This is a genomic window from Sinomonas gamaensis (genome assembly GCF_005876955.1).
GTDB classification, from domain to species: Bacteria; Actinomycetota; Actinomycetes; order Actinomycetales; family Micrococcaceae; genus Sinomonas; species Sinomonas gamaensis.
On the sequence record NZ_SSCL01000002.1, the window covers coordinates 228390 to 286060 of the forward strand.

Below are 57671 nucleotides of genomic sequence, written 5' to 3' on the forward strand. Positions count from 1 at the left end.
CTGGGCAAACTCCTCCCCTGCCAGCCCAGAATCCTCCACGACGGCCCGCAGGACCGGGGCGAGCAATTCGTGGACTCGGATCTCGGCGAAGGCGGTACCAGCCCGGACGAGTGGCGTGCGGCGCCCGGCGATGACCAGCGGCGGTGTTCTAGGCGAGGTTCCGGGCACGGGCATCCCCTTCGAGGACCCACTTCTGGAACTGGGCGCGACTGAGTTTGCCGCGTTCGGTCACCGGCAACTCGTCCAACTGGAAGTACTGCAGGGGTCGCTTGGCCGGGGCGAGACGTCCCTCGAGCCCGGCCCGCAGCTGGAGCTGACAGAGTCCAGCGTGGGCCGGCACCACGCCGGCCACCACGCGCTGGCCGCGGACGTCGTCAGGGATGCCCGCAGCCACGACCTCCGCGACGCCCGGCAGCATCGCAAGGGCCGCCTCGACCTCGTGGGGATAGACGTTCTGCCCGCCCGTATTGATCATGTCCTGCGTCCGGCCAAGAACGTGCAGCTCGCCGTCCTGCACGTACCCCTGATCGCGGACCGTGCACCACTCGCCGAGCCGCGTGAAGGCCTCGCCGTCGTCTCCCCACACGTAGCCCTCGCTCACGAGGCCGCCGCGGACACAGATGTTGCCGGTCTCGCCGTCGGGGACCGGGCCGCCGTCGTCGTCCAGGATGGCGAGGTCCACCCCGGGGAATGCGCGCCCGACGCCTGTGCCCATTTCTGCCGGCGTCTCTCCGGGGAAGTGGGCCCTCGCGGCGACGAAGCTCAGCTCCGACGCGCCGTAGTACTCCCAGACCACAGCGTTCGGCGCCCACCTCCGAGCGGCCTCCAGCGTGCGGCGGTCGAGCTTCTGCCCCGAGCAGACGATCGCGCTGATACCGCTCGCATCGACGTCGCCAGCAAGGCCGCGCTCGGCGAGAACCCGCAGCATGGTCGGGACGAGCACGAGCCGAGTGATCGAAGCCCGTCCTATCTCCACATGGGCGTCGCCGACATCGAAATGCGGCAGCATGTGAAATGACGCGCCCGCGAAGAGGCATTCGGAAAGAGTGTAGAGATTGAGGCTCGCGGAAAGCGGTCCGGGGGCCAGCACCCGATCGTCAGGGCTGAGGCCGAACAGTTCGATCGAAGCCTCGAACGAGCGGCGCCAAGACCCGCGGGTGCGCGAGAACGCCTTCGGCAGCGACGTGGTTCCGGAGGTCAGGCCGACCAGGAACGAGGATTCGTCATCGCCGTCCTCGAGTTCGGTGGGCGCTGCGGTGGTTGCGCCCCAGCGCTGGGTGAGCCGTTCCCTGACCTCGGCCGTGAGCTCCGCGGGCCAGAGCGGGTCCAGAACCGCACATTCCCGCCGCCCCGCGGTTCCGGCCGCCCATCGGACCGCGAACTGCACGCCATTGGGCTCCTGGAGGATCCGGAGGTCCTCGCCCGATCGCGCCAGCCGCCCTGCCTGGTCCGCGAGTTCGCTCCACGAGAGCCGCTGGTTTCCGCACACCACGGCGACGTCGTGCGGCTTGCCCGCCGCCCACGCCGAGAGTCGGTCCAGAAATGGCATCCCCTCAGTCTACGAAATAGGCCCGCCTACCCCGCGGTACGTGAGCTATCGTGACGGCCCGACCTCGGCACGGACGACGACGGCCGGCGGCTTCCGCAGGGAAGCCGCCGGCCGTCGTCGTCGGGCTGGATTCTGCCGAAAGGCAGGGTCAGATGTTGAAGCCGAGGGCGCGCATCTGGTCGCGGCCATCCTCGGTGATCCGCTCCGGACCCCACGGCGGCATCCACACCCAGTTGAGGCGCCACTCGTCGACCACCCCGTCTAGCGCCTGCCCCACCTGGTCCTCCAGGATGTCGGTGAGCGGGCACGCCGCGGTCGTGAGCGTCATGCTGATGAGCAGCGTGCCGTCCTCGCCGTACTCGAGCCCGTAGACCAGACCCAGGTCCACGACGTTGACGCCCAGTTCGGGGTCGATGACGTCCTTGAGCCGCTCCTCGACATCCTCGAGGGCGGTCTGTGCCGGCTGGATCCCAGCAGTTTGGGGATCAGACATGGCTCTCCTTTTCGGACTGGGAGTTTGCGGACTTAGGCCTGCACCGCGGAACCGGCGCCGGCGAGGTAGCGGTCGTAGCCCTCTTCCTCGAGGCGGTCGGCAAGCTCGGGACCACCCTGCTCGGCGATCTTGCCGTCCACGAAGACGTGGACGAACTCCGGCTTGATGTAGCGCAGGATTCGGGTGTAGTGCGTGATCAGCAGGGTGCCCATGTTGCCGGCCGCGTGCGCACGGTTGACGCCCTCCGAGACAACCTTGAGCGCATCGACGTCGAGGCCCGAGTCGGTCTCGTCGAGGATGGCGAACTTCGGCTTGAAGAGCTCGAGCTGGAGGATCTCCACGCGCTTCTTCTCGCCGCCGGAGAAGCCCTCGTTGACGTTGCGCTGGGCGAAGTCGGCGTCGATGCGCAGCTGGGCCATCGCCTCCTTGACTTCCTTCGTCCAGGTGCGGATCGCGGGAGCCTTGCCGTCGATCGCGGTCTTCGCGGTGCGGAGGAAGTTCGTCATGGTGACGCCCGGGACCTCCACGGGGTACTGCATGGCGAGGAACAGGCCAGCCCGGGCCCGCTCGTCCACGCTCATCGCGAGGACGTCTTCGCCGTCGAGGGTGATGGAGCCCGAGGTGACGGTGTACCGCGGGTGGCCCGCGATCGTCGAGGCCAGCGTTGACTTGCCCGACCCGTTCGGGCCCATGATGGCGTGCGTCTCGCCGGTCTTCACGGTGAGGGTCACGCCCTTGAGGATCTCCTTGACGCCCTGCTCGGTCTCAATCGAGACGTGCAGGTCTTTGATCTCCAGAGTCGACATGTGTTTTCTCCTTGCACCCGGCTCCGCCGGGCTGGCTGCTGTGGGGTTCCGGCTCCGCCGGGACCAATCCTGTGGGGTTCAGTTGTCTCCGGCGTCGAGCTCCCGCTCGACGGCCTCGGTGAGGTGCTCTTCGATCGCGGGAACGCCGATCTTCTGGATGATCTCGTTCAGGAAGCCGCGCACTACGAGGCGCCGGGCCACATCCTCCGGGATGCCGCGGGCCATGAGGTAGAACAGGTGCTCGTCATCGAAGCGGCCGGTCGCGCTCGCGTGCCCGGCGCCCTCGATGAGACCCGTCTCGATCTCGAGGTTCGGCACCGAGTCTGCGCGGCAGCCGTCGGTCAGAACGAGGTTCTGGTTCTTCTCGTAGCTGTCGGTTCCCTCGGCTTGCTTCTGGATGAGCACGTCGCCGACCCACACCGTGCGCGCGTCCTTGCCCTGGAGCGCACCCTTGTACAGGACGTTCGAGACGCAGTTGGGCTGCGCGTGGTCCACGAACGTGCGGTGCTCGAGGTGCTGGCCTGCATCCGCGAAGTAGAGGCCAAAGATCTCCGCCTCGCCGCCGGGCTGTGCGAAACGCACGGTCGGCGTCAGCCGGACCACCGACCCGCCGAGGGAGATCGCGACGTGCTTGACCTTGGCGTCACGGCCCACCTTGACCTGCTGGGAGGAGAGGTGCACGGAGTCGTCGCTCCACTCCTGGAGCGAGACCACAGTCAGCTCGGCGCGGTCGCCGACGACGATCTCGACGTTCTCCGACACGACGGCCTGGCCTTGGTGATTGAGGACGACGACGGCGCGTGCGTCCGCTTCGGCGATCAGGACCACGTGCTGGGCCGCCGCGGCAAGGCCGTTGCCGGTCATCGTGACGAGGATCCGGTCCTCGAGCTGAGCGCCGGACGGGACGGTGATGACGGTGGCCTCAGCGAAGTGCTCCCAGGCGTTCGCCGACACGCGGTCCTCCGGGATGCCGGCCGAGCCGATGCGGCTGTCGTCACGGCCGACCGTCTCTACGCGCACTTGCTGCGGCGCGTCGACGGCGACACCCGGGGCGGCGCCGTCGAGCCCGTCCTTGTGCAGGCCGCCGAGGCGCCGAAGCGGCGTGAAGCGCCACTCTTCCTCGGTGCCCTTGAGCTCTGGGAAGTCGGCGAGGCGGTAGGACGTCAGGCGACCCGCGCGCGAGCTGTCGGGGATGCCATAGCCGCCGCCATGCGAGTGGCTCTTGGAGGCATCTCCGCCGAGCGGTCCGGCGGCCGCGGGTGCCGGCGAAAGGCTTTCGCCTTCCTCCGTGAACCCGGCGATCGACGGCGCCCCGATGCGCGCTTTCTCTTCCTTGACTTCAGTCATCAACCGACGGACCCTTCCATCTGCAGTTCAATGAGGCGGTTCAGCTCGAGGGCGTACTCCATGGGGAGTTCGCGCGCGATCGGCTCGATGAAGCCGCGCACGATCATGGCCATGGCCTCGTCCTCCGGGAGCCCGCGGGACATGAGGTAGAACAACTGCTCCTCGCTCACGCGCGACACGGTCGCCTCGTGGCCGAGCACCACGTCGTCCTCGCGGATGTCGATGTACGGGTACGTGTCCGAGCGGGAGATGGTGTCGACCAGGAGCGCGTCACAGCGCACCGTGTTGGCGGAGTGCTTCGCGCCTTCGCGCACCTGCACGAGGCCCCGGTAGGCAGCGCGGCCGCCGCCGCGGGCCACCGACTTCGAGACGATCGAGGACTTCGTGTTGGGCGCGATGTGCACCATCTTGGAGCCCGTGTCCTGGTGCTGTCCCTCGCCCGCGAACGCGATCGAGAGGGTTTCGCCCTTGGCGTGCTCGCCGACGAGGTACACGGCCGGGTACTTCATGGTGACCTTCGAACCGATGTTGCCGTCGATCCACTCCATGGTGGCGCCCTCGTGGCAGATGGCACGCTTGGTCACGAGGTTGTAGACGTTGTTCGACCAGTTCTGGATCGTCGTGTAGCGGACGCGGGCGCCCTTCTTGACGATGATCTCGACGACGGCCGAGTGCAGCGAGTCCGAGGTGTAGATCGGAGCCGTGCAGCCCTCGATGTAGTGGACGTAGGAATCCTCGTCGGCGATGATCAGGGTCCGCTCGAACTGGCCCATGTTCTCGGTGTTGATGCGGAAGTAGGCCTGAAGCGGGATCTCGACGTGGACACCCTTCGGCACGTAGACGAACGAGCCGCCCGACCACACCGCGGTGTTCAGCGAGGCGAACTTGTTGTCGCCGACGGGGATGACCGTGCCGAAGTACTCCTGGAAGAACTCCGGGTGCTCCTTGAGCGCGGTGTCGGTGTCGAGGAAGATGACGCCCTGCCGCTCGAGGTCCTCACGGATCTGGTGGTACACGACCTCGGATTCGTACTGTGCGGCCACACCTGCGACGAGGCGGCTGCGCTCCGCTTCCGGGATGCCGAGCTTCTCGTACGTGTTGCGGATGTCCTCCGGGAGGTCCTCCCAAGACTCCGCCTGCTTCTCCGTGGAGCGCACGAAGTACTTGATGTTGTCGAAGTCGATGCCGGAGAGGTCAGCTCCCCAGAGCGGCATCGGCTTGCGGTCGAAGTACTTCAGGCCCTTGAGGCGCAGGTCGAGCATCCAGTCGGGCTCGCCCTTCTTCGCGGAGATGTCGCGGACGACGTCCTCGTTGAGCCCGCGGCGCGCGTTGGCGCCGGCGACGTCCGCATCTGCCCAGCCGTACTCGTAGTTGCCGATCCCGTGGAGCTCGGGGTTCTTCTCCAGAATCTCCGAGATCACCGTGGGCTCGACGTCCACATTGTGCTTCTCGGCCAATTGATCCGTCATCACGGCCTCTCAGTTTCGGATGTTTCGTCAGCTTGGCTTGGGGTTGCGGCGGCCGGTCTGGCCCCGCGACCAGTCGGGATGTGCGTGGTGCACACATGCCCGCCTCCCGCGAGCGTCGAGAGCCGACGCACGTCGACACCGAGGAGGCGCGAGAAGACCGCGGTCTCGGTGTCGCAGAAGACGGGGAATTCAGCTGCCAGCTGCTGCACGGGGCAGTGGCCCTGGCACAGCTGGACGCTTGCGAGGTGGTCTGGCAGTGGCTTGCCCGATGGCAGGACCCGAGGTCCGATTTCGGTGGCCGACGCGACGAAGCCGTCCCGCGTCAGCGCCTCGGCAAGAGCCCGGGACCTGTCGGCGATGTCCTCGCCCGCGGCGTCGACCAGCGGCTGGTACCGCTGCTCCATCGCGGCAAAGCGCTCCTCCGCGAAATCCTCGACCGCGCCGGGGCCAGCGACGTCCGCGAGCCGATGGAGCGCGGTGCGGGCGATGTCGAGGTAATCATCGCCGATCGTAGACTGGCCCCGCGACGTCAGCACGTACCGGCGGGCCGGACGACCGGCCCCGACGCCCGACGTGGCCACACGCTTGACCTCGACGACGCCAGCGCGCGTCAGCGCATCCAGATGGCGCCGGACGGCGGCGGGGGTGAGGCTGAGCATGTCGCCAAGCTCCGCCGCGCTCACGGGTCCATGCTCGAGCACGGCGCTGAGGACGCGGTCCCGAGTTCGGTCCTCGGCCTCGCCGGTCGGGCTCTTCCCGGACACACTTCTAGCAGGCGCTTGAGCTGTGGTCACGGAATACACAACACAATCTTCACCTAATCTCTTCCCCGTCTCCAGTAAGGAGGGGCTTAGTTGGCGGATAGCTGCGTCACATCGGCGCGCAGGGAGCCTTGTACTACCTTGCGTAGAATGGATGGGTGCTCAAATCCGGTACCCCTTGCCTCGAGATCGAGGGGCTGATCCACGACGTCGGTCCGATCGCCGCCGAAGGGGGCCGGATGAAGCGGGTCCTGGCCGGCGTCGACTTCGTTGCCCGGGCGGGCGAAGTGACGGTCCTGCTCGGAGTCAACGGCGCCGGCAAGACCACGACCCTCGAATGCGCTCAGGGCCTCCGCCGGCGGACGGGCGGCGCGATCCGCCTGCTGGGCGAGGACCCTCAGCTCGCCACCGCCGAACTGCGGGCACGGGTAGGCGTGATGCTCCAAGAAGGCGGGCTGCCGCCGTCGGCCAAGCCGCTCGCGCTCCTCAAGCACGTCGCAGGGATGTACCGCGATCCCCTGCCCGTGGACGACCTGGCGGAACGCCTGGGCCTCCGCGAGTTCGCCGGCACCACGATCCGTCGCCTTTCGGGCGGACAGAAGCAGCGCGTCGCCCTCGCCGCCGCCCTCGTCGGGCGCCCCGAAGTGGTCTTCCTGGACGAGCCCAGCGCGGGACTCGATCCGCAGTCCCGCCAAGTGGTCTTCGACCTCATCGGCGACCTCCGGGCGCAGGGCTTGGGCATCGTCCTCACCACGCACCTGCTCGACGACGCCGAACGCCTCGCCGATTACGTGGCGATCCTGGACCGCGGCCGCATCGTGGCCGAAGGGACGGTCGCCGAACTGCTGGGCACCGCCACTCATGCGGCGCGTCGCCTCACCCTGAGGGGGCCCGCCGGCCTCGATCTCGCGCAGGCCTTCCCCGCGGGAGGGGGCCTGCACGTCCTCGAACCCAGCGCGGGTCACTACCAGGTCGACGGAGAGCTGACGACGGCGCACCTCGCCTCCCTCGCGCAGTGGCTCGACGCGCAGGGAATCATGCCGACCTCCCTCGAGTTGGGGACCCAGAGCCTTGAGGACGTCTTCCTCGGCATCGCGGAGGCATCGGCAGCCCAGGACGCGATGGCGCATAAAGAGAAGTCGGCGCATCGAGAGAAGGAAACAGCATGAGCTCCGCCACGTCCCTGCCCGGACGGGTCTGGCAGCAGGGTCGCTACGAGACGTTGACCATGCTGCGCAACGGCGAGCAGCTGCTGCTGATGATCGTCCTGCCGCTCATTGCGCTCATCGGCCTCACCGTGACCCCGTTCCTCGACGGGCTTGGACCCAATCGGGTCGACGTCGCGGCACCCGGCATCCTTGCCCTGTGCACCATGTCCACGGGCTTCACCGGGCAGGGCATTGCGACGGGCTTCGACCGCCGATACGGCGTGCTCCGCTTCCTGTCGACCACGCCGCTCGGCCGCGCTGGCCTCATCGCAGGCAAGACGGTCGCCGTGCTCGCCGTCCTCGCCGTGCAGGTCGTGGTCATCGGAGGGGTCGCTGCCCTCCTCGGCTGGCGGCCCGACATCCCCGGCGCCATCTTCGGGCTCGTCCTGCTCGGCGTAGGTGCGGCCGTTTTCACTGCGCTCGGGCTCCTCGTCGCAGGCACGGCGCGCCCCGAGGCAACGCTCGCTGTGACCAACCTCGTCTGGATCCTCTTCGGAGTGTTCGGCGGCATCACGATGCCGAGCTCGAAGCTGCCGTCGCAGATCGCCGGGATCGTCGGTTTCCTTCCCTCGGGCGCTCTGGGGGACGCCTCCCGTGCCGCGTTCCTGCACGGGACGATCGATGTCCCCGCAGTCATCGTCCTCCTTGTGTGGGGCGCGGCGGGCGGTTTCGCTGCCGTCCGCTGGTTCAAGTGGAACTGACCGTCCCCCACCAACCCACCCCCACCACCGCACATTCCGGAGAAGAACTGACCATGTCACAGACCGCCGTCCGCCGTTTCGTCGACTGGCTGCCCACCGAGGTCGATCGGCGCGTCCGCGTGCTCGCGGTCGCCTCGCTCGTCGGCCAGATCGTGCTCATCGCGACGGGCGGGGCGGTGCGGCTCACGTCCTCGGGCCTCGGCTGCCCGACCTGGCCCCGCTGCACCACGAGCTCCCTGACGACCACCCCGGAGATGGGCTTCCACGGGGTCATCGAATTCGGCAACCGCCTCCTGACGTTCGCCCTCGCGGCGGTCGCCGTCGCCATGCTCGTGGCCCTGTGGAACCTGCGCCGTCAGCGCCGTGACCTCTTCTGGCTCGCGATCGGGCTCCTCGCGAGCATCCCGGCTCAGGCCGTGATCGGCGGGATCTCCGTGCTGACCCAGCTCAACCCCTGGGTCGTGGCGCTCCACTTCCTCGTCTCCATGGCGCTCGTCGTTCTCGCGACGCTGCTCGTGAACCGCGCCTACAGCCGGACCGGGCGCTTCATGAACCGCACGCTGGCAGCGCTGCCGAGCTCGATGCGCCCCGTCACGGCCGCCACCGCCGGGGCCGCCGCCCTCGCCGTCGTACTCGGCGTCGTCGTCACCGGCGCTGGGCCCCACGCGGGCGACGCCGACGCGCCGCGCAACGGCCTCGATTGGGACCTCGTCTCGCACATCCATGCCGTGCCCGCGTATCTGGTGACGTTCGGCGCGGTCTTCGCGCTCGTCGTCGTCCTTTCCCGCCGGGTGCAGGGCCCCTTCCGCACGGCGGTCATCGGTCTCCTCGGTCTCACCGTCCTTCAGGCCGCCATCGGCATCACCCAGTACTACACGGGCATCCCCGCGCTCCTGGTGGGCCTGCACATGGTCGTGGCGGCGCTCCTCATGGCTGAGGCCACGAACGCCGCGGACCTCGCCCGGTGGAGCCCTCGAGTGTAGCTCTCTTCCCTCCACAGACGCAGAAGGGGGCCGCGGCGTATGCCGCGGCCCCCTTCTCGCTGGAGGACGTGCCTCAGGCTCAGCCGACGAGCGGGCTCCCCACGAACGGATCGACCGCCAGGGCGAGGAAGAGGATCGTGAGGTAGCTGATGGAGCCGTGGAAGACCTTCATCGCCTTCTTGTCCTCGATCTCCTCGCGCTGGGCTCGCGAGTAGAGGCCGTGCGACTCCCGCAGGAACCACGCTCCGGCGACGACGGCAGCGACGGTGTAGACCCAGCCGGCGTGCCCGAGGGGAACCAGGAGGAGGGAGCAGATCACCATGGCCCACGCGTAGAGGACCACCTGCACGGAGACGATCTTCGCTCCCGCCACAGCGCCCAGCATGGGGACGTGGGCGTTGCGGTAGTCCTCGCCGTATCGCATGGAGAGCGGCCAGTAGTGCGGCGGCGTCCACAGGAAGATCACCATGAAGAGGACGACGGCCGGCCACCCCACCGTGCCCGTAACGGCGGCCCAGGCGATGAGGACGGGGAAGCATCCGGCGGCACCGCCCCACACGATGTTCTGCGCCGTACGGCGCTTGAGCACGAGCGTGTAGACCACGACGTAGAAGAAGATGGCTCCGGCGCCGAGGACGGACGAGAGCGGGTTGGCGCCGAACCACAGGATGGCGAGCGAGGCGATGCCGAGGATCCACGCGAAGGCGAGCGCCTCTCGCGGCGTCACTTCGCCCGTCACTAGGGGACGGTTCTCGGTGCGCCGCATGAGCCGATCGATATCGCGGTCGATGTAGCAGTTGAAGGCGCCAGCGCTCCCCGCTGCGAACGCTCCGCCGATGAGGGTGGCCGCAATGAGGCCCAGAGACGGGAAACCCCGCTGGGCGTAGATCATGGTCGGCAGCGTGCTCACGAGGAGCAGTTCGATGACGCGGGGCTTGGTGAGAGCGACGTAGGCCTTGAGTTTGCGGGCCACCCTTGAGCCGTGGGAGCGGGAAGTGGCGTGGGCGTCTGTACTCACGGGCGTGCGACTCTTTTCTTCTTCTCTCGGAAGCTCCATCATACCCGCGCGCATGTCGCCGAGGTTTCCGGGAGTTCACTCCCGACTCTGCCGTCTGTTATTCACATTCGGCCCAATTTGCGGCAAACCGCTGACCCGCGTTGGGCCTCGTGCGTAGTATGTGAGCTGGTTGTCCCGTTCTCGCAATGCGCGAATTGGTCCTCGCGCGGCGGGGTCCATGCCTCGGGACGCACACAAGAACACGTTTCAATGGTGAACGGCCGGCATGCTGCCGTGGGCCCACCATGACGGGCGCCAGGCAGCAGTCCGCCGTCAGCGATCGAGAGGGGCTCGTCTACGTGCCTGCTGTGGATGTTGAAGAACTGACCTGGACCGATGTGGATCGCAAGGCGGTCGACACGATCCGCGTGCTCGCGGCGGACGCGGTCCAGAAGGTGGGCAACGGGCACCCGGGCACGGCGATGAGCCTGGCGCCGGCGGCGTACCTGCTGTTCCAGAAGCTCATGCGCCACGACCCGTCCGACGCCGAGTGGATCGGCCGCGACCGCTTCATCCTCTCCCCCGGGCACTCGTCGCTGACGCTGTACATCCAGCTGTTCCTGGCTGGCTACGGGCTCGAGGTCGAGGACCTTGCGGCGCTGCGCACGTGGGGCTCCCTCACGCCCGGCCACCCAGAGTACAAGCACACCAAGGGAGTGGAGATCACGACCGGCCCGCTGGGGCAGGGCCTGGCCTCCTCGGTCGGGTTCGCGTACTCGCAGCGCCGCGAGCGGGGCCTGTACGATCCCGAGGCCCCCGCGGGCGAGTCGCCTTTCGACCACACGGTGTGGGTCATCGCCTCCGACGGCGACCTCCAGGAAGGCGTGACTTCAGAGGCATCTTCGCTGGCCGGGCACCAGGAGCTCGGCAACCTCGTGGTGATCTACGACGAGAACCACATCTCCATCGAGGACGACACCGACATCGCGTTCACCGAGGATGTGCTCAAGCGCTACGAGGCCTACGGCTGGCACACCCAGCGCGTCGACTGGACCGCCTCGGGCGAGTACAAGGAAGACGTCCAGGAGCTCTACCGCGCGCTCGTGGCAGCGAAGGCCGAGACCGGCCGCCCGTCGATCATCTCGCTGCGCACCATCATCGGCTGGCCCTCCCCCACCAAGCAGAACACCGGCAAGATCCATGGCTCGGCGCTCGGCAACGACGAGATCGCGGCCCTGAAGAAGGTCCTCGGCTTCGACCCCGAGAAGTCCTTCGAGGTCGACCCCGAGGTCCTCGAGCACACCCGCGGCGCGCTCGAGCGCGGCCGTGAGGCCCGCGCCGCGTGGCAGCAGTCCTTCGACGCCTGGAAGACCGCCAACCCCGAGGCCGCCAAGCTCCACGAGCGCATCGAGGCCCGTCGCCTGCCCGAGGGCTGGGAGGAGTCCCTCCCCGAGTTCCCCGCCGGCAAGGACGTCTCCACGCGTGCCGCCTCCGGCAAGGTCCTCAACGCGATCGGCCCGGTCCTTCCGGAGCTGTGGGGCGGCTCGGCCGACCTCGCGGAGTCCAACAACACCACGATCGAGGGCTCGCCGTCGTTCATCCCGGCCTCCCGCTCGACCGATGCATGGAAGGGCAACCCCTACGGGCGGGTCCTGCACTTCGGCATCCGCGAGCACGCTGCGGCCTCGATCGTCAACGGCATCACCCTCGGCGGGAAGACCCGGGCGTTCTCCGGCACGTTCCTGATCTTCTCCGACTACCAGCGCCCGGCGATCCGCCTCTCGGCCCTCATGGGCATTCCGTCGACGTACGTGTGGACGCACGACTCGATCGGCCTCGGCGAGGACGGCCCGACCCACCAGCCGGTTGAGCAGCTCGCCTCCCTGCGCGCCATCCCGAACCTCGACGTCGTCCGCCCGGGTGACGCGAACGAGGTGGCATGGGCGTGGAAGACCATCCTCGAGCGGCACGAGAACCCGGCCGGCATCGTCCTGACCCGCCAGAACCTCCCCACGTGGGAGCGCGGGGAGGGCGCGTTCGGCGACGCTTCCGGCGTGGCCAAGGGTGCCTACGTGCTCGCTGAGGCCCAGCGCGACGGCTCTGACGTGACCCCGGACGTGATCCTCATCGGCACCGGCTCGGAGGTCCAGCTCGCCGTCGCCGCCCGCGAGGCCCTTGCCGCCGATGGCGTCGCCGCGCGCGTCGTCTCGATGCCCTGCGTGGAGTGGTTCAAGGCCCAGGACGAGGCGTACCGCGAGTCGGTGCTGCCCTCGGAGGTCAAGGCCCGAGTTTCCGTCGAGGCAGGTCTTGCACTCGGGTGGCGCGAATTCGTCGGAGACGCCGGCCGCTCCATCTCCCTCGAGCACTACGGTGCCTCGGCGGACTACAAGACGCTCTTCCGCGAGTTCGGCATCACCGCAGAGACCGTCGCCGAGGCCGCCAGGGACTCTATCGCGGCCGCTCAGCGTTAAAAGAACTACAGGGTGCGGCTACCCCAGCATTCCGGGCATTGACCATCCCCTCACAAGGAGGAACCAAAATGACTACCCCCACTCAGGCGCTCTCGGACGCCGGCGTATCGATCTGGCTCGATGACCTCTCCCGCCAGCGGCTCCAGGACGGCTCCCTCAAGGCCCTCATCGAGGAGAAGAACGTCGTGGGCGTGACCACGAATCCGACGATCTTCCAGGCTGCGATCACCAAGGGCCACGGCTACGACGACCAGCTCCGCGAGCTCGTCGAAGACGGCGCGGACGTGGAGCGCACGGTCTTCGAGCTCACCACGCGCGACGTGGCCGACGCGTGCGACCTCTTCGCCCCGGTCGCCGAGGCGACAAAGGGCGTCGACGGGCGCGTCTCGATCGAGGTCGACCCCCGACTCGCGTGGGACACCGCCGGCACGATCGCCGAAGCCAAGAAGCTGCGCGACAAGGTCAACAAGTCCAACGTCCACATCAAGATCCCCGCCACTCTCGAGGGCCTCGAGGCGATCGCGGAGACCCTCGGGAACGGGATCAGCGTCAACGTGACGCTGATCTTCTCCCTCGAGCGGTACCGCGGCGTGATCAACGCGTTCATGACCGGACTGGAGAAGGCCAAGGCCAACGGCCACGATCTCTCGAAGATCCACTCCGTCGCCTCGTTCTTCGTCTCCCGGGTGGACACGGAGGTTGACAAGCGCCTCGAGAAGATCGGCACCGAGGAGGCCAAGGCCCTCAAGAGCAAGGCGGGGCTGGCCAACGCGCGCCTTGCCTACCAGGTGTTCGAGGAGGAGTTCAGCTCCGAGCGCTGGAACCTGCTCGCCGACGCGGGGGCGCTGCCCCAGCGCCCGCTATGGGCCTCGACTGGCGTCAAGGACCCCTCGCTCCCCGACACCCTCTACGTGGCCGGGCTCGTCGCCCCCGGCGTGGTGAACACCATGCCGGAGAAGACCCTCGAGGCCACATTCGACCACGCCGAGATCACCGGCGACACCGTCCGCGGCACCTACGAGGAGTCCAACGCCCACCTCGACGCGCTCGAGAAGATCGGCGTCTCCTACAACGACGTCGTCGCCGTCCTCGAATCCGAGGGCCTGGACAAGTTCGTCGCCTCCTGGAACGAACTCCTCGCGGACGTCGAGCAGACCCTGTCCGAGACCGCCCACGGGGCTCGTGCATGAGCGCGCTGACCTTTGACGCCACGGGTGCCGCACGCGAGGCCGTCGAGGCCCGCGTTCCGGCACTCGTCGCAGACAACGTCGCAAGTCGGATCTTCGCGAAGGACCACACGCTATGGGGCAAGGATGCGGAGGAGGAGTCGGCCAAGCGCCTCGGCTGGGTCGAGGCTGCGACGGTATCCCAGGCGCTCGTCGCAGACATCGTGGCGCTGCGCGACGCGCTGCGATCCGAAGGCGTCGACAGGATCGTCCTCTGCGGAATGGGCGGCTCCTCGCTCGCTCCCGAGGTCATCACGGCAACGGCGGAAGTGCCGCTCGTGGTCCTCGACTCGACGGATCCCGAGCAGGTCTCCGCCGCGTTGACGGAGCGCATCGAGGCCACGGCTATCGTGGTGTCTTCCAAGTCGGGTTCCACGGTCGAGACGGACTCCCAGCGACGCGCCTTCGAGGCGGCCTTCGAAGCCGCCGGCGTCGACGCGAAGCAGCGGATCGTCGTCGTCACCGACCCCGGATCGCCGCTCGACGCGGCGAGCCGGGAAGCCGGCTACCGGGCCGTCTTCAACGCCGACCCCAACGTCGGCGGCCGCTACTCGGCGCTCACGGCCTTCGGTCTCGTGCCCTCGGGGCTCGCTGGGGTCGACATCCAGGCTCTGCTGGACGAGGCCGAGGAGGCCGTCGAACTGCTCCGCGATGACTCCGAGGAGAACATCGGGCTGCAGCTCGGCGCAGCCCTCGGGGGAACCACTCCCCTGCGCGACAAGATCGTGATCGTCGAGGATGGCTCCGGAATCAAGGGCTTCGCCGACTGGGCCGAGCAGCTGATTGCCGAATCGACTGGCAAGCTCGGCAAGGGCGTCCTGCCGGTCGTCGCATCTGTGGCCTCGCCGGAGGTCTCCGAGGGAGCCGACGACGTGCTCGTGGTGCGTCTGGTGTCGGCAGACGCCGAGCCGGTGCTCGGGACGAACGAGGCCGCGGTGGGCGGAACGCTCGCCACGCAGATGCTCGTCTGGGAGTTCGCGACCGCGGTTGCAGGCCGCCTGCTCGGGATCAACCCGTTCGACCAGCCCGACGTCGAGGCTGCCAAGCAGGCGGCGCGAGGGCTGCTCGATGCCCGCCCCGAGCCGACCGCGGCGACCTTCACGGAGGGCGCCATCGAGGTTCGCGGCGGCGAGTGGCTCGGCGGGGCGTCCACGGTCGAAGAGGCCGTCAAGGCGCTCCTGGCGCAGCTTGGCGGAAACGGCTACGTGAGCGTTCAGGCTTATCTCGACCGCCTCGCCTACCCGCAGCTGGAGGGCGTGCGGGACCAGCTGGCCAAGGCCACGGGGCGTCCGACGACGTTCGGCTGGGGTCCGCGCTTCCTCCACTCGACGGGCCAGTACCACAAGGGCGGCCCCGCGGTGGGCGTGTTCCTTCAGGTCACAGCGGCGGCCTCGACTGACGTCGAGATCCCCGGCCGTCCGTTCACTTTCGCGCAGCTCATCGAGGCGCAGGCGGCCGGAGATGCCCAAGTGCTCGCCGAGCACGGGCGTCCCGTCCTGCGGCTGCACCTCACCGACCGCGCCGCAGGTGTCCAGCAGCTGACCGACGTCGTGTCGGCCCTCGCGCGCTGAGGCTCCAAGCCGCCGGCCCGGCCCCTCCTGGCCGGGCCGGCGGCTTTTGCTCGTTTGTGCTTCCGCTCTCGTGGTGTGCGGACCGCATCAGATGGAATAGAAAGGCATCATGCCAGAGAACGACTACGGCGCGACCGGGTCGAAGCGCCGCAACCCGCTGCGCGACCCGCGTGACCGGCGCCTGAACCGCATCGCGGGCCCCTCGTCGCTCGTCCTCTTCGGAGTCACGGGCGACCTCGCACGCAAGAAGCTCATGCCCGCGGTGTACGACCTCGCCAACCGCGGCCTCCTCCCGCCGAGCTTCGCGCTCGTGGGCTTCGCCCGCCGCGAGTGGGAGAACGAGGACTTCGCGGAAGAGGTCAAGGCGTCCGTCAAGCAGTACGCCCGTACGCCGTTCGACGAGGCCGTGTGGGCCCAGCTGAACGAGGGCGTGCGGTTCGTCCAGGGCTCCTTCGACGACGACGAGGCCTTCGAACGCCTCAAGACGACGCTCGCCGAGCTCGACGAGAAGCGCGGAACGCGCGGCAACCACGCGTTCTACCTCTCGATCCCGCCGAAGGCGTTCGAGCAGGTCTGCCGGCAGCTCTCCGAGCACGGGCTGGCCCAGCCCCAGCCGGGCAAGTGGCGCCGCGTCGTCATCGAGAAGCCCTTCGGCCACAACCTCGAGTCTGCCCGCCAGCTCAACAACATCGTCGAGTCGGTGTTCCCGCCGGACGCGGTCTTCCGCATCGACCACTATCTGGGCAAGGAGACCGTCCAGAACATCCTGGCGCTCCGCTTCGCGAATCAGCTGTTCGAGCCCATCTGGAACGCGAATTACGTGGACCACGTCCAGATCACGATGGCCGAGGACATCGGCACCGGCGGGCGGGCGGGCTACTACGACGGCGTCGGCGCCGCGCGCGACGTCATCCAGAACCACCTCCTGCAGCTCCTCGCCCTCACCGCCATGGAGGAGCCGATCTCCTTCGACGCCGAGGACCTCCGGGCCGAGAAGGAGAAGGTCCTCGCCGCGGTGCGCCTCCCGAAGGACCTCTCGCTGCACTCGGCCCGCGGCCAGTTCGCAGGCGGATGGCAGGGCGGCGAGCTCGTCAAGGGCTATCTCGAGGAGGAGGGCATCCCGGCCGACTCCACGACGGAGACCTACGCCGCCATCCGCGTCGACATCCACACCCGCCGCTGGGCCAGCGTCCCGTTCTATCTGCGGGCCGGCAAGCGCCTCGGCCGCAGGGTGACGGAAATCGCCGTCGTCTTCAAGAAGGCGCCGAACCTGCTCTTCGGAGACCAGGGCACAGCCGAGTTCGGCCAGAACGCGGTCGTCATCCGCGTCCAGCCGGACGAGGGTGCCACGATCCGCTTCGGTTCGAAGGTCCCGGGCACGCAGATGGAGGTGCGCGACGTGAGCATGGACTTCGGGTACGGCCACTCGTTCACCGAGTCCTCCCCCGAAGCCTACGAGCGCCTCATCCTGGACGTCCTGCTCGGCGAGCCGCCGCTGTTCCCCCGGCACGAGGAGGTCGAGCTCTCCTGGAAGATCCTCGATCCCTTCGAGGAGTACTGGGCAGCCACCGGCGACAAGCCCGAACCCTATGCACCTGGCAGCTGGGGCCCGGCGTCGGCTGACGCTCTGATGGCCCGCGACGGACGCTCTTGGAGGCGGCCTTGATCATCGACCTTCCCCACACGACCACCTCGAAGGTCTCCAAAGAGCTCATGAATCTCCGCCACGAAGGCGGGGTTGTGGCGCTCGGCAGGGTCCTGACCCTCGTGGTCATCACCAAGCACGGCTACGAAGAAGAGGCCATCGAGGCGGCCAATCAGGCAAGCCGGGAGCACCCCTGCCGCATCATCGTGCTCGTCGACTCCGGCCGTGACTCGGCCGACCGGATCGACGGGCAGATCCGCGTGGGCGGTGACGCCGGAGCCTCCGAGGTCGTGGTCCTGCGCGGCTACGGCCGCCTCGCCGAGGAGAGCGAATCGCTCGTCGCGGCGCTCCTGCTTCCCGACGCGCCGATCGTGGCCTGGTGGCCTCACGGCGCCCCGACGAACGCGTCCGCGACGTCCGTAGGCTGCATCGCCCACCGTCGCATCACGGACTCGGGGAACGAGCCAGACCCGACCGAGGCGCTGTACCGCATCCGCGAAACGTACCGAGCGGGCGACACTGACCTCGCATGGACGCGCGTAACGAACTGGCGTATCCAGCTCGCTGCGGCGCTCGACCAGGCGGACGACTCCACCGTCACGGCGGTCACCGTCGAGGGAGCCTCCGATTCGCCGAGCACAGCGCTGCTGGCGGCCTGGCTCACCCTCGAGCTCGACGTCCCGGTCACGATCGTGGCGGACCCGGCGGGCACCGGCATCCGACGGGTCCGGCTCAGCCGCCCCTCGGGCGACATCCAGCTGTACCGCCCCGGCCTCACGGTCGCCGAGCTCACCCAGCCGGGCCAGCCCGCCCAGCGGATCGCGCTCCCGCGACGCACGCTTCAGGACTGCCTCGCCGAAGAGCTCCGGCGGCTGGACCCTGACCAGGTGTTCGGCGAGGTCCTCGCAGAAGGCCTCCCGCGGACCAACCTCAGGAGCGTGACGCCCAGTGAGCGCTGATCCGCGCGTCAGTATCCATCCCGACTCGTCCGTGCTTCTGGCTGCCATCGCGGCCCGCCTCATCACGAAGCTCGTCGACACTCAGGACCGCTACGGAGACGCGACGATCGTCCTGACCGGCGGCACCATGGGCATCGGGACGCTTCGGGCAGTCGCAGAGTCCCCGGCCTGCCGGGCCGTGGACTGGTCGAAGGTCAACGTCTGGTGGGGCGACGAGCGCTTCGTCGAGGCCGACTCCCCCGACCGCAACGTGCTCCAGGCGAAGGAAGCGCTCCTCGAGAAGCTCCCGTTGGATCCGGCGCGGGTCCACATCCCGGGTGACGCCGGGAGCTTCGCAACTCCGGACGACGCCGCCGCGGACTACGAGCGCCAGCTCGCCGAGGCTGCGGCCCGCGAGCACGAGGCTGACTTCTCGGACAGTCGCCCCGACGAGCCCGGCCGCCTTCCGCGCTTCGATGTGCTTCTCCTAGGTGTGGGTCCTGACGCCCACGTTGCGTCGCTGTTCCCCGAGATGGCGGGAATCCGCGAGACAGAGCGGATGGTCGTCGGCGTGACGAACTCGCCCAAGCCGCCGCCGTCGCGCATCTCTCTGACGCTCCCCGCCATCAAGTCGGCGGGCGAGGTCTGGATGCTCGTTGCCGGCGAGGACAAGGCGGGCGCGGTCGGCCTCGCCCTCGCTGGGGCCGGTACCGTCCAGGTTCCCGCTGCAGGCGCTCGGGGCAGGAACCGCACGCTCTGGCTCATCGACGCCGCCGCCGCCGCGCAGGTACCGGAGAATCTCCTCCGGAAGGAACCGGCCTCCGCCTAGAAAGGTTGCGCCGTCACGTCCGCAGGGTGTGCACCCGGCGGACGTGACGGCGTAAGCAGGGCAACACGAAGAAGGGGCGGGAACAGCACGTGCTGTTCCCGCCCCTTCTTCTACCTTCTACGCGTTTCTACGCGGCCTTTTCTCAGGACCCGCCAGTCCCCGAGAAGCGCATGATGAGTCCCAGCGCAATGATGACAACGCCCCAGGTGAGCCCGAGGATGATCGTGAAGCGGTTCAGGTTGCGCTCCGCGACGCCCGACGAGGCGAGGCCAGAGGACATCCCGCCGCCGAACATGTCCGAGAGGCCTCCGCCCCGGCCCTTGTGCATCAGGATGAGAAGGGTCAGCAGGAGGCTCGTGATGCCGAGCAGGATCTGCAGGATGATCTGGAGTACTTGCACGTGGTGCCTCTCTGCTACGCGCCTGCGTGGCTTTCGAACCTGACAATGCTAGCAAACTCGGCTGGATCCAAGCTCGCACCGCCCACGAGCACGCCGTCCACGTCGGTCTGCCCGAGGATCGCGGCTGCGTTCCCGGACTTCACTGAGCCGCCATACAGGAGCCGTGCGGAGTTCGCTGCCTCGGCGCCGAAGCTCGCAGCCAACTCGCTACGGATCGCTGCACACATCTCTTGGGCGTCCTCCGGACCCGCGACCTCGCCGGTGCCGATCGCCCACACGGGCTCGTACGCAACAACGAGAGTGGAGATCTGCTCGGCGGTGAGACCCTCCACGTCCGCGCGCAGCTGGCCAAGGGTGTGCTCCACGTGCTGGCCCGCCTGGCGGACCTCGAGACCCTCCCCCACGCACAGCACCGGGACGAGGCCATGGCGATACGCCGCCTTCGTCTTCGCGTTGAGCTCCTCGTCGGTCTCGCCGTGAATCGTGCGGCGTTCGCTGTGGCCTACGAGCACGTAGCTGCAGCCGAGCTTCGCGAGGAAGGCCCCACTGATGTCACCGGTATAGGCTCCAGAATCGAACTGCGAGAGGTCCTGACCGCCGTACACGATCTTGAGGTCGTCGCCCTGGACGAGGGTCTGGACGCCGCGAAGGTCGGTGAACGGCGGGAACACAGCAACCTCGACGCGTCCGAAGTCGTGGCGCGCATCCTCGAGGGTCCAGGCGAGCTTCTGGAGGAGGGTGATGGCTTGGACGTGGTCCATGTTCATCTTCCAGTTGCCGGCGATGAGCGGAGTGCGGTCGAACGGTCCGTTCGAGGAAGTGGTCACGTTGTCTCCTGTGGTGGTGCTGGAAGCGTGGCGAGCGCCGGGCACGCCAGCCCCTGCAGAAGGGACGGCGAACCCGGCGCGGAGAGGGGATCAGGCGCCGAGGGCGGTCAGGCCCGGCAGCTCCTTGCCCTCGAGGTATTCGAGGCTCGCGCCGCCGCCAGTCGAGATGTGCCCGAACTGGGAATCCGCGAAACCAAGGGTCCGGACGGCCGCAGCCGAGTCACCGCCGCCGACGACCGTGAGGGCGCCCGCCGTGGTCGCATCGGCCAGGGCTTGGGCGACGGCCTTGGTTCCCGCGGCGAACGCCGGGAACTCGAAGACGCCCATCGGCCCATTCCAGAACACGGTCTTGGCTGCAGCGATCTCCTTGGCGAACGCGGCTGCAGTCTCGGGACCGATGTCGAGGCCGATGCCGGCCTCGGCGAAGGCTGTTCCCTCGATGGCGTCGGCGGATGCCACTTCGTGGTCCGCGTCTGCCGCGAACTTCGAGGCGACCACCACGTCGGTGGGAAGCACGAATTCGGTGCCGGCCGCCGTCGCACGCTCGAGGTAATCCTGGACCGTGCCGATCTGATCCGCCTCGAGGAGGCTCGAACCCACCTCATGGCCCTGGGCCGCGAGGAAAGTGAACAGCATCCCGCCGCCCACAAGCAGGCGGTCGGCCTTGCCGATGAGGTTGTCGATTACCGCCAGCTTGTCGGAGACCTTCGAGCCGCCGAGGACGACGACGTAGGGCCGCTCAGCGCCCTCCGTGAGGCGCCGAAGCACCTCGACCTCGGCCCTGACGAGTTCGCCGAGATAGGACGGCAGGAGCGAGGCGATGTCGTAGACGCTTGCGTGCTTGCGGTGCACCGCGCCGAACGCGTCATCGACATAGGCCCCGTTCTGTCCCGTGAGGTCCGCGAGCTCGCGGGCGAACTCCTGGCGCTCGGCGTCCACCTTGCTCGTCTCGCGCGCGTCGAAACGCACGTTCTCGAGCACGAGGACTTCGCCATCGCCAAGGGCGGCGGCCAGCTCCTGGGCGCTGGGACCGACCACGTCGTTCGCAAGCCGCACCGGGAAACCGGCCAGCTCAGCGAGTCGGTCGACAGCGGGGCGCAGCGAGTACTTCTCGTCCGGGATCCCCTTGGGGCGGCCAAGGTGGGCCATCACGATCACGCGGGCGCCGGCCTCGGCCAGCTTGGCGATCACGGGCAGGGACGCGCGGACGCGGCCGTCGTCGGTCACGGTGGACCCGTCGAGCGGCACGTTGAGGTCCGAACGGACCAGAACGTGCCGCCCACGGACACCTTCGGCGAGCAGCTCGTCGAGAGTGTGTGCAGTCATGGACTCAGGCTATCCGAGTTCCCCGTACGTTACGGCCGTTCTCAGAGCTTGGACGCAACGAGCTCGGTGAGGTCCACGAGACGGTTGGAGTAGCCCCACTCGTTGTCGTACCAGGAGACGACCTTCACCTGATTGCCGATGACCTTGGTCAGGCCAGCGTCGAAGATCGACGACGCCGGGTCGGTGACGATGTCCGAGGAGACGATCGGGTCCTCGGTGTAGGAGAGGTAGCCCGCGAGCGGGCCGGACTCCGAGGCTGCCTTCACTGCCGCGTTGACCTCGTCCTTCGTGACCTCGCGGGAGACGGTCACCGTGAGGTCGGTGGCCGAACCCGTGGGAACGGGGACGCGGATCGCGTAGCCGTCGAGCTTGCCCTTCAGCTCGGGAAGCACGAGGCCGATCGCCTTGGCGGCACCCGTCGACGTCGGCACCATGTTGATGGCGGCGGCGCGAGCACGGCGCAGGTCGCGGTGCGGGCCGTCCTGGAGGTTCTGATCCGCCGTGTAGGCGTGGACCGTCGTCATGAGGCCGCGCTCGATGCCGAAGGCGTCGTTGATGGCCTTCGCAAGCGGGCCGAGGCAGTTCGTGGTGCACGAGGCGTTGGAGATGATGCTGTGGTTTGCGGGGTCGTACGTCTCGTCGTTGACGCCCATGACGATCGTGACATCCTCGTCCGTGGCCGGAGCGGAGATGATGACCTTCTTCGCACCCGCTGAAAGGTGCTTCTTCGCGTCCGCGGCCTTCGTGAAGAAGCCGGTGGACTCGATGACGATGTCGACGCCCAGATCACCCCAAGGGAGGTTCGCCGGGTCGCGCTCCGCGAGGACCTTGATCTCATTACCGCCGACGACGATGTTGCCGTCGCGCGCCTCGACCTTCTCCGTGAGTCGGCCGGTGATCGAGTCGTACTTGAGCAGGTGCGCCAGAGTCTCGGGGCTCGTGAGGTCATTGACGGCCACGATCTCGAGATCGGCTCCCTGGGCGAGCGCCGCGCGGAAGAAGTTACGGCCGATCCGGCCGAAGCCGTTGATGCCGATGCGGGTAGTCACTCTGGTTGCTCTCCTTGATGCTCAGCCGAGCACCCCACCTAGGTGACTGCTCGGACTGTCTGAACGGTCTCGCACATCATTGGGCAGAGATTTGCACAAGGAAAGGCCTGCAGCCCGAGTCTCCATTGTCATGGCTGAAAGGCTGGTGGCCTTTCCGCACCCCATCCTACGGAAAAAGGGCCCGTCCGTGAACAGACGGGCCCTTGACCGGTGAAATCCGCGCAATGTGACGGAAATCTCAGAATCTCACATGCGTCAGGCGGGGAGGACGAGCCCCTGAGCGCCGGAACGCGCCGCGGCGAATCGCTTCGCGACGTCCTGCCAGTTGACGATGTTCCAGAATGCCTTGACGTAGTCGGCCTTGACGTTCACGTAGTCGAGGTAGAACGCGTGCTCCCACATGTCCAGCATGAGCAGCGGAACCGTCGCGACGGGGATGTTGCCCTGCTGATCGTAGAGCTGCTCGATCACGACGTTGCCGCCGAGGGGCTCGTAGGCGAGGATCGCCCAGCCGGAGCCCTGCAGGCTCGTCGCGGCTGCGCTGAAGTGGGCCACGAACTTGTCGAACGAGCCGAAGGCGTCATCGATCGCCGAGGCAAGCTCGCCCTCGGGCTTGTCGCCCCCCTCCGGGGACAGGTTGTTCCAGAAGATCGAGTGGTTCGTGTGGCCGCCGAGGTGGAACGCCAGATCCTTGCTCAGGCGCGTCACGTCGGCGAAGTTGCCGGCCTCGCGGGCCTCGGCGAGCTTCTCGAGCGCCGTGTTCGCGCCCGCCACGTACGTCGCGTGGTGCTTGTCGTGGTGGAGTTCCATGATCCGTGCCGAGATGTGCGGCTCGAGGGCCGCGTAATCGTACGGGAGCTCAGGCAGTACGTAGGTCACAACATCCTCCATCGGTCGGTTTCCCGCCGCACGGTACATCGCACGGCGAGCTGGTGACGGCTCCATCCTATGCAGATGGGCGAAGCTGCTCAGCCGTCGAGCATCTCGGGCGTAACGTTCGCCTCGGTGCCGGGAATCCCCGTCTCCGCAGCTTTCTTGTCCGCCATGGCGAGCAGTCGGCGGATGCGGCCGGCGATCGCGTCCTTCGTCAGGGGCGGATCCGCGAGCCGGCCCAATTCGTCGAGGCTTGCCTGCTTGTGTGCCACACGGAGCTCGCCAGCGTAGCGAAGGTGCTCGGGGACGTCGTCCCCCAGGATCTCAAGCGCCCGCTCAACCCTCGCGCCTGCCGCGACGGCCGCCTGGGCGGACCGACGCAAGTTCGCGTCGTCGAAATTCGCAAGGCGGTTCGCGGTGGCGCGCACCTCCTTGCGCATGCGCCGCTCTTCCCACGCCATGAGGGCGTCGTGAGCGCCCATTCGCGTCAGGAGGGCAGCGATGGTGTCGCCATCCCGGACGACGACGCGGTCCACCCCGCGCACCTCCCGCGCCTTGGCCGCGATGCCGAGGCGGCGCGCGGCGCCCACGAGCGCGAGGGCGGCTTCGGGGCCGGGGCACGTGACCTCCAGCGAGGAGGATCGGCCCGGCTCGGTGAGCGAGCCGTGGGCGAGGAAGGCCCCTCTCCAGACAGCTTCGGCGTCGGCGGCGGAGCCATTGACGACGGCGGAGGGCAGGCCTCGGACAGGCCGCCCCCGGTTGTCCAGCAGGCCCGTCTGGCGGGCGAGGGCCTCGCCTTCCCGCACGACGCGCACCACATAGCGGCTGCCACGGCGGAGCCCGCCGCCGGAGACGACGATAATCTCCGCCGAATGACCGTACACCTCGGCGATGGCCGTCTTGAGCCGCCGCGCAGTCGAGGCCAAATCGACTTCCGCCTCGATCACAATGCGCCCCGAGATGATGTGAAGCCCGCCGGCGAAACGCAGCATGGCGGACACCTCGGCCTTGCGCTCGGACGACTTCTTGACCGCAAGATGCGAGAGCTCTTCCTTGACGCTCTGGGTCAGAGCCATCCTTCTGCCATCCCCTCCGGCCCCGACGCCTGCGCCATTGACCACTGCTGCTTCTGTCTTCAACGCTGCCCGCGTCATTTCCTGTTGCCCGAGAACACCTCGTGGTAGGCCGCCGCGAGCCGGAGCGGATCGTGCACCGCGCGGTGGCCGGAAGCTCCCACTCTACCGAAGTGAACCTCGGCGCCGAGTTCGGCGGCCGCTCGTTCGAATTCAGCCGTGTCCCCCACCGTTCCGATCTCGGCGATGACTGCGTCGACCGTGAACTCGGGGGCAGCCCGCTGCAGGACCCGCAGGTGATCCGCCGCGGACATTCCCGTGGTCTCCATCGTCTCCATGGTGAGGTTCATCGCGAGGCACCGGCGGGCCGGCGTGTCCGAGAGGGCCTGCCGCATCTCGGGAAGCAGCAGATGCGGGAGGACGGAGGTGTACCACGAGCCGGGGCCCAGGACGACCCAGTCCGCGAACTCGATGGCGCTCAGCGCCTCCGGGCATGCGGGGGCGTCTTCGGGGAGGAGGCGGACATCCTCAAGGCGCCCGGCAATGGCACACGCAGCCTGGCCCCGGATGAGCTCCCCCGGCCCACCGTCCCTCGCCGCGGCGGTTCCCTCGATCATGAGGGGCACCTGCGACATGGGAAGGACCTGCCCCCGGGCGCCCAGAAGCGCCCCCGCCCAGCGGAGGCCGTCCACGACATCGCCCAGCAGCTCGCACAGCGTCATGATGAGCAGGTTGCCCATCGCGTGGTTCTCAAGGCCGCTCGTCCCAGCCGGTGACCGGAAGCGGTGCTGCATGACGTCGCGCCAAGTCCGCCCCCAATCGGTGTCGTCGCAGAGGGCAGCAAGCGCCATGCGGAGATCACCCGGGGGGATGACGCCGAAGTCCCGGCGAAGGCGCCCGGAGGAACCGCCGTCGTCGGCAACCGTGACGACGGCGGTGAGGTCCGCGGTCAGGAGGCGCAGTGCCGAGAGCGAAGCCGAGAGCCCGTGGCCCCCGCCGAGCGCGACCACGGACGGGCCCTTCGGCACACCGCCGGACGTCCCCGCGCCGGGTGGGATGAGTGGCAGCTGACCCGTGAACATGGCCATCACTCCCGCCCGAGATCACGGTGAGCCGTGGTGACCGTGACCCGCGGCTGCTGCGAGAGCCGCTTGGCAAGCTCCTCGACGATCGCCACCGACCGATGCTTTCCGCCGGTGCAGCCGACGGCGATCGTCGCGTAGTGCTTGTTCTCCTTGCGGTAGCCCGCGAGCACAGGCTCGAGCGCGTGGACGTAGCGGGTCACAAACTCCTCGGCGCCATTCGCCACGAGCACGTAGTCGCGCACGTCGGGGTCCAGACCCGTGTGCGGGCGAAGCTGCGGGATCCAGTGGGGGTTGGGGAGGAACCGGACATCTGCCACATAGTTGGCGTCTGCCGGGAGACCGTACTTGAATCCGAAGCTCATGACGTTGATGCGCAGCGTCACCGGCCCCTTCTCGGAGAAGAGTTCGGTGATCGCCGTCGCCAGACCATGCACGTTGTAGTCGGACGTATCAAGCACGAGCGTCGACTGCTCCCGGAGCTCGGCGAGGATCTGGCGCTCGGCCGTGATGCCGTCGAGGATCCGTCCCCCGCCTTGGAGCGGGTGCGGGCGCCGGCCTTGCTCGAAGCGGCGGATCAGCACGTCGTCTGTCGCGTCGAGGAACAGCACCCGGTATTCGACACCTCGCGAATCGAGGGCATGGAGGGCCTCGCGGATGTCGGCGAAGAGGGCCTTGCTCCGTACATCCATGACGACGGCGAGCTTGGGGATGCGATCCGACGCGTGCGCTACGAGCTCGGACAGCGTTCCGAGGAGCTGCGGCGGAAGATTCTCGACGACGTACCAGCCGTGATCCTCGAGGGCATTCGCCGCGGTGCTTCGCCCCGCACCCGACATCCCGGTGACGATGAGGAGTTCCGCGGCCTGTGGTTTGACGGGGGTCAGCTCAGTGGGCTCATGCGGGTCCGCCGCGCTGGTCTGGGTCATGGGGCCAGCCTAGCTAAGACTCCATGGCTCATCACTAAGCGCTGTGCGATTCTCGCGGGTTTCCCATGACTTCTACTGTCGGGAACGAACGCTGCGGGACGAATCCTTGACTGAAAGAGAACAGCGATGAGCAAGAACAAGCCCGCGAAACTCTCGCCGAAGCGCTTCCCCCCGAGCGGGGGCGAGGACTCTGGTGTCCTGGACTTCGACCTTTCGGGTCCGACCGTCGGGCGTCCCGGCAATCCCCCACCCGACGGTCCTCCCCGGTGAGGGTCTTTCGACCTCTACGGGCGCCGCCACAATGGCCCGTACGTTTCTCGCTGAGCCCCCCCAACTTTAAGCACGCAATCGCGACTTTAAGCACGCAATCGCGGCTCATCGCAAGGGTGACGCGTCGCACCACACGTAGATGGTCGCCTGTGGACGAGAGGTTGCAGTACCTGTCACGGAAGCGGCACAGCCAGCATCACTTTTTTCGATGGGGATTAGCGACGAGGGGCATGGGTATTTCGCTGGCACTGCGGGGGTGCGGCACCCAAAGTGAGGTACTGGCAGCGTCGCAGCGTGCAACCGATGAATGAACGCAACTAGGAGGAAACTGATGAAGCTGGCTACAAAGTCAATGGCGGGAGCGGCTCTTGCGGGGTCTCTGCTCCTTTCAGGCGGACTCATGGCTCCGGCCAACGCGGCAAACCAGAACCAAAGCGGTCTCGTTAACGTGGCCGTGGGCGACGTAAGCATCCTGAACAACGCCAACGTCGGAGTTGCTGCTCAGGTCGCGGCAAACGTCTGCGGCGTCGCCGTTGGACCTGTCGCTGTGCTCGCTCAGCAGACCGCTCGAACCGGCGACGTCAACACCGTCTGCTCCACCCCCACAGGAGCAGTAACCCTCACCCAGGCCCAGTAGCGGCAGTTCCTTCCAACCACAGGCTGTCGGTCCCCAGTGGGGACTGGCAGCCTTCTCACGCTTATGGAACCCCACCCACCGAAGCGACTCGTCTGACGCGCAGGCTGGTCGCGTGGCAGAGGACGATCCCCACTCTCCTGGAAGCCCCGCAAGCCCGTATCCAGGCTGACCCCCGAGGAACGTCGGGCACTCACGCGGCGCATCGTCATGACCATCCGACTCCGGCTCCGCCTCGCCGCCGAGGGCAGGCGGCCAGCGCCGTGCCGAAACGACGACGAAGACCGGGACTGAAGGGAAAAGACCAAAGCGGCTCGCCTGACGCATGACGGCCCTTGCACGCTGAGGACAGTGCAGCCTCGCGCGTGTAGCCCCTTATGGGTGACCCAGCTCAAACATATTCCGTAAAGGCTATTGGGCTTTCCGGACGACATCTCCCCACGCCAGAGACGCCTTCGATATTGAGAACACACCGATTTGGCGGAGTTGCTTATTCACTCGCCTCGGCGTACGCACACGCACCGCCTGGGTTGCGGTTCGTTTCTGCTACGTCCTGCGCGGGCAATCCTTGGGTGGCGCCCGTTCTGGGCTCTCGGTGGTTGTGACGACGGGGTCGGCGGACACTGGCGTCCCGGCCTCTTTGCCGGGGGTCCGGGCGGGCGTCTCTCGGATGTGTGACGCGCCCGCCCAGTCCTCAGTCGAGGGCCCACGTAGGGCACCGACCACACCTTACAATCCCGGTTTCCGTTGCAGCGCTCGAGGGTAGTCGCCCGGTAGCGGCGTACGTTTTGGAACTGGAGTTCGGGCGCACGCCGCCTCCGTATAGGTTTGCCCCGCCTTGTTCGCGGGCACTCTCCGGTTGGCGTCCGTCCGGGCCTGGTGGCCACCGCTGCTGCGGGGAGGGTCCGGGCGGCGTCTCACTACTTGCGTTGGGGTCCTCTGGGGCGGGTATCCCCCCACCAGCTGTGAAGACGGGGAGAGGGACCCATGGCCATATCACGGGACGGGCAAATCAAGGTCGCCGACGGCAAGGTCTTCGAGTACAACGGAGGTCGATGGGTGGGCATCGGACAGGCCGTCTGGACGCCTTCGGGGGACTTCATCTTCATCCCGTCCGACCCGTCACTGCTCGGCGGCGTCCAGCCCGTCGGGGACAGCGACAGGACGTTGGCCGACTCCATCAGCATGTGGCTCGTTCTCAAGGGCAGCTGAGGCGGTGTGCGCCCCGCAACGCGAGGTCGTGGCGCGGGCATGTGAACGGATCAATTGCTTGTTTTGTGGTGTGAGCGCTACGGGTATTGGCCTGGGAGTGCGCGGTAGCTCGCTGGGGTGTGGAGGGCTGCCGCGCACGCTTTGATGGCGTCCCCCGGCGTTTTATCCGGTCTGGCAACGGCCATGGCCGGGGGCGTCATTCTCACGTGACCGCCTTTTTAGCCATGGGCGCGGGGTCCATCCAGTCGGGACGGCTACTTCGAGTTGCGCGACATACCTCGCTGTGTTGATGGGTGGTGTGTCTTCGCATGACTGCCGACGGCTGACATGATGGCGTTCCGCGCCATTGCTCAGTTGTGGCAAGTCATGCCAGTCATTTCATCTCTCCAGGATTTCGCCGGTTGCGTAGTTGACCGCTGGTGCCGTCTCATCCAGCCCCGCGGCATGGAACTCGCCATAGATCGACGCGGCCAGCGTTGGCCCCACACCTGCGACCTCCGCGATCTCCTCCGGGGTTGCCGCCCGCAGCCGCTTCACCGAGCCGAAGTGCGACAGGATCGCCTTCTTGCGGGCAGGGCCAAGACCCGGCACGTCGTCGAGCACGGAAACCGTCATCGCCTTGCCGCGCCGCTGCCGATGGAACGTGATCGCGAACCGGTGGGCTTCGTCGCGAATGCGCTGGAGAAGATAGAGGCCCTGAGAAGCGCGCGGGAGCACGACGGGGAAGTCGCCTTCCGGCAGCCAGACCTCCTCAAGCCTCTTCGCGAGCCCCACCACTTGGACCTCGTCCGACGAGATGCCCAGTTCGGCGAGTGCCTTGACCGCCGCCGTGACCTGGGGCTGGCCGCCGTCGACCACGACGAGGTTCGGCGGGTAGGCGAACTTGCTGTGCTGGTCACGCTCCGCGACCGGGAGTTCCTTCTCCGCGAGGTAGTTCCGGAACCTCCTAGTGAGGACGTCGTGCATGGCGGCCGTGTCGTCCCGCGCTGCCTCGCCAGTGACCGTGAACTTGCGGTATTCGGACTTCTTCGCGATCCCGTCCTCCACTACGACCATCGAACCCACCACATTGGTGCCCTGGACGTGGGAGATGTCGAAGCTCTCGATGCGCAGCGGCGGCTCCGGCAGCTCGAGCGCCTCCTGGAGCTCCTGCAGGGCCAGGGATCGGGTCGTGATGTCGCCCGCCCTGCGCACCTTGTGAAGCTTGAGCGCCTGGACGGCGTTCTCATGCACGGTCTTGGCGAGGGCCGCCTTGTCGCCCCTCTGGGGGACGCGAAGGCTCACCTTCGCCCCGCGCAGGTTCGAAAGCCACGCGGTGAGCTGCTCGGCGTCGTCCGGCATGACGGGGATGAGGACCTCGCGGGGGATCCGGGCATCGGTCTCCGCCTGCGCACCATAGACCTGCTGCAGGAGGTGCTCGACGAACGCCGGGCCGCTCGCCTCCTCCACCTTCTCGACGACCCAGCCCCGCTGGCCGCGGATCCTCCCGCCGCGGACGTGGAACACCTGGACTGCGGCCTCGAGTTCGTCCTCCTCGATCGCGAAGACGTCGGCGTCCGTGTCCTCGGACAGGACGACCGCGTTGCGCTCGAAGACCTTCTTCATGGCGATGATGTCGTCCCGGAGTGACGCTGCGGCCTCGAAATCGAGCTCCTCGACGGCTGCAGCCATGCGCTTCTCGAGCTGGGAGATGAAGCGCTTGGCCTCACCGCCCATGAAGGCGCAGAAGTCCTCGGCCAGAGCCCGGTGCTCCTCGGGAGTCACGCGCCCAACGCACGGGGCGGAGCATTTGTCGATGTACCCGAGCAGGCAGGGACGTCCGCTCTGCTCAGCCCGCTTGAAGACGCCCGCGCTGCAGCTGCGCACCGGGAACACCTTGAGGAGGGTGTCCATCGTCTCCCTGATGGCGCCTGCCGTGTACGGTCCGAAGTACCGGGTCCCCTTGCGGCGGTCGCCCCGCATGACCTGAACCCGGGGGAACTTCTCCCCCATGGTCACCGCCAGATACGGGTATGTCTTGTCGTCGCGGAAGGCGAGGTTGTACCGCGGGGAGAACTCCTTGATCCACGTGTACTCGAGTTGGAGGGCCTCGAGTTCGCTGCCCACCACTGTCCATTCGACGCTCGCCGCCGCGTGGACCATCGCATACGTCTTGGGCAGCAGCGTGAGCGGGTTGGCGAAGTACGAGGTGAGCCGCTGGCGGAGGTTCTTCGCCTTGCCCACGTAGATGACTCGGCCATGGGGGTCCCGGAAGCGGTAAACGCCTGGGTCGTTCGGGATCTCGCCGGTTTTCGGCCGGTAGCTCGCTGGATCTGCCACTGCTCCAGTTTAGTTAAGGCTGTGCAGGTGGCTTGTTGTAGCCCGAGGCCCTTTGCTGCCCGCTCAGGGCGGCAATCGCATCCATGATCCGGTCGGTCGCTTCGCGCCTTACCGGCAGCGAATGGTCGGGACCGAGCCGGTCGAAGTGGAGGGGCTCCCCGACCCGCATGCTGAAGTGCTGCGGCCGAACCGAGTTCCTGCCCGCGGGCTGGAGCTGTTCGGTGCCTTCGAGCCCCACGGGAATCACGGGCGCGCCTGTCGTGAGCGTGAGCCACCCCACCCCGGTCCTTCCCCTGTAGAGCAGTCCGTCGCGGGACCGGGTGCCTTCCGGGTAGATGCCCACGCCTCCCCCGGCCTCGAGCACGTCGAGAAGGGACTTGAGGGCCGCGACGCTCGCCGCCTGCTCGCCGCGCTCCACGGGAATCGACCCGACCCCCTCGAAGAAGGCCTTCATGAGCCGCCCCTTCAGCCCCTTGCCGGTGAAGTACTCCGCCTTGGCGAAGAAGCCGACCCGGCGCGGCATGAGGGCTTGGATGATGACCGAATCGAGGAACGAGAGATGGTTCGAGGCCACAATGAACGGTCCGTCGACGGGAACGTTCTCGAGCCCGGTGAGGGTCGGCCGGCAGAGCCCGAAGATGGCGGCGCGGATGCTGGTGCGGCTCGCCTGGTACATCAGCGGCACGTGGATGCCTCCGTGGCCTCAATCGTGTCTGCGCGGCCGGCGGGCGGGAACAGGCGCTCGACGGCGTCGCCCGCCTCCTCTGCGTCCGCGACGAGCGCTGCGAGTTCTTGGGCCTCGAGTTCCCCGGGCTCCGCGAAACCCCAGGCGACGCCGATGCAGGCGATGTGGTTTGCAGCCGCGCCGGCAGCATCATTCCGGCGGTCTCCGATAAGGACAGCCCGAGTGCGGTCGGCGTGGTTCACTTCGAGGGCCGCCGCGACGATGCTTGCCTTGCCGTCGGGGAGGGGCGGCAGCGTCTCGTCGTCCGGGGCGCCATGAATGCTGTGGAACCGTGTGTCAAGGCCGTGCATCCCGAGCAGCTTCTTCGCGAGGCCCTCGGGCTTCTGCGTGGCCACCGAAAGGTGATAGCCGGCCCCCCTCAGCCTGTCGAGGAGTTCCGGAATGCCGGGGTAAGGGCGGCTCTGGCCCATCCCTTCCGAAATGTAGCGCTCGCGGTAGGTGGTGACGACGGCGGGAATCACCGTGTCCGGCAGCCCGGCAATCGTGCGGAGCGATTCAACGAGCGGCGGGCCTACCATCGCGTTGAGCGCTTCGCTGTCCGGCACGGGCAGACCGTGGGTCGCGAGCGAGTGGGCAATCCCGCCGGTGATGCTCCCCGCCGGGTCAACGAGCGTTCCGTCCAGATCGAAGATCACCAGTGCGGGGCTGTCAGTCACCGGGCCAGTCTCGCATACGCGCAGGCGAGCCTAAAACTCGCATGCCGAATCAGGCATATGAGGAGTGGGTGCAGGGAGAGGCCGCCGGAAACGGCGGCCTCTCTCATCCTCGGCCGAGGACCTCGGCGAGGAACGTGCCCGTGTGGCTCGCCTCGATCTTCGCGACGTCCTCTGGCGTCCCCGTTGCGATGACCTCGCCGCCGCCGGAACCCCCGTCGGGCCCGAGGTCGATGATCCAGTCCGCGCTCTTGATCACATCGAGGTTGTGCTCGATCGTGATCACCGTGTTGCCCTTCTCGACGAGCCCCTGGAGGACGAGGAGGAGCTTGCGGATGTCCTCGAAGTGAAGACCCGTAGTCGGCTCGTCGAGCACGTAGACGCTGCGGCCGTTGGAGCGCCGCTGCAGCTCGGAGGCGAGCTTGACCCGCTGGGCCTCGCCGCCGGAGAGCGTCGTGGCCGGCTGGCCGAGGCGCACGTACCCCAGACCGACGTCGACCAGGGTGTTGAGGTGCCGCGCGATCGGGGCGAAGGCCGAGAAGAACTCGGCAGCCTCGTCGATCGGCATGTCCAGCACATCGGCGATGGTCTTGCCCTTGTAGTGGACCTCAAGGGTCTCCCGGTTGTACCGGGCGCCGTGGCAAACCTCGCACGGCACGTAGACGTCCGGGAGGAAGTTCATCTCGATCTTGAGGGTGCCGTCTCCCGAGCATGCCTCGCAGCGTCCGCCCTTCACGTTGAACGAGAAACGGCCCGGCTGGTAGCCCCGCACCTTGGCCTCCGTCGTCTCTGCGAAGAGCCTGCGGATATGGTCGAAGACGCCGGTGTATGTCGCCGGATTCGAACGGGGGGTGCGCCCGATGGGGCTCTGGTCAACGTGGATGACCTTGTCGAGATGCTCGAGGCCCTCGATCCGCGTGTGGCGCCCCGCGACCTGCTTTGCCCCATTGAGCCGGTTGGCAAGGACCTTGTACAGGATCTCGTTGACGAGGGTCGACTTGCCCGAACCGCTCACACCGGTCACGGCCGTGAGCACTCCCAGCGGGAACGTCACGTCGACGTTCTTGAGGTTGTGCTCCTTCGCTCCGACGACCTTGAGCTGGCGCTTGCGATCGATGGGACGCCGCTTGGTGGGCACCTCGATCTTCCGGCGGCCCGAGAGGTACTCGCCGGTGAGCGAGGCCCGGTTCTCGAGAAGCTCCGTCAAGGGTCCCGAATGGACCACCTTCCCGCCGTGCTCACCCGCACCCGGGCCGATGTCGACGATCCAGTCGGCCTCGTGGATCGTGTCCTCGTCGTGCTCCACGACGATGAGCGTGTTCCCGAGATCGCGGAGCCGCGTCAGCGTCTCGATGAGCCGTCGGTTGTCGCGCTGGTGCAGCCCGATGCTCGGCTCGTCGAGGACGTACAGCACGCCGACAAGCCCCGAACCGATCTGAGTTGCGAGCCGGATGCGCTGGGCCTCGCCGCCGGAGAGGGTTCCCGCCGCGCGCTCGAGGTTGAGGTACTCGAGACCCACGTCGAGGAGGAACGCGAGGCGCGCGTCGATCTCCTTGAGGACCTGATGCGCGATCTGGCGCTCCCGATCGGTCAGATCGAGAGTCGCGAGGAACTCGCTCGCTTCGCGGAGCGGCAGAGCGCTGACGGCGGCGATCGACTTTCCGCCGACGAGGACTGAGAGCGAGGCTGGGTTGAGGCGGGCCCCTCCGCACTCCGGGCACGGGATTTCGCGCATGTACTCGGCGTACTTGTCCCGCGCATAGTCCGACTCGGTCTCGGCGTGCTTGCGCTGGATGTAGGACACAGCGCCTTCGAAGCCCGTGCTGTATTTCCGCTCGCGCCCGAACCGGTTCCTGTACTGGACCACCACCTTGTGGTCCTTGCCGTACAGCACGGCATCGCGCGCGTACTGCGGAAGGCTGTGCCAAGGGGTGCTCATCGAGAAGCCGAGTTCGTCCGAGAGCCCCTCGAGCAGGCGCGTCCAGTACTCCTGCGTGGCCTGGCCCAGCGACCACGGGGCGATGGCGCCCTCCGAGAGGCTCAGCTGGGGGTCCGGGACCACCAGCTCCTCGTCGACCTCGAGCTTCGTCCCGATGCCGGTGCAGGCAGGGCACGCACCGAAGGGGTTGTTGAACGAGAAGGACCGCGGCTCGATCTCGTCGATCGCGAGCGGGTGCTCGTTGGGGCACGCGAGATGTTCGGAGAAGGCACGGATCCGCGCGTCGTCGTCCGGCGCGACGTCGACGAAGTCGGCGAGGACGCGGCCCTCGGCGAGCCCGAGGGCCGTCTCCACCGAGTCGGCGAGCCGCTGGCGGATCCCCTCCTTCACCACAAGGCGATCGACGACGACCTCGATCGTGTGCTTGAACTGCTTCCCGAGCTTGGGGGCTTCAGCGAGCTGGATGAGCTCGCCGTCGACGCGGGCGCGGGCATAGCCCTTCGCCGCAAGCTCCTTGAAGAGGTCCACGAATTCGCCCTTGCGCCCCCGCACCACCGGCGCGAGGATCTGGAAGCGCGTGCCATCCGGGAGGTCGAGCAGCTGGTCGACGATCTGCTGGGGCGTCTGCCGCGTCACAGGCTCGTGGCAGATCGGGCAGTGCGGACGGCCGACGCGCGCCCAGAGGAGCCGCATGTAGTCGTAGATCTCGGTGATGGTGCCAACGGTTGACCGAGGGTTCTTGCTGGTGGACTTCTGGTCGATGGAGACGGCGGGCGAGAGGCCCTCGATGAAATCGACGTCCGGCTTGTCCACCTGACCGAGGAACTGCCGGGCATAGGCCGAGAGCGATTCGACGTAGCGGCGCTGGCCCTCGGCGAAGATCGTGTCGAACGCGAGCGACGACTTTCCGGACCCGGAGAGGCCGGTGAAGACGATCATCGCGTCCCGCGGCAGGTCGAGGTCGACGTTCTGGAGATTGTGCTCCCTGGCCCCCTTGACCACCAGCCTCGAAAGGTCGGCGCGGAGCGACGTCACGGGGTCGTGCACGGCCGAGGGAAGGCGTTCCGCCAAGTCCTCCGAGGTTTCCATCTCAGCCGACATGCCGAGATCCGTGGGGGTGGGGGGAGTTTGCACGGGACTATGCTAGTCGAAGACTTCTTCGAATTTCCAACTGAGGCACGGGCTCCCAGCTCTGCTGAACATGGCCGTGAGCACTGGGCCGCCGACGAGGCTCAAGCACGGGCCTCAGAGTCGAGAGTAGGCGCGCTCCAGGAGCCGCACCGCCTCGTCGAAGCCGCATCCCCGCGAACTCGCCGCGAGCGCGAAAGCTGCCGCCGCCGTCGTCAGCTCCTCCTCCCGGGCGTCCCGCGGCGCGACGACTGTCCCTGCACGCCCGCGGGTGACCACGACGTTTGCCTCCTCGAGCTCCCGGTACGCGCGGGCCACGGTATGGGGAGCCAGCCCCAGGTCGGCGGCGAGTGCGCGGACTGGGGGCAGTCTGCGCCCGGCCGGAAGGGATCCCTCCGCGACGAGATCCGCGATCCGTCGCCGCAGCTGCTCGAAGAGGGGCGCCGTGAGCCCCTGATCCGGGCGCCAGGCACCCGGGAAATCCGCTTCCTCCATGGGCACCAGAGTACGAGTCCCACCGCAGGTCCACACCATGCGCACGACCTAGACTGGCGGCATGACGAGCCTCCTCTATGACCTTGAGCACGTCACGGTGCGCATGGTGTCGGTGAGCGACATGGACAACAACGTGTACCTCATCACCGCCAAGGACTCCGGCCAGCAGGTCCTCATCGACGCTGCCGATGACCTTCCAGCGATCCGTTCGCTGCTTGCCGAGGGAGCCTCAGACGCCGGGCATCCGGCGAAGCTGAACCTCGTCGCAACCACCCATCAGCACTGGGACCATGTGCGAGCCCTCGAGGGGCTCATCGCGGAGACCGGTGCGCGGACGGCGGCAGGCCGTCAGGACGTCTCCGGCATCCCCGTCCCGGTCGACGTGGTCCTTGACCACGGCGACGTCGGCCACTTCGACGGCTTCGATCTGGCCGCGGTGCACCTCCGAGGACACACCCCCGGCTCGATCGCGTACGTCCTCGAGGACGACGGCGCGCCGCACCTCATCTTCTCCGGGGATTCCCTCTTCCCGGGAGGCGTAGGCAACACCCAGAAGGATCCCGACCGATTCGAGCTCCTGTTCGCCGACGTCACCGAGCGGCTCTTCGAGGTGTACCCGGATGACGCCGTCGTGCTTCCAGGACATGGCCGGTCCACCACCCTCGGCGCCGAGCGCCCGCACCTCGAGGAGTGGAAGGCCCGCGGCTGGTGACCAGGCGGATGGTGGGGTCTAGGGCTTGCGCCCCGCGATGAAGATCCGCCGGAACGGGAAGACTGTTCCGTAGTCACGCGCGGGATAGGCGTCCAGGAGGAGCTGGTTGTACTGTTCCTCGAACTGTGCGCCTTCGTCCTCCGAGAGCGCATCGAGCACGGGGCGCAGCGCGGTGCCCCGCACCCAGTTGAGCACGGGGTCCTCGCCAGTGATGACCTGCAGATAGGTGGTCTCCCAGACGTCCGCCTCCCACCCTCCTGCGCGCATGAGCTCGAGGTATTCGGCTGGTTCCGCCACCACGTCGGTGTGGCGCAACACGCCCCGGAGGCGCCTCTCCCATTGGGAGGACTCCGCGAGCTCGCGGAGGAGGGAGTGGGACGGAGCGTTGAAGTTGCCCGGCATCTGGACCGCGAGCCAAGCACCAGGGGCCAGCTGTTCGAGCCAACGCCCGATGATCGCCTCGTGGCCCGGCACCCACTGCAGCGCGGCGTTCGAGACGACGACGTCGACGTCGTCCTCGGGTTCCCATGCGACGATGTCGCCGAGGCGGAAACTGAGACCGGGGCGACCGGCAACCACCCGTTCGGCGGCTTCGATCATCGAGGGCGAACTGTCGATCCCCTCGACAATCGCATCCGGCCAGCGGTCGGACAGGGCGGCCGTCAGCGTGCCCGGACCGCACCCGAGATCCACCACATGGGCGGGGGCCTCGGCACCGATGCGCGACGTGAGATCGAAGAACGGCCGACCCCGATGGTCGCCGAAGCGCACGTAGAGGGCTGGATCCCAGGTGGGCGAAGCACTCATGGGTTCCACGCTAGTGCGGATAGGCTGAACTCGCCATGAGACTCGACCAGCTCCTCCCTGACGCGCCCGAAAACGACGCCGTCGACCTGTCGGACCAGTTGCCCGACTTCGTGTACTCCGCGTTCGTCGGGTGGGCCGAGGGGCGCGGCCTGGCGCTGTACCCGGCCCAGGATGAAGCGGTCATGGAGCTCGTGCAGGGGAATAACGTGATCCTCGCCACGCCCACCGGGTCGGGAAAGTCGCTCGTGGCGATCGCCGCCCACTTCTACGGTCTCGCCCTCGGCCAGCGCAGCTACTACACCGCCCCCATCAAGGCCCTCGTCTCGGAGAAGTTCTTCGCCCTCTGCGAGATCTTCGGCGCCGAGAACGTCGGCATGGTGACCGGAGACTCCTCGGTCAACGGGCAGGCACCCATCATCTGCTGCACAGCGGAGATCCTCGCGAACCACGCTCTCCGAGAGGGCGCCGCCGCCGATCTGGGCCCCGTTGTGATGGACGAGTTCCATTTCTACTCCGACCCCCAGCGCGGCTGGGCGTGGCAGGTGCCACTGCTCGAGCTGCCCCAGGCGCAGTTCCTCCTCATGAGCGCCACCTTGGGCGACGTGAGCCGCTTCGAGCGCGAGCTCACCGAACGCACCGGGCGGACGACGACGACGGTCGCCGGCGCCGAGCGGCCCATCCCGCTGCACTACTACTACGAGGAAAAGCCGGTCCACGAGACGCTCGAGGAGCTCCTCGCCACGAAGCAGTCGCCCGTGTATGTGGTCCACTTCAGCCAGCTCGAGGCGATCGAACGCGCACAGCAGCTCATGAGCGTCAACATGTGCACTCGCGAGGAGAAGGACCGGATCTCCGAGCTCATCGCACGGTTCCGCTTCGCGGCGGGGTTCGGCAAGACGCTGAACCGGCTGGTGCGGCACGGCATCGGGGTCCACCACGCGGGGATGCTGCCGAAGTATCGGCGCCTCGTCGAGCAACTCGCCCAGGCAGGACTGCTCAAGGTGATCTGCGGGACGGACACCCTCGGAGTGGGGATCAACGTCCCCATCCGCACGGTGCTGCTCACCGCCCTCAGCAAGTACGACGGCCAGCGCACTCGCCACCTCAACGCGCGGGAATTCCACCAGATCGCCGGCCGCGCCGGGCGGGCTGGCTTCGACACGGCGGGCACCGTCGTCGTCCAGGCGCCGGAGCACGTCGTCGAGAACAACCGCGCGATGGAGAAGGCACGCGCGAAGTTCGGCGACGACGCGCGCAAGCTGCGGCAGGTCGTGAAGAAGAAGCCGCCCGAGGGCTTCGTCTCGTGGGGCCGCCCGACCTTCGAACGGCTCGTCGAGGCGGCGCCGGAGCCGCTCAGCTCGAGCTTCACCGTGACGCACGCGATGCTGCTCAACCTCGTGGCCCGCCCTGGGAATCCCGTCGCCGCCGCGCGGCGGCTCCTCGAGGAGAATCATGAGCCCCGCACCGTCCAGCTGCGGCTCATGCGAAGGGCCCTCGGGATCCTCCGCGAGCTCCTCGCGGCCGGGGTGGTCGAGCGGATCCCGGAGGAGGAGCGGAGTGCCGACGACCGGGAGACGGGAAGGACCCTCCGCCTCACCGTCGATCTGCAGGAGAACTTCGCCCTCAACCAGCCCCTCTCCCCCTTCGCCCTCGCCGCCCTCGACCTCCTCGGCCCGGAGTCGCCGTCGTACGCCCTCGATGTCGTCTCCGTGATCGAGGCGACCCTCGAGAAGCCGCGGCAGATCCTGTCGGCGCAGCTCAAGCGCGCCCGCGCCGATGCCGTCGCCGCGATGAAGGCAGACGGCCTCGAGTACACCGAGCGCATGGCGATCTTGGACACCGTCACCTACCCTGAACCGCTCAAGGAACTGCTCGAGGCGGCGTTCGAGGAGTATCGGAAGCACGCGCCGTGGGTCGGGGACTTCGAACTCGCGCCGAAGTCCATCGTGCGGGACATGTACGAACGGGCCATGGACTTCGGCGAGTTCGTCCAGTTCTACTCCCTCGCGCGGAGCGAGGGCATCGTGCTGCGCTACCTGACCGACGCGTACAAGGCCCTGAGCCAGACCGTGCCTCAGGACGCCCTGCGCGAGGATCTCGAGGACCTCATCGCGTGGCTCGGGGAGCTTGTGCGTCAGGTCGATTCGAGTCTCCTCGACGAGTGGGAGGAGCTGACGAGCGGACACGAGCTGCATCCGCATGACGCGCCGCCTCCGCCGCCCCCTGCCCTCACCTCGAACCGGCGGGCCTTCCGCGTGATGGTGCGGAACGAGCTCTTCCGCCGCGTGGAGCTGTTCGCGGACGAGGACTCGGACGCGCTCGCAGCGCTCGACCAGGAATCGGGCTTCGGGGTCGACGCGTGGGAAGACGCCCTCGACGCGTACTTCGACGAACACGAGGACATCGGCACCGGCCCCGCAGCGCGCGGACCCCAGCTCCTCATCATCGACGAGCAGCCTCGCGTATGGCACGTGCGGCAGATCTTCGACGATCCAGCGGGCAACCACGACTGGGGCTTTTCTGCCGACGTCGACCTCGCCGCGAGCGATGAAGCGGGCTCCGCCGTCATCAGCGTGACCCAGATCGGCCGGCTGGACGGATAAGTTGGGAGGATGAGTCTTCCCGTGGTGTCCACCCGACTGCGCCCCGCCCAGCCCCACGACGTGCCCGCGATCCTGGAGCTGATCCATGACCTCGCCGAGTACGAGCGCGAGCCGGATGCCGTCAAGAACACGGTGCCGGTGCTGACCGAACAGCTCTTCGGCGAGCACCCCGCGATCTTCGCGCACGTCGTCGAGGAGGAGGGGACAGTGATGGGCTTCGCCCTGTGGTTCCTCAACTACTCGACGTGGGAGGGCACCCACGGGATCTACCTCGAGGACCTCTACGTCCGGCCGGAAGCCCGTGGCCATGGCTACGGGAAGGCGCTGCTCCAGGAGTTGGCCCGCATCGCCGTCGACCGTGGGTACGCGCGGGTGGAGTGGAGCGTCCTCAAGTGGAACGAGCCCTCGATCGGGTTCTATCGGAGCCTCGGGGCGAAACCGATGGAGGAATGGGACACCTTCCGGCTCACCGGCCCCGCGCTCGTCGCCTTCGGGGCCGCAGAGTGACGCGTTCCCGCCCTCCGCACCGGATCCTCGGCCAGTACTCGTTCCGCGGCATCCGCACGGTCGAGCACGTGTTCCGCGTCCCTCTGGACCACGGCAGGCCCGACGGCGAGCAGATCGAGATCTTCGCGCGGGAATACTCGTCAGCGGCCCACCCGGTCGACGCCGCCGCGCGCCTCCCGTGGCTCGTGTTCCTCCAGGGTGGTCCCGGTGGGCGCGGAAACCGGGTCACCTCGCTGACGGGCTGGATGAAGGAGGCCGCGAAGGACTTCCGGATCCTCATGCTCGACCAGCGGGGCACCGGGCTCTCCACACCCGCCGATCGGACAACCCTCCCCCTGCGCGGTGATGCTGCCGATCAGGCCGCCTACCTCGCGCACTTCCGCGCCGACTCGATCGTGCTCGACTGCGAGACGATCAGAAGGGCGCTGGGCTCCGGTCCGTGGACCGTCTACGGGCAGAGCTTCGGCGGCTTCTGCACCTTGACCTACCTCTCCATCGCGCCGCACGGAATCCGCGAAGCCCTCATCACCGGCGGGCTCGCGCCCCTCGACGGCCCGGCCGAACGCGTGTATCGGGCGACCTACGCCCGCCTCGCTGCCAGGAATGCCGAATACTTCGCGTGGTACCCCGCTGATCGCCAGCGCATTGCAGACATCGCCGACCATCTCCGGACGCGAGGCGAACGCCTTCCCGACGGGAGCAGGCTCACTCCCGAGCGCTTCCAGCTCGTGGGGAACTTCCTCGGCGGGAACACCGGGGTCGACTCGCTGCACTATCTGCTCGAGGACGCCTTCACCCGAGGAGTCGACGGGATCCGGCTCTCGGACCCGTTCCTCCACCAGGTGCACGGCACCGTGACCCGTGGCCCCAACCCGCTGTACGCGGTCCTGCACGAGGCGATCTACGCGCAGGGCGAATCCACGGACTGGGCGGCATGGCGCGTGCTCAAGGAATACCCTGCGTTCAAGCCTGATTCGGCCGAACCACTCCTCCTCGGCGAGATGGTGTGCCCATGGCTCTTCGAGCAGGATCCGGCTCTCGCACCGCTCGCCGAGACGGCCGCAATCCTCGCCGAGAAGGCGGACTGGGGTTCGCTCTACGACCCTGCCCGCCTCGCGGTGAACGACGTCCCCGTCGCCGCGGCCGTGTACCGGGATGACATCTACGTGGACCGGGAGCTCTCACTCGAGACAGCGGGGCGGATCCGCAACCTCAGGGTGTGGGAAACCGCGGACTTCCACCACGATGGGATTTCCGACGACGGCGAAGGCATCTTTGCGCGGCTCCTCGCCATGGCGCGGGAAGGCTAGGGGGCGATAGGTACTAGACCGGCGCCGCTCCCAGGGAATCCCAGTCCGACGCGACGCCGTAGAAGACGTCGAGGAGGAGGTTGCCGTCGAATCCCGGCATGCGCCCGGAAGCCGTGTACTGCCAGGCTCTGAATCCCGCCGCCCAGCTGGTCGGGATCTTGGGACCGGCCGTGTCGGGACTGTGGCCCTCGATCGGCTGCTTGCCCAGCGGGTATGCAGCCATCCAGAGCGGGAATTCCTGCTCCACCCGGGACCAGTCGCGGGTATTGACGGTGTCCTGATTCATGTAGATGAGCGGGATCGCGCCTGTTCCAACCCGCACCCGGGTGAGCCAGTCCAATGCCCAACTCGGGTCGGCCGGATTGCTCGGTTCCCAGTCGAGCGCTACGAGATCTCCCGGCCGCAGAAGCGTGCGGGTTGCCTCGAGGAAGGTCTGTGCCTCGGCATGCACCGTGTTCTCGGGCGTGTCCGCCCTTGCGAGGTGGTAGAAGCCGATCCTCCTGCCGCCAGCGCGTGCCCCCGCGAGATGGTCAAGGAGGCTCGGGTCGCGGAAATCCACACCTTCCGTGGCCTTTATCAGTGCGAAGTCGGCTGGGATCGAGGAAAGGTCTGCCCCGGCCTGGTGCTGCGAGACGTCGATGCCCGCGAGGATCGGCTCGCTGGTGTGCTCGGGCACGCTCCTCGCTGGCGTCAGGTCCGGCAGTCCGTCAACATTCGCTGGGTCGAAGAAGAGCACCGAGGCGAAGCCGACCGAGTCGGCGAACCACAGAGGCGACGCATTGCCGCCGCCGACATCCACAGTGTCGCCGCGCACGTACCCGTTCCAGGCCTCGCGGGACCCAGCGGGGATGACCCGGACAACGGGGGCGTTGGTCCGCGGGTCGGACCGCTGATTGACCTCGGAGGTCCCGGCAATGCGCTCATTCGGGGCGAGCTCCGCTACGGGTGGCGGCGGAGCTGGATCGAAGAACGGGCGGAGCCAGCCGGTCACCGGTCCGGTTCCCGCGTTCGTGTAGCCGAGCCTCGCACGAAACATGGGCACCTGCAGGAACCCGTCCTGCTGGATGACATCCACGCCGTTCACATCTGCGTCGACACACACCGCAATGTGGCCGAACGGGTTGAGCCCGCCGTCTCCTGTCCCCGCCCACACCACGATGTCCCCGGGCAAGGGGATCTGGGACGGGTCGGAGGGGTCATTGAGGATCTGGATGAGGAAATCAGGCGAGAACGTGAACAGCATGTCCTTCGCGTTGCCGGCGCCGGGCCACACCTGCTGCCACACCGTGTTGGCGAAGATGTGCTGGACGTAGTTCTTCGGAACGTCGACGCACTGGAACCCGCCGACGAAGTCGCGGTTCACTGCCTGACCGGGCGCGTTCTGCATCCACGCAATTTGGAATTCGGTCAGCATGGCGGCCCCCTTCGGCCTCGATCCCCCGCGTTTCGCGGCAACCATCGGGATTGTCCCGTGTTCGCGCCCGGACGAGAAGGAGTGAAAGAGCCCAGTTCCTTGCTCCCCGCCCCTACGCGATCGCGGGACGGGGACGCACGAACGCGATAGAGGCCAGGACAGCCGCGCTCAGGGCGGCCGTAACGGCTGCAAGGCCGCCGTAGCCGATACCGGCCATGACCAATCCAGCCGTCCCACCGCCGAAAGCGCCTGCAAAGCCCATGGCGGTATCGGAAACGCCTTGCGCGAGGACACGCCCATGTCCATGGACGGATTCTGCAAGAAGGGCGGAGCCCGCAATGGTCGACCCAGACCAGCCCAGTCCGAGGAGCACGAGACCGACCGTGACGAACCCCGGATCGGCCTGCCCGACCCCTGCCACCGCGACCCCGCCGATGAGCAGGACCTGTCCGAGGGCGAGGACCCGTCGCCGCCCCCATCGGTCGGCTAGCCAGCCCATGAGCGGTGAGAGAGCGTACATGCCGGCGATATGGAGGGAGATCGTGAAGCCGATGATCGCGAACGAGTCTGTGCTCAGGTGGTCCCGGTGCAACCCGGCGTGGGCCGAGGCAACCTCCGAGAGGTGCAGCGGTGTCATCGCCATGACCGAGACCATGACCGCATGCGCTACGACCACGCCGACAACGGCGAGGAGGGCCGACGGGGACGACTGGATCGCGCGGACGCCGTCCCTCAAGGAGCCGGAGACGGCGGCCACCGCGTGCGGCAGGTCACCGTCGTCCGCTCCTGCGAGCCGCCGCGCTTCCAGCAGCGGATCCGGCCGCAGGCCGATCGCCAGGAGCACCGCAGCGACTCCCATGCCCGCAACCGAGATGACGAACGGGCCGGCTGCGCCAGGCAGCCCGAGAGCCGCCCCGAGGGCTGCGCCCGGGTGGATGAGGTTGGGGCCCGCCACCGCGCCGACCGTGACCGACCAGACGACAAGGGAGAGATCCCGTCCCCGATGGGCGTCTTGAGCGAGGTCGACCGCGGCGAAGCGGGACTGCAGGTTCACCGCCGTCCCGACGCCGAGCAGAGCTGCGCCCGCGAGCAGGACGGCGAGGGAGGACCACACAGTGGACAGGACGACCAGGCCAGACCCGGTCATGGCCGACAGAAGGCCTGCGACGAGGGCCGTGCGGCGTCCCCGCCGCGCTGCGACGCCGCTGAGCGGGAGAGCGGCAAGCGCTGCGCTCAGCGTCAGCACCGTCGTGACCGATCCCGCCCAGGCATCCGAACCGCCGAACTGAACCGCGAGGAGCGAACCGATGGCGAGCGTCGCCCCGCTGCCGAGGCCGCTGAGCAGCTGGGCTGCCGCGAGGACGCGGACGACGCGCCGCTGGGCGCAGACCCGATATCCCTCTAGCGCTCCCTCCGCCAGCTCAGGCATGCCCCGCTGCCTGCATCTGCCGCAGCTCCTTCTTGAGGTCGGCCACTTCGTCCCGCAGACGGGCAGCAAGTTCGAACTGGAGTTCAGCCGCCGCCCCGTGCATCTGCTCAGTCAGCTGCGCGATGAGCTCGACAAGGTCCTCCGCAGGAGCTGCCGCGATGCCATCGCGGCGAAGCTCCGCCTCGGCCCGCTCCGAGGCGGCAGTAGCGCCCTTGTGCCGCTTGCCGCCCTTCGCAAGCCGGTTGGCCTCGAGGAGCGCCTTGGTGTCCTGGTCCTCGCGGGCAAGCTGGTCCGTGATGTCCGCGATGCGCTTCCGGAGGGGCTGGGGGTCGATCCCCCGCTCGCGGTTGTAGGCCGTCTGGATCTCGCGGCGCCGATTCGTCTCGTCGATCGCCTGGGCCATCGAGTCTGTGATCTTGTCCGCGTACATGTGCACCTGACCCGAGACGTTGCGGGCGGCGCGGCCAATGGTCTGAATGAGCGAGGTCGAAGAGCGCAGGAAGCCTTCCTTGTCCGCGTCGAGGATCGCCACGAGCGACACCTCGGGCAGGTCCAAGCCCTCGCGCAGGAGGTTGATGCCCACGAGGACGTCGAAAACGCCAAGGCGCAGCTCGCTCAGGAGCTCCACCCGGCGCAGCGTGTCCACGTCCGAGTGCAGGTACTGGACCTTCACCCCATGGCCCATCAGGTAGTCCGTGAGATCTTCCGCCATCCGCTTCGTGAGGGTCGTGACGAGGACTCGCTCGTCCCGCTCCACCCGCTCGCGGATCTCCCCCAGGAGGTCGTCGATCTGGCCCTTCGTCGGCTTGACGACGATCTCCGGGTCCACGAGTCCCGTGGGCCGGATGATCTGCTGCACCACGCCATCCGACTTGCTGAGCTCGTACTTGCCCGGCGTCGCGGAGAGATAGATGGTCTGCCCGATCCGCTCGAGGAACTCGTCCCACTTCAGGGGGCGGTTGTCCATAGCCGACGGCAGGCGGAAGCCGTGCTCGACCAGGGTCCGCTTGCGCGACATGTCCCCCTCGTACATGGAGCCGATCTGGGGCACGGTCACGTGGGACTCATCGATGACGAGGAGGAAATCGTCCGGGAAGTAGTCGAGCAGGCAGTGCGGCGCTGTGCCCGGCCCGCGCCCGTCGATATGCCGCGAATAGTTCTCGATCCCGTTGCAGAAGCCCATCTGCTGCATCATCTCGAGGTCGTACGTGGTGCGCATGCGCAGGCGCTGGGCCTCGACGAGCTTGTTCTGGGCCTCGAGGCTCTTCAGGCGCTCCGCGAGTTCGTCCTCGATGGCCGTGATGGCCCGGCTCATGCGCTCCGGCCCGGCCACGTAGTGGGACGCCGGGAAGACGTACATCTCGGTCTCCTCGCGGAGGACCTCGCCCGTCACGGGATGAAGCGTGTGAATGCTCTCGACCTCGTCGCCGAAGAACTCGATGCGCAGCGCGAGCTCCTCGTACATGGGGATGATCTCCACCGTGTCGCCGCGGACCCGGAAGGTGCCGCGGTGGAAGTCGATGTCATTGCGCACGTACTGCATCGCCACGAACCGGCGCAGGAGCGCGTCCCGATCAAGCTCCATGCCGCGCCGCAGCGTGACCATGCCCGCCACGTACTCCTCGGGCGTGCCGAGGCCGTAGATGCAGGATACGGTCGCCACGACGATGACGTCGCGGCGCGTGAGCAGCGCATTCGTCGCCGAGTGCCGCAAGCGCTCGACCTCCTCGTTGACCGAGGAGTCCTTCTCGATATACGTGTCCGTCTGGGGAACGTACGCCTCAGGCTGGTAGTAGTCGTAGTACGAGACGAAGTACTCGACCGCGTTGTTCGGCAGGAGCTCCCTGAACTCGTTGGCCAGCTGCGCGGCGAGCGTCTTGTTCTGCACCAGCACGAGCGTGGGCCGTTGCAGCTTCTCGATGACCCAAGCGGTGGTTGCGCTCTTGCCCGTTCCGGTCGCGCCGAGGAGGACCACGTCCTTCTCGCCGTTCTGGATCCGCTCGGCGATCTCGGCGATGGCCTGCGGCTGGTCACCTGCCGGCTCGTACTCGCTGACCACCTCGAAGGGCGCGACGACACGTTTGATTTCCGGCGCAAGGCTCATGCATCAAATCTACGCCGGACAGAGGACAGGGCATGTCCGCATTCGCCGCAGGCTGACTGCCCGGCTAGCTTTCGGCGATCCTCTCGGTGCCCGCGGCCGCAGGAACCAGCACATCCTGCCACAGCCGGTCGACGGCGGCGCGCAGCTCGTCGAGGCTCCCGCTGTTCTCGATGACGTGGTCCGCGGCGGCGAGCCTTTCTTCGCGCGTCGCCTGCGCGGCCATCCGTGCGGCCGCTTCCTCGCGCGTCATCCCATTGCGCTCTGCCAGACGACGGATGCGCAGGTCGTCCGGTGCGTCCACCACGACGACGACGTCAAAGCTGCCCGCCTGCCCCGTCTCCACGAGCAGGGGGATGTCCTGGACCACCACGGCGTCGTCGGAGGCGGCCGCCATCAGCTCGGCGGCCCTCGCCCGCACGCGCGGGTGAACGATGGCGTTGAGCTGGCCGCGTCGCTCGGGGTCCGCGAAGACCTTGGCACCGAGTGCCGCCCTGTCGAGCGCGCCGTCGTCCTGCAGGACGCCCGGGCCGAACTCCCGGACCACCTCGGCGAGGCCTTCGCTCCCCGGCTCGACGGCCTCCCGCGCGAGGAGGTCGGCGTCGATCAGGACCGCGCCGAGCTCCGCGAGCCGCCGCGACACCTCCGACTTCCCGGACGCAATGCCGCCCGTCAGGCCCACTCTCAGCACCCCCCTAGCCTAGCCCCTACACTTGGGGCGGTGACCGACACCTCAAGCCATGCCCTCCGCTACAGCACCATCGACGGCGAGCATCGGCACGAGCTCGAGATCAAGCGATCGAGGTTCATCGCCGTCCTGTGCCGCGCGGAGACGGAGGAGGAGGCCCGCGCCCTCGTCGCCGACCTGCGGCGAGAGTTTCACGATGCCCGGCACCACTGCAGCGCCTTTGTGCTGGGCCCGGACCGGATGATCCAGCGCAGCAGCGACGACGGAGAGCCCTCGGGGACAGCCGGCGTGCCGATGCTCGAGGCGCTCCTCAAAGGCGCGGCGGTCGACGGCGTTCCCGACCTGAGCGACACCGCGGCCGTAGTCGTGCGGTACTTCGGCGGGATCCTTCTCGGTGCCGGCGGCTTGGTGCGCGCGTACTCCGAGGCCATCTCGACGGCGCTCGCGACCGCGCGGCTGGTGAGGCGCCAGCGCTTGCGCCTCCTGCGGGTGGACACACCTCACGCCGCGGCAGGCAGACTGGAGAATGACCTCCGCGCGGCGGGCATCGCCGTTCTGGGGAGCGACTACGGACCGAGCGCCGCGAGTCTTCGCGTCGCTGTGGAGGACGACCAGGCATCTCGGAGCGCCTTCGCCGAGCGCCTCGCGAGCCTCACCGGCGGAGGGCCCGCCGCCGTCGACCTCGGCACGGCTTGGGTCGACCTCCACTAGCTTGCGCCGTCACGTCCGCAGGGTGCACGCCCTGCGGACGTGACGGCGCAACGGGGAGGGAAACGCAAAGGGCGGGCCCTGCTGTCGCAGAACCCGCCCTTCGTGCGGTACTAGCCCGAGCGGCTGGAATCAGCCGCGCCGGATCAGTTGCCGGTCAGCTTCTCGCGAAGAGCGGCGAGAGCCTCGTCCGAGGCGAGCGTGCCGCTCTCGGCGGCCGGAGCCTCGGAGGAGTAGCTGGTCGGGACGGACTCGCGGCCGGACGCCGCAGCGGCGTCGTCGGCGAGGTGCTGAGCGACCTGCTTCTTGTGCGCCTCCCAGCGGGCCTGGGCGTCGGCGTACTGCTGCTCCCACGCGGCGCGCTGCGCCTCGTAGCCCTCGAGCCACTCGTTCGAGATCGGGTCGAAGCCCTCGGGGTACTTGTAGTTGCCCTCTTCGTCGTACTCGGCGGCCATGCCGTAGAGCGCCGGGTCGAACTCGGTCGAGTCCGGGTCCACGCCCTCGTTGGCCTGCTTGAGCGACAGCGAGATGCGGCGACGCTCGAGGTCGATGTCGATGACCTTGACGAAGATCTCGTCGCCGACCGAGACAACCTGCTCGGCGAGGTCGACGTGACGCTCGGCGAGCTCGGAGATGTGCACGAGGCCCTCGATGCCGTCCTCGACGCGGACGAATGCACCGAACGGAACAAGCTTGGTGACCTTGCCGGGCACAACCTGGCCGAGCGCGTGGGTGCGCGCGAAGGTCTGCCACGGATCCTCCTGCGTCGCCTTGAGCGACAGGGAGACGCGCTCGCGCTCGAGGTCCACCTCGAGGACCTCGACCGTGACCTCCTGGCCGACCTCGACGACCTCGGACGGGTGGTCGATGTGCTTCCAGGAGAGCTCGGAAACGTGGACGAGGCCGTCGACGCCGCCGAGGTCCACGAACGCACCGAAGTTGACGATCGAGGAGACGACGCCCGTGCGGACCTGGCCCTTCTCGAGCTTGTTGAGGAACGTCGAACGGACCTCGGACTGGGTCTGCTCGAGCCATGCACGGCGGGACAGCACCACGTTGTTGCGGTTCTTGTCCAGCTCGATGATCTTCGCCTCGAGCTTCTGGCCGATGTACGGGGCCAGATCGCGGACGCGGCGCATCTCGACGAGCGACGCCGGGAGGAAGCCACGGAGACCGATGTCGAGGATCAGGCCGCCCTTGACCACCTCGATGACGGTACCGGTAACGACGCCGTCCTCTTCCTTGATCTTCTCGATGTCGCCCCACGCACGCTCGTACTGCGCGCGCTTCTTCGACAGGATCAGGCGGCCTTCCTTGTCCTCCTTCGTGAGGACGAGGGCCTCCACCTGGTCGCCGACCGCCACGACCTCACCGGGGTCGACGTCGTGCTTGATGGAAAGCTCACGGGAGGGAATGACACCCTCGGTCTTGTACCCGATGTCGAGGAGAACCTCGTCACGGTCGACCTTGACGACAGTGCCCTCGACGAGGTCGCCGTCGTTGAAGTACTTGATAGTGGCATCGACGGCGGCGAGGAAGTCATCGGCAGAGCCAATGTCGTTGATCGCGACCTGCGGGGTGCCGGACTTCTCGGTGGAGGTGATGGTCATGTAGTAGGGGCTCCGATGTTGGATCGTTAGTCGGTCAGGCAGCCAAACCCCACGCGGCAAGGCATGGGCCAGACATCCTGAAAATTGGATTGGAACAGCTGCGCAGTACGCGCCCGTCCAGTTTAGTCTGGCGCGACAAGGCGGGTCAAAGTGAGCGGCAGCGCAGAAGCAGGGTCAGAAATGGGTCAGGCAGTGCGCTGGGCGCTCGACCGCGAATATCCGCTCCGCGGCCAGCGCAGCGCCGGGACTGATCTCCGTCAAGCGTCCAGCCTCCCTGAGCGTCGTGGCCCGCACTCCACCCACGTACAGCGACCCCAGCTCCGCCACGTCGAGGAGCAGGTCGGGCTGCTCGCCGTCGGCCCTCGAGACGGTCGCCGCGCCGTCAGCGACCTTGAAGCGGAAGCGGCCGCCGGCGAGGCCGAGGCCGTCGGTGACCTCCAGCACGAGGGTGCCGTCAGCTCCGTACCGGCGCGCCTCCAGAGCAGCACGAACGTCGAGGACTCTCAGCCAGAGCATGTCCTGGGCTGCTTCCGCCCGAAGAGCTCTCCCGTCCTCGAGCGCCCAGGCGAGGGGGTCGTCTGCCGGCGCCTCGTGCCAGACGACGCGGCGCACGAGGTCGAGCGATCCGAGGAAGTCCCAGAGCGCGAGGTACGCTTCCGGCGTCGCGGCCACGAGATCGCGGATCTCCATCGCATGCGGCTCGTGCTCCCACCCCAGGAACGCGTACGTCACGTACCCGTCGGGCTCCCCGTCTGGACCGTAGTGCAGAGCAGCGCGGTGGGTGGCGTCGTCGCCTGCGGTTTCCCGGTCCCACTGCCCTGCAGCGGCGAGGCGGTAGCGCTCCTGGCGGTCGACCGAACCCGGCGTCGCCCGGTGCGCTCGTTCGAAGATCGTCGGGGCAAGCTCGAGCAGCGCCGACGGATCCGCCACCTCGACGTTTCCGTCGGAGGCGGCCGCGAGCCGGAAACGCGGCCCCGTGGTGACGGTGATGCGGCGCTCCGCGGTGGCCACACCGAATCCGAACCGGCGGTAGATGGATGCCTCGGATGCGGTGAGCGCAGCGACGGGTACGCCGTCGGCCTTTGCGCGCGCGAGGTCCTCCGTCATGAGCCGACGCAGGAGTCCCCTGCGGCGATGGCTCGTCCGGACGGTCACCGCGGTGACGAGGTGCGCGGGCACGAGCACCCCGTAGCCTGCGTTGAGGGTCTTGCGGAACGTCGCGAACGTGGCCACAGGCACTTCGGCGGCCGGCGCGCCCATAGGAACGGGACCGAGCTGATAGGCGCCGGTCAGCTCGCGGCCGTCCTCCACGAAGGAAGCCGCCATCTTTGCCACCGCGTCCTCGGAGCGCCGCTTGTCATAGAACCCGGCCCCCACGGCCCTGATCCAGTCGCGGGTCCGCTCATAGCCTGCTTCGCCCCGCAGGGCAGGCTCGAACCTCCGGAGCTCGTAGTCGCCGGAGCGGTCCATCAGTGCCCCGCCTCATTCCACGTCCTCCCGAGGCCCACTTGCACATCGAGCGGCACCAAGAGCTTGGCCGCGGATCCCATCTGCTCGACGACCACGGCGCGCGCTGCCTCTTCCTCACCCGGGGCTACCTCGACGACCAGTTCATCGTGGATCTGCAGCAGGAGACGCGAGCGCAGGCCGCGCGCTTCGAGCTCGTGCTCAACCCCCAGCATGGCCAGCTTGATGATGTCCGCGGCCGAGCCCTGGATGGGCGAGTTGAGGGCAACACGCTCCGCGAGCTCGCGACGGGCGCGATCGGTGCTGTTGAGATCGGGAAGGTACCGGCGCCGGCCGAAGATGGTCGAGGTGTAGCCGTCCTTGCGCGCCTGCTCGACGACGCCGCGCAGGTAGTCGCGCACTCCACCGAAGCGGTCGAAGTAGTCCTTCATGAGCGTGCGCGCCTCGTCGACCGAGATCTCAAGCTGCTTCGAGAGGCCGAAGGACGTCAGGCCGTAGGCGAGGCCGTAGGACATCGCCTTGACCTTGGACCGCATCTCCGAGGTGACCTCGGCCGGCGGGACGTGGAAGATCCGAGAGCCCACGAAGCGGTGCAGATCCTCGCCTTCGCGGTACGCCTGGATGAGCCCGGCGTCGTTGGACAGGTGCGCCATGATGCGCATCTCGATCTGGGAGTAGTCGGCGGAGAGGAGTGACTCGTACCCCTCGCCGACCACGAACACGTCGCGGACCCGGCGGCCCTCCTCGGAGCGGATGGGGATGTTCTGGAGGTTCGGGTTGTTCGACGAGAGGCGCCCGGTCGCTGCGATGTTCTGGGCGTAGGTCGTGTGGATCCGGGAGTCGGAGGTGACGGACTTCTTGAGCGTCTCCACCATCTGCCGCAGCTTGCTGGACTCGCGGTGGGCCATGAGCCCCTCGAGGAACGGGTGGCCCGTCTTGTCGAGGAGGTCCTTGAGCGAAGCCGCGTCGGTCGTGTAGCCGGTCTTGATCTTCTTCGTCTTCGGGAGCCCGAGCTCCTCGAAGAGCACCGTCTGCAGCTGCTTCGGCGAGCCGAGGTTCACCTCGTGCCCGATCGCCGCGTAGGCCTTGGCCGCGGCCTCGTCGCTCGCCCGCCCGAGGTCATCCATGAGCGCGTCGATCTCCGGGGTCGACACCGCGATGCCTGCCCACTCCATGTCGAGCAGCACGCGCGCGAGCGGAAGTTCCATGTCGCGGAGCAGCCCCGCCGCGCCGACCTCCCCGAGGCGAGGCGCGAAGTCCGCGCTCAGGGCGCGCACGACGGCGGCCTCCCGCACGAGCGCTCGGGCCGCCTCGTCGTCGTCCTCGAGGGAGAGCGCGAGCTGACCCGCCGCAGGGGCGGGGCCGAGTTGGACGTCGAGGTGGTGCTGGGCGAGGTCGGAGAGGGCGTAGCTGCGTCGATCCGGCTCGATGAGATAGCCGGAGATGGAGACGTCGTCCACGACCCCCTCGAGCTCGACGCCGAGGGCACGCAGGGCCTTCGCGGATTCCTTGTACTCGTGCAGGGCCTTGGGCACGTCCCCGTTGGCGAGCCAGGCGGCGAGGGCCTCCGGGAACACGCCGTCAAGCGGGACGAAGACAGCCTGATGGTGCGCAACGATGGCGACGGCGACCGCCTCCTGCCGCTCCCCCGCCTGCTCCGAGCGGACCGCGACGGCGAGGGGGACGCCGTCGGCCGCCTCAGTGAGGCGGCCCAGCGCGGCGGCGAGCTCGTCCGGGCTTGGCGTGACATGCTCGGGGACCTCGAAGACTTCAGCGCTGGAGGCCTCAGGCGCCGTCTGGAAGATCTCGTAGACGCGCGTCCTCAGCGTCTTGAACTCGAGTTCGTCGAAGAGCGCCTCGATCGCCGCGGGCTCCGGCTGCGGATCCGCGAGGTCGTCGAGGGTCACGGGGAGGTCGAGGTCGGTGAGGAGCCTGTTCAGCCGCCGGTTCCGCGCGACCGACTCGAGGTTGTCCCGCAGGCTCTCCCCCGCCTTCCCCTTGATCTCGCCAGCGTGGGCGAGGACGCCCTCGAGGCCGTCGTACTGCAGGATCCATTTCGCCGCCGTCTTGGGGCCCACGCCCGGGACGCCCGGGAGGTTGTCCGCCGATTCCCCGACGAGCGCCGCGAGATCGGGGTACAGGGCCGGCGGGACGAGGTACTTCTGCTCGATCGCCGCGGCGTCCATGCGCGGGATGTCGCTCACGCCCTTGCGCGGGTACAGGACCGCCACACGATCGTTGACCAGCTGGAAAGTGTCCCGGTCGCCGGACACCAGGAGGACTTCCATCCCCGCGGCGGCGCCCTGAGTCGCGAGCGTCGCGAGGATGTCGTCCGCCTCGTGGCCGGGCAGTTCGATCGTGCGGATCCCGAGCGTCTGCATGACCCGCTTGATGAGGTTGATCTGACCGCGGAACTCGTTGGGGGTCTCGTTGCGCCCCGCCTTGTACTCGCTGTACTCGGCGCGCCGGTGCGTTGTCTCGTCGCTGACGTCGAAGGCGACCGCGACGTGGGTGGGCTTCTGGTCCCGCACGAGGTTGATGAGCATCGACGTGAAGCCGTGGACAGCGTTGGTGTACTGCCCCTCGGCGTTGCGGAAACTCTCGGCAGGGAGGGCAAAGAATGCCCGGAACGCCATCGAATGCCCGTCGAGCACGAGGAGGCGTTGGCCTCCCGGGGAGTCGAGGACGACGGCGGACTCGGCTTTGCTGGTTTGGCTCACGGGTGCCAGCCTAGTGGGCATGAACGGGAAAGACACTCGGCGCGACTACGCGCAGGAACTCGCCGACGCCAACGTTCCCGAGCACCTCCGCGAGTGGCTTTCCGACTGGGGCGTGGGCGCCCTGGTCGCCAAGCTCGGCATCGTCTTCGAGGAGCTCACGGCGGAGCGTTCGGTGGCGACGATGCCCGTGGCGGGCAACACCCAAGTCGCCGGCATCCTGCACGGCGGGGCCAGCGCGGCCCTCGCGGAGACGCTCGGATCGTTCGCGGCAACGCTGCATGCCGGGGAAGGCCGAATCGCGATGGGCGTGGACCTCAACGCGACGCATCATCGGCCTGCGGCCTCCGGACTTGTCCGCGGCGTCTGCACGGCCCTGCAGCTCGGACGGAACCTGACCTCCCACGAGATCGTCATCAGCGATTCGGACGGCCGGCGCGTATGCACCGCCCGAATCACGAACCTCCTACGGGACCTGTAGGGCAAAGACCGGCGTTCCTCAGGGGATCGTATTTTCTCAGGCGACCCTATAGTCGAGCTCGACCGTGCCTTCGCGCTGGGTGACCCCTTCGAGCCGGAAATCGCGTGGGATGCTGAGCGCCCGTCCGCCGAAGAGGGCGACTCCGCCGCCCAGGGCCACGGGAACGAGCGTGACGATCACCCGGTCGAGGAGACCCGCGGCCAAGAACTGTCCGGCAAGATCACCGCCGCCCACAATGTAGACGTCCTTCTCCCCCGCAACGCGGCGCAGCTCCCCTGCGAATTCGCTCACATCGCCTCGTACCACCACCACGTCGGCGCCGCTGTCCGGCGAATGCTCATGGCGGCTGAAAACCCAACAGGGAACGGAGTAGGACCACTCCCCCGGATGATGCTCCCGGATCCACTCGTAGGTTTCGCCGCCCATGACCACGCAGCCCACGCGCTCCTCGAAGGTGCGGTACGAATCCCCGAGCCCCTCGACGCCGTCGAACTTCTCAAGCCAGCCCAGTCCCCCGCCATCCTGCGCGATGTAGCCGTCGAGGCTGGCGCCCACGTAGTACACGAACTCCGACATGGGCTTCAGGGTAGACCGAACAGGGGGTTAGCGGTGGTAGCTCAGTGGTGGAAGTACGGCACGATCAGGTACACGCCGAACAGCACGGCGGCCCCGGACAGGGCGTAGCAGACGCGGCTCGCGACAGCCAAGGCGCTGCGGCTGCCCCGCCGCGGATCTTCGCTCTCCGCACCGAGGCGGACGCCAAGTGCGAAGAAGAGAACGATGCATCCAGCGCCGAGGACGGTCGCTACCGCGACCACGAGGAAGGCTGCCCAGTCGATCACTGCACGTCTCCATTCGGGTTTCGGTTCGTCTTGCGCGACCGCTTGCGGGGCGGGAAGAGCACAGCCTCCCCGGCTTCCTGGACCTCGACGACGTTGGCGTGCCCGACGCGCTGGCGCCGGTTGATGACGAACATCCAGACGATGGCTGCTGCGCCGACGATGGCCACGATGATGACGCCGACCGGCCCGAGGCCCGTGACGAGGGCAGCGACGGCGCCGACGATGGCGGCGGCCGGAAGTGTAAGGACCCACCCGAGCGCAATCCGGCCGGCGGTGCCCCAACGGATCGAGGTACCCCGCCTGCCGAGGCCGGACCCGATCACGGAACCGCTCGTGACCTGGGTCGTCGAGAGGGCGAAGCCGAGGTGCGACGAGGCGAGGATGGCGGCCGCGGTGCTCGATTCCGAGGAGAAGCCCTGCGCGGGCCGGACTTCGGTGAGGCCTGTGCCGACCGTGCGGATGATCCTCCACCCGCCTGCGTAGGTGCCAAGCCCGATGGCGGCGGCACAGGCGAGAATGACCCACCACTGGGGCGGACTGCCCGCGGGCTGAAGGCCCGACGCGATCAGCACCAGGGTGATCACGCCCATGGTCTTCTGCGCGTCATTCGTCCCGTGCGAGAGCGCAACGAGGCTCGAGGTGAAGATCTGCCCGATCCGGAACCCAGCGCGGCCCTGATGGAGCTTCTGACCGGACGCGGGATCACGCCGAGCGGTCACGCCGTACGCGATGCGCGTGCACACCCACGCAGAGATGCCCGCGATGACGGGGGCTGCGATGGCCGGGATGATGACCTTCGACACGATGCTCGGGAAGTTCACAGAGGACACGCCGATGCCCACGATCGCTGCGCCGATGAGCCCCCCGAACAGCGCATGCGATGAGCTGGACGGCAGGCCCCGGAGCCACGTGAACATGTTCCACACGATGGCTCCGATGAGACCAGCGAAGATGATCTCCGGGGTGATGTGGACGCCCGGGGCTCCCTCGCGGATGATGCCCCCCGAGATCGTCTTGGCCACCTCGGTCGAGAGGAACGCCCCGACCAGATTGAGCACCGCCGCGAGGGCTACGGCCTTGCGAGGCTTGATGGCGCCCGTCGCTATGGGCGTGGCCATAGCGTTGGCCGTGTCGTGGAAGCCGTTCGTGAAGTCGAAGAAGAGCGCCAGTGCGATGACGAGCGCGATTATGGCGGTGATATCCACCCGGAATCCCATCGAAAGTCGGGGTTGCTGTGGGCGCTCCGCGCTCCCGCTACCGAACGTCGACGCCCAGAGGTCACCTTCCGGACGCTGCGGGTTCACCTGCGCCGAGAATTCATCCTATACCGGTGCCCGAGGAGGGACTCGAACCCTCACACCTTTCGATACCGCATTTTGAGTGCGGCGCGTCTGCCGATTCCGCCACTCGGGCCTGCGCGGCGCGACCGAGGGCCGTGCCGGTGCACTACTCTACAGGCCGGGCGCGTGTCCGGCCTACCGCCGGCCCCGCCTGGCCGCAGACGGAACCGATCGAGTCACGCAAGCGCCGAGCCCTGCGCGCCGGTAGGATCGTCTGCGGAGCCAACTCATTCTGCAGCAAGGAGCCCGAGTGTCCGAGAAGACGTCGGAGAACAACGCCAAGCCCACGCCCAAGAGTTCCACGCCTGCTGAGGCCGGTTCTGCGGCCCGTCGCGTGGTGGTCGCGGAGGACGAGACCCTCATCCGCCTCGACATCATCGAGATCCTGCGCGGCGAGGGCTTCGACGTGGTCGGCGAGGCCGACAACGGTGAGAAGGCCGTGGAGCTCGCGGAGGATCTTCAGCCCGATCTCGTGCTCATGGACGTCAAGATGCCGGTCATGGACGGCATCACGGCGGCCGAGAAGATCGTGAAGGCCAGGATCGCGCCCGTCGTGCTTCTCACGGCCTTCAGCCAGAAGGAGCTCGTCGAGCGCGCGCGGGACGCCGGCGCCATGGCCTACGTGGTCAAGCCGTTCACGCCCAACGACCTCGTCCCGGCCATCGAGATCGCACTCTCGCGCCACGAGGAGATCCGCGCTCTCGAGGCGGAGGTGAGCGACCTTCAGGAGCAGTTCGCCACGCGCAAGCTCGTCGAGCGCGCCAAGAGCCTGCTCATGACCAAGATGGGGCTTTCGGAGCCGGAGGCGTTCCGATGGATCCAGAAGACGTCCATGGACCGCAGGTTGAGCATGCGCGAGGTCGCCGAGACGATCATCAGCCAGGTCAGCTGACCGTTCCGGCAACGGAAGAGGCCCGGCCCCCCCGCGGGGTGGCCGGGCCGCGTACGTTGCCGCCAGGCCGAGCCGAGGCTCATACCGAAGGCCAC

General features: G+C 67.9%; 52 protein-coding genes and 1 tRNA gene (2 of these 53 cut by a window edge). 19 read left to right on the top strand and 34 right to left on the bottom strand.

Features of this window, described 5'->3' with window-relative positions; translation table 11 throughout:
- The 7 genes from E5679_RS03575 to E5679_RS03605 form a co-directional block, all read right to left on the bottom strand.
- Positions 1-174, bottom strand: the 5' end (the start) of a protein-coding gene (locus E5679_RS03575; RefSeq protein ID WP_138413712.1) for a thiolase family protein. The gene continues 1023 nt to the left of window position 1, outside the view; the window shows 174 of its 1197 coding nt (coding positions 1-174); the start codon lies at positions 172-174; the stop codon falls past the left edge of the window.
- A complete protein-coding gene (locus E5679_RS03580; RefSeq protein ID WP_138413713.1) occupies positions 149-1549 on the bottom strand; it encodes a class I adenylate-forming enzyme family protein in 1401 nt (466 codons plus the stop codon). Before E5679_RS03580 ends, E5679_RS03575 begins: the two co-directional genes overlap by 26 nt.
- 148 nt (positions 1550-1697) lie before the next feature.
- On the bottom strand, positions 1698-2042 hold the full coding sequence (locus tag E5679_RS03585; RefSeq protein ID WP_138413714.1) for a metal-sulfur cluster assembly factor: 345 nt from the start codon (positions 2040-2042) through the stop codon (positions 1698-1700).
- 32 nt (positions 2043-2074) lie between these two features.
- The gene (gene sufC, locus E5679_RS03590; RefSeq protein WP_138413715.1) at positions 2075-2848 is read right to left on the bottom strand and encodes a Fe-S cluster assembly ATPase SufC; all 774 of its coding nucleotides are present in this window, start codon (positions 2846-2848) and stop codon (positions 2075-2077) included.
- A gap of 78 nt (positions 2849-2926) precedes the next feature.
- On the bottom strand, positions 2927-4195 hold the full coding sequence (gene sufD / locus E5679_RS03595; RefSeq protein ID WP_138413716.1) for a Fe-S cluster assembly protein SufD: 1269 nt from the start codon (positions 4193-4195) through the stop codon (positions 2927-2929).
- The gene (gene sufB, locus E5679_RS03600; RefSeq protein WP_138413717.1) at positions 4195-5664 is read right to left on the bottom strand and encodes a Fe-S cluster assembly protein SufB; all 1470 of its coding nucleotides are present in this window, start codon (positions 5662-5664) and stop codon (positions 4195-4197) included. Before sufB ends, sufD begins: the two co-directional genes overlap by 1 nt.
- A complete protein-coding gene (locus E5679_RS03605) occupies positions 5664-6428 on the bottom strand; it encodes a helix-turn-helix transcriptional regulator (protein WP_249335930.1) in 765 nt (254 codons plus the stop codon). The genes sufB and E5679_RS03605 overlap by 1 nt, the downstream gene beginning before the upstream one ends.
- Before the next feature lie 155 nt (positions 6429-6583).
- On the opposite strand from E5679_RS03605, the gene E5679_RS03610 reads away from it, so the two are divergent.
- The 3 genes from E5679_RS03610 to E5679_RS03620 are packed head-to-tail and all read left to right on the top strand — an operon-like array spanning position 6584 to position 9317.
- The gene (locus tag E5679_RS03610) at positions 6584-7594 is read left to right on the top strand and encodes an ABC transporter ATP-binding protein (protein ID WP_249335931.1); all 1011 of its coding nucleotides are present in this window, start codon (positions 6584-6586) and stop codon (positions 7592-7594) included.
- A complete protein-coding gene (locus tag E5679_RS03615) occupies positions 7591-8334 on the top strand; it encodes an ABC transporter permease (protein ID WP_138413719.1) in 744 nt (247 codons plus the stop codon). The genes E5679_RS03610 and E5679_RS03615 overlap by 4 nt, the downstream gene beginning before the upstream one ends.
- 53 nt (positions 8335-8387) lie before the next feature.
- On the top strand, positions 8388-9317 hold the full coding sequence (locus E5679_RS03620; RefSeq protein WP_138413720.1) for a COX15/CtaA family protein: 930 nt from the start codon (positions 8388-8390) through the stop codon (positions 9315-9317).
- Between the two features lie 79 nt (positions 9318-9396).
- Here the strand turns inward: E5679_RS03620 and E5679_RS03625 are convergent, their stop codons facing one another.
- Positions 9397-10335: a heme o synthase gene (locus E5679_RS03625; protein ID WP_249335932.1), complete on the bottom strand. Its 939-nt coding sequence runs from the start codon at positions 10333-10335 to the stop codon at positions 9397-9399.
- 284 nt (positions 10336-10619) lie between these two features.
- Here E5679_RS03625 and tkt point away from each other — a divergent pair, with 284 nt between their 5' ends.
- From tkt to pgl, 6 genes are all read left to right on the top strand, one after another.
- Entirely contained in the window at positions 10620-12785 is a 2166-nt protein-coding gene (gene tkt, locus E5679_RS03630; protein WP_171042234.1) for a transketolase, read from the top strand.
- A gap of 68 nt (positions 12786-12853) precedes the next feature.
- Positions 12854-13975 (top strand): transaldolase, encoded by a 1122-nt coding sequence (gene tal, locus E5679_RS03635; protein ID WP_138413721.1) that lies wholly within the window; start codon positions 12854-12856, stop codon positions 13973-13975.
- Positions 13972-15582, top strand: a complete 1611-nt coding sequence (locus E5679_RS03640; protein WP_138413722.1) for a glucose-6-phosphate isomerase — start codon at positions 13972-13974, stop codon at positions 15580-15582. The genes tal and E5679_RS03640 overlap by 4 nt, the downstream gene beginning before the upstream one ends.
- A gap of 109 nt (positions 15583-15691) precedes the next feature.
- Positions 15692-17248, top strand: a complete 1557-nt coding sequence (zwf, locus tag E5679_RS03645; protein WP_138413723.1) for a glucose-6-phosphate dehydrogenase — start codon at positions 15692-15694, stop codon at positions 17246-17248.
- Positions 17245-18186 (top strand): glucose-6-phosphate dehydrogenase assembly protein OpcA, encoded by a 942-nt coding sequence (locus tag E5679_RS03650; RefSeq protein ID WP_138413724.1) that lies wholly within the window; start codon positions 17245-17247, stop codon positions 18184-18186. Before zwf ends, E5679_RS03650 begins: the two co-directional genes overlap by 4 nt.
- Entirely contained in the window at positions 18176-18994 is an 819-nt protein-coding gene (gene pgl, locus E5679_RS03655) for a 6-phosphogluconolactonase (protein ID WP_138413725.1), read from the top strand. The genes E5679_RS03650 and pgl overlap by 11 nt, the downstream gene beginning before the upstream one ends.
- A 142-nt stretch (positions 18995-19136) precedes the next feature.
- On the opposite strand, the gene secG is transcribed toward pgl, so the two are convergent.
- The 8 genes from secG to rapZ form a co-directional block, all read right to left on the bottom strand.
- Positions 19137-19394, bottom strand: a complete 258-nt coding sequence (gene secG, locus E5679_RS03660) for a preprotein translocase subunit SecG (RefSeq protein WP_138413726.1) — start codon at positions 19392-19394, stop codon at positions 19137-19139.
- 14 nt (positions 19395-19408) lie between these two features.
- The gene (gene tpiA, locus E5679_RS03665) at positions 19409-20221 is read right to left on the bottom strand and encodes a triose-phosphate isomerase (protein ID WP_138413727.1); all 813 of its coding nucleotides are present in this window, start codon (positions 20219-20221) and stop codon (positions 19409-19411) included.
- Between the two features lie 90 nt (positions 20222-20311).
- Positions 20312-21547 carry a phosphoglycerate kinase gene (locus E5679_RS03670; protein WP_138413728.1) on the bottom strand — a complete coding sequence of 412 codons (1236 nt, stop codon included), beginning with the start codon at positions 21545-21547 and terminating at the stop codon, positions 20312-20314.
- Between the two features lie 41 nt (positions 21548-21588).
- Entirely contained in the window at positions 21589-22596 is a 1008-nt protein-coding gene (gap, locus tag E5679_RS03675) for a type I glyceraldehyde-3-phosphate dehydrogenase (RefSeq protein WP_138413729.1), read from the bottom strand.
- 255 nt (positions 22597-22851) lie between these two features.
- Positions 22852-23487, bottom strand: a complete 636-nt coding sequence (locus tag E5679_RS03680; protein WP_138413730.1) for a superoxide dismutase — start codon at positions 23485-23487, stop codon at positions 22852-22854.
- 77 nt (positions 23488-23564) lie between these two features.
- Positions 23565-24545 (bottom strand): DNA-binding protein WhiA, encoded by a 981-nt coding sequence (gene whiA / locus E5679_RS03685; RefSeq protein WP_138413731.1) that lies wholly within the window; start codon positions 24543-24545, stop codon positions 23565-23567.
- Between the two features lie 74 nt (positions 24546-24619).
- The gene (locus E5679_RS03690; RefSeq protein WP_138413732.1) at positions 24620-25630 is read right to left on the bottom strand and encodes a gluconeogenesis factor YvcK family protein; all 1011 of its coding nucleotides are present in this window, start codon (positions 25628-25630) and stop codon (positions 24620-24622) included.
- Complete coding sequence (gene rapZ / locus E5679_RS03695; protein WP_138413733.1) at positions 25630-26553, bottom strand: RNase adapter RapZ; 924 nt, start codon at positions 26551-26553, stop codon at positions 25630-25632. The genes E5679_RS03690 and rapZ overlap by 1 nt, the downstream gene beginning before the upstream one ends.
- Before the next feature lie 126 nt (positions 26554-26679).
- On the opposite strand from rapZ, the gene E5679_RS20755 reads away from it, so the two are divergent.
- The 3 genes from E5679_RS20755 (at position 26680) to E5679_RS03705 (ending at position 28669) form a co-directional block, all read left to right on the top strand.
- A complete protein-coding gene (locus E5679_RS20755; RefSeq protein WP_171042235.1) occupies positions 26680-26823 on the top strand; it encodes a hypothetical protein in 144 nt (47 codons plus the stop codon).
- Between the two features lie 331 nt (positions 26824-27154).
- Positions 27155-27460, top strand: a complete 306-nt coding sequence (locus E5679_RS03700) for a hypothetical protein (protein ID WP_138413734.1) — start codon at positions 27155-27157, stop codon at positions 27458-27460.
- A 984-nt stretch (positions 27461-28444) separates the two neighbouring features.
- Positions 28445-28669, top strand: coding sequence for a hypothetical protein (locus E5679_RS03705; RefSeq protein ID WP_138413735.1), 225 nt, complete (start codon positions 28445-28447; stop codon positions 28667-28669).
- A gap of 378 nt (positions 28670-29047) precedes the next feature.
- Here the strand turns inward: E5679_RS03705 and uvrC are convergent, their stop codons facing one another.
- The 5 genes from uvrC to E5679_RS03730 form a co-directional block, all read right to left on the bottom strand.
- Complete coding sequence (uvrC, locus tag E5679_RS03710) at positions 29048-30988, bottom strand: excinuclease ABC subunit UvrC (protein ID WP_138413736.1); 1941 nt, start codon at positions 30986-30988, stop codon at positions 29048-29050.
- A 13-nt stretch (positions 30989-31001) separates the two neighbouring features.
- The gene (locus E5679_RS03715; protein ID WP_138413936.1) at positions 31002-31664 is read right to left on the bottom strand and encodes a lysophospholipid acyltransferase family protein; all 663 of its coding nucleotides are present in this window, start codon (positions 31662-31664) and stop codon (positions 31002-31004) included.
- Positions 31664-32389 (bottom strand): HAD hydrolase-like protein, encoded by a 726-nt coding sequence (locus tag E5679_RS03720; protein WP_249335933.1) that lies wholly within the window; start codon positions 32387-32389, stop codon positions 31664-31666. Before E5679_RS03720 ends, E5679_RS03715 begins: the two co-directional genes overlap by 1 nt.
- A gap of 103 nt (positions 32390-32492) precedes the next feature.
- Complete coding sequence (gene uvrA / locus E5679_RS03725; protein ID WP_138413938.1) at positions 32493-35414, bottom strand: excinuclease ABC subunit UvrA; 2922 nt, start codon at positions 35412-35414, stop codon at positions 32493-32495.
- A gap of 156 nt (positions 35415-35570) precedes the next feature.
- The gene (locus tag E5679_RS03730; protein WP_138413737.1) at positions 35571-35948 is read right to left on the bottom strand and encodes a GntR family transcriptional regulator; all 378 of its coding nucleotides are present in this window, start codon (positions 35946-35948) and stop codon (positions 35571-35573) included.
- A 61-nt stretch (positions 35949-36009) separates the two neighbouring features.
- Between E5679_RS03730 and E5679_RS03735 the strand changes: the two genes are divergently transcribed.
- Positions 36010-36660, top strand: a complete 651-nt coding sequence (locus E5679_RS03735; protein ID WP_138413738.1) for an MBL fold metallo-hydrolase — start codon at positions 36010-36012, stop codon at positions 36658-36660.
- Between the two features lie 18 nt (positions 36661-36678).
- On the opposite strand, the gene E5679_RS03740 is transcribed toward E5679_RS03735, so the two are convergent.
- The gene (locus E5679_RS03740; RefSeq protein WP_138413739.1) at positions 36679-37467 is read right to left on the bottom strand and encodes a trans-aconitate 2-methyltransferase; all 789 of its coding nucleotides are present in this window, start codon (positions 37465-37467) and stop codon (positions 36679-36681) included.
- Positions 37468-37502: 35 nt separating this feature from the next.
- On the opposite strand from E5679_RS03740, the gene E5679_RS03745 reads away from it, so the two are divergent.
- Genes E5679_RS03745 through E5679_RS03755 form a run of 3 tightly spaced genes read left to right on the top strand, consistent with a single transcriptional unit; the run spans position 37503 to position 41887 of the window.
- Entirely contained in the window at positions 37503-40070 is a 2568-nt protein-coding gene (locus E5679_RS03745) for a DEAD/DEAH box helicase (protein ID WP_138413740.1), read from the top strand.
- A 9-nt stretch (positions 40071-40079) separates the two neighbouring features.
- Positions 40080-40577 carry a GNAT family N-acetyltransferase gene (locus E5679_RS03750; protein WP_138413741.1) on the top strand — a complete coding sequence of 166 codons (498 nt, stop codon included), beginning with the start codon at positions 40080-40082 and terminating at the stop codon, positions 40575-40577.
- A complete protein-coding gene (locus E5679_RS03755; protein WP_249335934.1) occupies positions 40574-41887 on the top strand; it encodes an alpha/beta fold hydrolase in 1314 nt (437 codons plus the stop codon). Before E5679_RS03750 ends, E5679_RS03755 begins: the two co-directional genes overlap by 4 nt.
- A 13-nt stretch (positions 41888-41900) precedes the next feature.
- On the opposite strand, the gene E5679_RS03760 is transcribed toward E5679_RS03755, so the two are convergent.
- The 4 genes from E5679_RS03760 to coaE all read right to left on the bottom strand — a co-directional run bounded on the left by E5679_RS03760 (position 41901) and on the right by coaE (position 47522).
- A complete protein-coding gene (locus E5679_RS03760; RefSeq protein WP_171042236.1) occupies positions 41901-43301 on the bottom strand; it encodes a GH25 family lysozyme in 1401 nt (466 codons plus the stop codon).
- 112 nt (positions 43302-43413) lie between these two features.
- The gene (locus tag E5679_RS03765; RefSeq protein WP_138413744.1) at positions 43414-44730 is read right to left on the bottom strand and encodes an MFS transporter; all 1317 of its coding nucleotides are present in this window, start codon (positions 44728-44730) and stop codon (positions 43414-43416) included.
- Positions 44723-46834 carry an excinuclease ABC subunit UvrB gene (gene uvrB, locus E5679_RS03770; RefSeq protein WP_138413745.1) on the bottom strand — a complete coding sequence of 704 codons (2112 nt, stop codon included), beginning with the start codon at positions 46832-46834 and terminating at the stop codon, positions 44723-44725. Before uvrB ends, E5679_RS03765 begins: the two co-directional genes overlap by 8 nt.
- A 64-nt stretch (positions 46835-46898) precedes the next feature.
- Positions 46899-47522, bottom strand: coding sequence for a dephospho-CoA kinase (coaE, locus tag E5679_RS03775; protein WP_138413746.1), 624 nt, complete (start codon positions 47520-47522; stop codon positions 46899-46901).
- 30 nt (positions 47523-47552) lie between these two features.
- Here coaE and E5679_RS03780 point away from each other — a divergent pair, with 30 nt between their 5' ends.
- A complete protein-coding gene (locus E5679_RS03780) occupies positions 47553-48230 on the top strand; it encodes an IMPACT family protein (protein WP_138413747.1) in 678 nt (225 codons plus the stop codon).
- Positions 48231-48373: 143 nt separating this feature from the next.
- On the opposite strand, the gene rpsA is transcribed toward E5679_RS03780, so the two are convergent.
- The 3 genes from rpsA to polA all read right to left on the bottom strand — a co-directional run bounded on the left by rpsA (position 48374) and on the right by polA (position 53940).
- Complete coding sequence (gene rpsA / locus E5679_RS03785; protein WP_138413748.1) at positions 48374-49837, bottom strand: 30S ribosomal protein S1; 1464 nt, start codon at positions 49835-49837, stop codon at positions 48374-48376.
- 174 nt (positions 49838-50011) lie between these two features.
- Entirely contained in the window at positions 50012-51307 is a 1296-nt protein-coding gene (locus E5679_RS03790; RefSeq protein WP_138413749.1) for a GNAT family N-acetyltransferase, read from the bottom strand.
- On the bottom strand, positions 51307-53940 hold the full coding sequence (gene polA, locus E5679_RS03795) for a DNA polymerase I (RefSeq protein ID WP_249335955.1): 2634 nt from the start codon (positions 53938-53940) through the stop codon (positions 51307-51309). The genes E5679_RS03790 and polA overlap by 1 nt, the downstream gene beginning before the upstream one ends.
- Positions 53941-54043: 103 nt before the next feature.
- Between polA and E5679_RS03800 the strand changes: the two genes are divergently transcribed.
- A complete protein-coding gene (locus E5679_RS03800) occupies positions 54044-54502 on the top strand; it encodes a hotdog fold thioesterase (RefSeq protein WP_138413751.1) in 459 nt (152 codons plus the stop codon).
- A 36-nt stretch (positions 54503-54538) separates the two neighbouring features.
- Here the strand turns inward: E5679_RS03800 and E5679_RS03805 are convergent, their stop codons facing one another.
- The 4 genes from E5679_RS03805 to E5679_RS03820 form a co-directional block, all read right to left on the bottom strand.
- Positions 54539-55078, bottom strand: coding sequence for a dihydrofolate reductase family protein (locus E5679_RS03805; RefSeq protein ID WP_138413752.1), 540 nt, complete (start codon positions 55076-55078; stop codon positions 54539-54541).
- Positions 55079-55119: 41 nt separating this feature from the next.
- Positions 55120-55344 (bottom strand): hypothetical protein, encoded by a 225-nt coding sequence (locus E5679_RS03810; protein ID WP_138413753.1) that lies wholly within the window; start codon positions 55342-55344, stop codon positions 55120-55122.
- The gene (locus tag E5679_RS03815; RefSeq protein WP_138413754.1) at positions 55341-56549 is read right to left on the bottom strand and encodes an inorganic phosphate transporter; all 1209 of its coding nucleotides are present in this window, start codon (positions 56547-56549) and stop codon (positions 55341-55343) included. The genes E5679_RS03810 and E5679_RS03815 overlap by 4 nt, the downstream gene beginning before the upstream one ends.
- Positions 56550-56675: 126 nt before the next feature.
- Positions 56676-56757, bottom strand: a tRNA-Leu gene (locus E5679_RS03820).
- A gap of 261 nt (positions 56758-57018) precedes the next feature.
- On the opposite strand from E5679_RS03820, the gene E5679_RS03825 reads away from it, so the two are divergent.
- A complete protein-coding gene (locus tag E5679_RS03825) occupies positions 57019-57576 on the top strand; it encodes an ANTAR domain-containing response regulator (RefSeq protein WP_138413939.1) in 558 nt (185 codons plus the stop codon).
- Between the two features lie 79 nt (positions 57577-57655).
- Here the strand turns inward: E5679_RS03825 and pyk are convergent, their stop codons facing one another.
- On the bottom strand, positions 57656-57671 hold the final stretch of the coding sequence (pyk, locus tag E5679_RS03830; RefSeq protein WP_138413755.1) for a pyruvate kinase. The gene runs 1469 nt beyond the window's last position; 16 of the gene's 1485 nt are visible here — the last part of the coding sequence; its start codon lies beyond the right edge, outside the window; the stop codon is at positions 57656-57658.

Coding starts and splice junctions, on each gene's coding strand:
- E5679_RS20755 (WP_171042235.1), top strand. CDS start 26,680: ATGAGCAAGAACAAGCCCGCGAAACTCTCGCCGAAGCGCTTCCCCCCG.
- polA (WP_249335955.1), bottom strand. CDS start 53,940: ATGGCGTTCCGGGCATTCTTTGCCCTCCCTGCCGAGAGTTTCCGCAAC.
- tal (WP_138413721.1), top strand. CDS start 12,854: ATGACTACCCCCACTCAGGCGCTCTCGGACGCCGGCGTATCGATCTGG.
- E5679_RS03580 (WP_138413713.1), bottom strand. CDS start 1,549: ATGCCATTTCTGGACCGACTCTCGGCGTGGGCGGCGGGCAAGCCGCAC.
- E5679_RS03620 (WP_138413720.1), top strand. CDS start 8,388: ATGTCACAGACCGCCGTCCGCCGTTTCGTCGACTGGCTGCCCACCGAG.
- E5679_RS03760 (WP_171042236.1), bottom strand. CDS start 43,301: ATGCTGACCGAATTCCAAATTGCGTGGATGCAGAACGCGCCCGGTCAG.
- E5679_RS03800 (WP_138413751.1), top strand. CDS start 54,044: ATGAACGGGAAAGACACTCGGCGCGACTACGCGCAGGAACTCGCCGAC.
- E5679_RS03680 (WP_138413730.1), bottom strand. CDS start 23,487: ATGGAGGATGTTGTGACCTACGTACTGCCTGAGCTCCCGTACGATTAC.
- E5679_RS03615 (WP_138413719.1), top strand. CDS start 7,591: ATGAGCTCCGCCACGTCCCTGCCCGGACGGGTCTGGCAGCAGGGTCGC.
- E5679_RS03690 (WP_138413732.1), bottom strand. CDS start 25,630: ATGGCCATGTTCACGGGTCAGCTGCCACTCATCCCACCCGGCGCGGGG.
- uvrB (WP_138413745.1), bottom strand. CDS start 46,834: ATGAGCCTTGCGCCGGAAATCAAACGTGTCGTCGCGCCCTTCGAGGTG.
- tkt (WP_171042234.1), top strand. CDS start 10,620: ATGACGGGCGCCAGGCAGCAGTCCGCCGTCAGCGATCGAGAGGGGCTC.
- E5679_RS03730 (WP_138413737.1), bottom strand. CDS start 35,948: ATGGAGGAAGCGGATTTCCCGGGTGCCTGGCGCCCGGATCAGGGGCTC.
- rpsA (WP_138413748.1), bottom strand. CDS start 49,837: ATGACCATCACCTCCACCGAGAAGTCCGGCACCCCGCAGGTCGCGATC.
- E5679_RS03670 (WP_138413728.1), bottom strand. CDS start 21,547: ATGACTGCACACACTCTCGACGAGCTGCTCGCCGAAGGTGTCCGTGGG.
- E5679_RS03700 (WP_138413734.1), top strand. CDS start 27,155: ATGAAGCTGGCTACAAAGTCAATGGCGGGAGCGGCTCTTGCGGGGTCT.
- E5679_RS03750 (WP_138413741.1), top strand. CDS start 40,080: ATGAGTCTTCCCGTGGTGTCCACCCGACTGCGCCCCGCCCAGCCCCAC.
- sufC (WP_138413715.1), bottom strand. CDS start 2,848: ATGTCGACTCTGGAGATCAAAGACCTGCACGTCTCGATTGAGACCGAG.
- E5679_RS03765 (WP_138413744.1), bottom strand. CDS start 44,730: ATGCCTGAGCTGGCGGAGGGAGCGCTAGAGGGATATCGGGTCTGCGCC.
- E5679_RS03740 (WP_138413739.1), bottom strand. CDS start 37,467: ATGAGTGCTTCGCCCACCTGGGATCCAGCCCTCTACGTGCGCTTCGGC.
- E5679_RS03640 (WP_138413722.1), top strand. CDS start 13,972: ATGAGCGCGCTGACCTTTGACGCCACGGGTGCCGCACGCGAGGCCGTC.
- E5679_RS03715 (WP_138413936.1), bottom strand. CDS start 31,664: ATGTACCAGGCGAGCCGCACCAGCATCCGCGCCGCCATCTTCGGGCTC.
- sufB (WP_138413717.1), bottom strand. CDS start 5,664: ATGACGGATCAATTGGCCGAGAAGCACAATGTGGACGTCGAGCCCACG.
- rapZ (WP_138413733.1), bottom strand. CDS start 26,553: ATGACCCAGACCAGCGCGGCGGACCCGCATGAGCCCACTGAGCTGACC.
- E5679_RS03745 (WP_138413740.1), top strand. CDS start 37,503: ATGAGACTCGACCAGCTCCTCCCTGACGCGCCCGAAAACGACGCCGTC.
- whiA (WP_138413731.1), bottom strand. CDS start 24,545: ATGGCTCTGACCCAGAGCGTCAAGGAAGAGCTCTCGCATCTTGCGGTC.
- E5679_RS03705 (WP_138413735.1), top strand. CDS start 28,445: ATGGCCATATCACGGGACGGGCAAATCAAGGTCGCCGACGGCAAGGTC.
- uvrA (WP_138413938.1), bottom strand. CDS start 35,414: ATGGAAACCTCGGAGGACTTGGCGGAACGCCTTCCCTCGGCCGTGCAC.
- E5679_RS03805 (WP_138413752.1), bottom strand. CDS start 55,078: ATGTCGGAGTTCGTGTACTACGTGGGCGCCAGCCTCGACGGCTACATC.
- E5679_RS03585 (WP_138413714.1), bottom strand. CDS start 2,042: ATGTCTGATCCCCAAACTGCTGGGATCCAGCCGGCACAGACCGCCCTC.
- E5679_RS03735 (WP_138413738.1), top strand. CDS start 36,010: ATGACGAGCCTCCTCTATGACCTTGAGCACGTCACGGTGCGCATGGTG.
- sufD (WP_138413716.1), bottom strand. CDS start 4,195: ATGACTGAAGTCAAGGAAGAGAAAGCGCGCATCGGGGCGCCGTCGATC.
- zwf (WP_138413723.1), top strand. CDS start 15,692: ATGCCAGAGAACGACTACGGCGCGACCGGGTCGAAGCGCCGCAACCCG.
- E5679_RS03790 (WP_138413749.1), bottom strand. CDS start 51,307: ATGGACCGCTCCGGCGACTACGAGCTCCGGAGGTTCGAGCCTGCCCTG.